The organism is Burkholderia oklahomensis C6786 (assembly GCF_000959365.1).
GTDB classification, from domain to species: Bacteria; Pseudomonadota; Gammaproteobacteria; order Burkholderiales; family Burkholderiaceae; genus Burkholderia; species Burkholderia oklahomensis.
In genome coordinates this window covers 2,784,939-2,842,609 of sequence record NZ_CP009555.1, presented here as the reverse complement: position 1 = coordinate 2,842,609, position 57,671 = coordinate 2,784,939, and the positions used below count along the sequence as shown (strand labels likewise).

Annotated in this window: 47 protein-coding genes, 1 tRNA gene, 1 other RNA gene, 1 pseudogene and 1 riboswitch (2 of these 51 cut by a window edge); of the genes and pseudogenes, 24 read left to right on the top strand and 26 right to left on the bottom strand. The window is 67.9% G+C overall.

What is annotated here, in order from left to right; all coding sequences use genetic code 11:
* Positions 1–492, top strand: partial view of a lytic murein transglycosylase B gene (gene mltB / locus BG90_RS12815; protein ID WP_025989940.1) — the end only. Its footprint begins 735 nt before the window's first position; only the last 492 of its 1,227 coding nucleotides appear in the window; its start codon lies beyond the left edge, outside the window; the stop codon is at positions 490–492.
* Between the two features lie 81 nt (positions 493–573).
* Here mltB and cysM read toward each other — a convergent pair whose 3' ends face one another.
* From cysM to gyrA, 16 genes and pseudogenes are all read right to left on the bottom strand, one after another.
* Entirely contained in the window at positions 574–1,476 is a 903-nt protein-coding gene (gene cysM / locus BG90_RS12810) for a cysteine synthase CysM (RefSeq protein WP_025989941.1), read from the bottom strand.
* 243 nt (positions 1,477–1,719) lie between these two features.
* Positions 1,720–2,037, bottom strand: a complete 318-nt coding sequence (locus BG90_RS12805; RefSeq protein ID WP_010116460.1) for a ComEA family DNA-binding protein — start codon at positions 2,035–2,037, stop codon at positions 1,720–1,722.
* 71 nt (positions 2,038–2,108) lie between these two features.
* Entirely contained in the window at positions 2,109–3,101 is a 993-nt protein-coding gene (rfaD, locus tag BG90_RS12800) for an ADP-glyceromanno-heptose 6-epimerase (RefSeq protein WP_010116461.1), read from the bottom strand.
* Between the two features lie 57 nt (positions 3,102–3,158).
* Complete coding sequence (gene rfaE1, locus BG90_RS12795) at positions 3,159–4,145, bottom strand: D-glycero-beta-D-manno-heptose-7-phosphate kinase (RefSeq protein WP_059447006.1); 987 nt, start codon at positions 4,143–4,145, stop codon at positions 3,159–3,161.
* On the bottom strand, positions 4,114–5,514 hold the full coding sequence (locus BG90_RS12790) for a UDP-glucose dehydrogenase family protein (protein WP_010116463.1): 1,401 nt from the start codon (positions 5,512–5,514) through the stop codon (positions 4,114–4,116). The genes rfaE1 and BG90_RS12790 overlap by 32 nt, the downstream gene beginning before the upstream one ends.
* A gap of 91 nt (positions 5,515–5,605) precedes the next feature.
* Entirely contained in the window at positions 5,606–6,775 is a 1,170-nt protein-coding gene (gene lapB, locus BG90_RS12785; protein WP_010105520.1) for a lipopolysaccharide assembly protein LapB, read from the bottom strand.
* A 52-nt stretch (positions 6,776–6,827) separates the two neighbouring features.
* Positions 6,828–7,121 (bottom strand): LapA family protein, encoded by a 294-nt coding sequence (locus BG90_RS12780; RefSeq protein WP_010105521.1) that lies wholly within the window; start codon positions 7,119–7,121, stop codon positions 6,828–6,830.
* Positions 7,122–7,345: 224 nt separating this feature from the next.
* Positions 7,346–7,669: an integration host factor subunit beta gene (locus tag BG90_RS12775; protein ID WP_010105523.1), complete on the bottom strand. Its 324-nt coding sequence runs from the start codon at positions 7,667–7,669 to the stop codon at positions 7,346–7,348.
* A gap of 22 nt (positions 7,670–7,691) precedes the next feature.
* The gene (rpsA, locus tag BG90_RS12770; RefSeq protein ID WP_309545063.1) at positions 7,692–9,422 is read right to left on the bottom strand and encodes a 30S ribosomal protein S1; all 1,731 of its coding nucleotides are present in this window, start codon (positions 9,420–9,422) and stop codon (positions 7,692–7,694) included.
* 124 nt (positions 9,423–9,546) lie between these two features.
* Positions 9,547–10,233, bottom strand: coding sequence for a cytidylate kinase CmK (gene cmK, locus BG90_RS12765; protein WP_010105528.1), 687 nt, complete (start codon positions 10,231–10,233; stop codon positions 9,547–9,549).
* A 16-nt stretch (positions 10,234–10,249) separates the two neighbouring features.
* Positions 10,250–11,554, bottom strand: coding sequence for a 3-phosphoshikimate 1-carboxyvinyltransferase (gene aroA, locus BG90_RS37840; protein WP_010116466.1), 1,305 nt, complete (start codon positions 11,552–11,554; stop codon positions 10,250–10,252).
* Between the two features lie 153 nt (positions 11,555–11,707).
* Positions 11,708–12,586 (bottom strand): annotated as a pseudogene (locus BG90_RS37835) (prephenate dehydrogenase/arogenate dehydrogenase family protein); the annotation flags it as partial.
* A gap of 84 nt (positions 12,587–12,670) precedes the next feature.
* Positions 12,671–13,753, bottom strand: coding sequence for a prephenate dehydratase (gene pheA, locus BG90_RS12755; protein WP_010105531.1), 1,083 nt, complete (start codon positions 13,751–13,753; stop codon positions 12,671–12,673).
* Positions 13,754–13,785: 32 nt separating this feature from the next.
* Positions 13,786–14,868, bottom strand: a complete 1,083-nt coding sequence (gene serC / locus BG90_RS12750) for a 3-phosphoserine/phosphohydroxythreonine transaminase (protein ID WP_010105532.1) — start codon at positions 14,866–14,868, stop codon at positions 13,786–13,788.
* Positions 14,869–15,037: 169 nt separating this feature from the next.
* A complete protein-coding gene (locus BG90_RS12745) occupies positions 15,038–15,634 on the bottom strand; it encodes a DUF2059 domain-containing protein (protein WP_010105533.1) in 597 nt (198 codons plus the stop codon).
* Positions 15,635–15,734: 100 nt separating this feature from the next.
* Entirely contained in the window at positions 15,735–18,335 is a 2,601-nt protein-coding gene (gene gyrA, locus BG90_RS12740; RefSeq protein ID WP_025989942.1) for a DNA gyrase subunit A, read from the bottom strand.
* A gap of 521 nt (positions 18,336–18,856) precedes the next feature.
* On the opposite strand from gyrA, the gene ompA reads away from it, so the two are divergent.
* From ompA to BG90_RS12720, 5 genes are all read left to right on the top strand, one after another.
* Positions 18,857–19,531, top strand: a complete 675-nt coding sequence (ompA, locus tag BG90_RS12735) for an outer membrane protein OmpA (protein ID WP_010116472.1) — start codon at positions 18,857–18,859, stop codon at positions 19,529–19,531.
* 166 nt (positions 19,532–19,697) lie between these two features.
* Complete coding sequence (ubiG, locus tag BG90_RS12730) at positions 19,698–20,396, top strand: bifunctional 2-polyprenyl-6-hydroxyphenol methylase/3-demethylubiquinol 3-O-methyltransferase UbiG (RefSeq protein ID WP_010116474.1); 699 nt, start codon at positions 19,698–19,700, stop codon at positions 20,394–20,396.
* 25 nt (positions 20,397–20,421) lie between these two features.
* A complete protein-coding gene (gene gph / locus BG90_RS12725) occupies positions 20,422–21,147 on the top strand; it encodes a phosphoglycolate phosphatase (protein ID WP_010116476.1) in 726 nt (241 codons plus the stop codon).
* A 6-nt stretch (positions 21,148–21,153) separates the two neighbouring features.
* Positions 21,154–21,523: a transfer-messenger RNA gene (gene ssrA, locus BG90_RS32665) on the top strand.
* A 330-nt stretch (positions 21,524–21,853) separates the two neighbouring features.
* Positions 21,854–22,498, top strand: a complete 645-nt coding sequence (locus BG90_RS12720; RefSeq protein WP_010116479.1) for a class I SAM-dependent methyltransferase — start codon at positions 21,854–21,856, stop codon at positions 22,496–22,498.
* A 190-nt stretch (positions 22,499–22,688) separates the two neighbouring features.
* Here the strand turns inward: BG90_RS12720 and BG90_RS12715 are convergent, their stop codons facing one another.
* Positions 22,689–22,952, bottom strand: a complete 264-nt coding sequence (locus BG90_RS12715; RefSeq protein ID WP_010116481.1) for a hypothetical protein — start codon at positions 22,950–22,952, stop codon at positions 22,689–22,691.
* A gap of 101 nt (positions 22,953–23,053) precedes the next feature.
* Positions 23,054–24,160, bottom strand: a complete 1,107-nt coding sequence (locus BG90_RS12710) for a substrate-binding domain-containing protein (protein WP_010116483.1) — start codon at positions 24,158–24,160, stop codon at positions 23,054–23,056.
* Between the two features lie 130 nt (positions 24,161–24,290).
* Here BG90_RS12710 and BG90_RS12705 point away from each other — a divergent pair, with 130 nt between their 5' ends.
* The 4 genes from BG90_RS12705 to BG90_RS12690 are packed head-to-tail and all read left to right on the top strand — an operon-like array spanning position 24,291 to position 29,551.
* Entirely contained in the window at positions 24,291–24,755 is a 465-nt protein-coding gene (locus BG90_RS12705; protein ID WP_010116488.1) for an NAD(P)H-dependent oxidoreductase subunit E, read from the top strand.
* The gene (locus tag BG90_RS12700; protein ID WP_010116490.1) at positions 24,752–26,320 is read left to right on the top strand and encodes a formate dehydrogenase beta subunit; all 1,569 of its coding nucleotides are present in this window, start codon (positions 24,752–24,754) and stop codon (positions 26,318–26,320) included. The genes BG90_RS12705 and BG90_RS12700 overlap by 4 nt, the downstream gene beginning before the upstream one ends.
* Before the next feature lie 14 nt (positions 26,321–26,334).
* Positions 26,335–29,283: a formate dehydrogenase subunit alpha gene (gene fdhF / locus BG90_RS12695; protein ID WP_010116491.1), complete on the top strand. Its 2,949-nt coding sequence runs from the start codon at positions 26,335–26,337 to the stop codon at positions 29,281–29,283.
* A 7-nt stretch (positions 29,284–29,290) separates the two neighbouring features.
* Entirely contained in the window at positions 29,291–29,551 is a 261-nt protein-coding gene (locus BG90_RS12690) for a formate dehydrogenase subunit delta (protein WP_010116492.1), read from the top strand.
* 174 nt (positions 29,552–29,725) lie between these two features.
* Here BG90_RS12690 and BG90_RS12685 read toward each other — a convergent pair whose 3' ends face one another.
* Positions 29,726–31,372: an FAD-dependent monooxygenase gene (locus BG90_RS12685; RefSeq protein ID WP_010116493.1), complete on the bottom strand. Its 1,647-nt coding sequence runs from the start codon at positions 31,370–31,372 to the stop codon at positions 29,726–29,728.
* A gap of 127 nt (positions 31,373–31,499) precedes the next feature.
* Here BG90_RS12685 and BG90_RS12680 point away from each other — a divergent pair, with 127 nt between their 5' ends.
* Entirely contained in the window at positions 31,500–33,344 is a 1,845-nt protein-coding gene (locus tag BG90_RS12680) for a tetratricopeptide repeat protein (RefSeq protein ID WP_010116494.1), read from the top strand.
* 310 nt (positions 33,345–33,654) lie between these two features.
* Here the strand turns inward: BG90_RS12680 and tcuC are convergent, their stop codons facing one another.
* Positions 33,655–34,950: an MFS transporter gene (gene tcuC, locus BG90_RS12675; protein WP_010116495.1), complete on the bottom strand. Its 1,296-nt coding sequence runs from the start codon at positions 34,948–34,950 to the stop codon at positions 33,655–33,657.
* 365 nt (positions 34,951–35,315) lie between these two features.
* On the bottom strand, positions 35,316–36,665 hold the full coding sequence (locus BG90_RS12670) for a gamma-glutamyl-gamma-aminobutyrate hydrolase family protein (protein ID WP_045568156.1): 1,350 nt from the start codon (positions 36,663–36,665) through the stop codon (positions 35,316–35,318).
* A 571-nt stretch (positions 36,666–37,236) separates the two neighbouring features.
* Between BG90_RS12670 and BG90_RS12665 the strand changes: the two genes are divergently transcribed.
* The 8 genes from BG90_RS12665 to BG90_RS12630 all read left to right on the top strand — a co-directional run bounded on the left by BG90_RS12665 (position 37,237) and on the right by BG90_RS12630 (position 46,182).
* On the top strand, positions 37,237–38,613 hold the full coding sequence (locus BG90_RS12665) for an amidase (RefSeq protein ID WP_010116508.1): 1,377 nt from the start codon (positions 37,237–37,239) through the stop codon (positions 38,611–38,613).
* Positions 38,614–38,715: 102 nt separating this feature from the next.
* Entirely contained in the window at positions 38,716–39,225 is a 510-nt protein-coding gene (locus BG90_RS12660) for a disulfide bond formation protein B (RefSeq protein ID WP_010116510.1), read from the top strand.
* Between the two features lie 373 nt (positions 39,226–39,598).
* Positions 39,599–40,024, top strand: coding sequence for a hypothetical protein (locus BG90_RS36980; protein WP_010116512.1), 426 nt, complete (start codon positions 39,599–39,601; stop codon positions 40,022–40,024).
* A gap of 17 nt (positions 40,025–40,041) precedes the next feature.
* On the top strand, positions 40,042–41,073 hold the full coding sequence (gene xdhC, locus BG90_RS12650; RefSeq protein ID WP_010116514.1) for a xanthine dehydrogenase accessory protein XdhC: 1,032 nt from the start codon (positions 40,042–40,044) through the stop codon (positions 41,071–41,073).
* Between the two features lie 41 nt (positions 41,074–41,114).
* Complete coding sequence (locus BG90_RS12645) at positions 41,115–42,140, top strand: adenosine deaminase (RefSeq protein ID WP_010116516.1); 1,026 nt, start codon at positions 41,115–41,117, stop codon at positions 42,138–42,140.
* Between the two features lie 96 nt (positions 42,141–42,236).
* Complete coding sequence (locus BG90_RS12640) at positions 42,237–43,613, top strand: NCS2 family permease (RefSeq protein ID WP_010116519.1); 1,377 nt, start codon at positions 42,237–42,239, stop codon at positions 43,611–43,613.
* Between the two features lie 25 nt (positions 43,614–43,638).
* Complete coding sequence (guaD, locus tag BG90_RS12635) at positions 43,639–44,949, top strand: guanine deaminase (protein ID WP_010116520.1); 1,311 nt, start codon at positions 43,639–43,641, stop codon at positions 44,947–44,949.
* Between the two features lie 447 nt (positions 44,950–45,396).
* A riboswitch (yybP-ykoY riboswitch) is annotated at positions 45,397–45,533 on the top strand.
* 76 nt (positions 45,534–45,609) lie between these two features.
* On the top strand, positions 45,610–46,182 hold the full coding sequence (locus BG90_RS12630) for a TMEM165/GDT1 family protein (RefSeq protein WP_010105572.1): 573 nt from the start codon (positions 45,610–45,612) through the stop codon (positions 46,180–46,182).
* Positions 46,183–46,310: 128 nt separating this feature from the next.
* On the opposite strand, the gene BG90_RS12625 is transcribed toward BG90_RS12630, so the two are convergent.
* Entirely contained in the window at positions 46,311–47,015 is a 705-nt protein-coding gene (locus BG90_RS12625) for a DUF4136 domain-containing protein (protein ID WP_045568155.1), read from the bottom strand.
* 218 nt (positions 47,016–47,233) lie between these two features.
* On the opposite strand from BG90_RS12625, the gene pepN reads away from it, so the two are divergent.
* On the top strand, positions 47,234–49,936 hold the full coding sequence (gene pepN / locus BG90_RS12620) for an aminopeptidase N (protein ID WP_045568154.1): 2,703 nt from the start codon (positions 47,234–47,236) through the stop codon (positions 49,934–49,936).
* A 198-nt stretch (positions 49,937–50,134) separates the two neighbouring features.
* Here pepN and metE read toward each other — a convergent pair whose 3' ends face one another.
* On the bottom strand, positions 50,135–52,429 hold the full coding sequence (gene metE / locus BG90_RS12615; protein ID WP_010116528.1) for a 5-methyltetrahydropteroyltriglutamate--homocysteine S-methyltransferase: 2,295 nt from the start codon (positions 52,427–52,429) through the stop codon (positions 50,135–50,137).
* A gap of 116 nt (positions 52,430–52,545) precedes the next feature.
* On the opposite strand from metE, the gene BG90_RS12610 reads away from it, so the two are divergent.
* The 4 genes from BG90_RS12610 to BG90_RS32640 all read left to right on the top strand — a co-directional run bounded on the left by BG90_RS12610 (position 52,546) and on the right by BG90_RS32640 (position 56,217).
* On the top strand, positions 52,546–53,478 hold the full coding sequence (locus BG90_RS12610; RefSeq protein WP_010116530.1) for a LysR family transcriptional regulator: 933 nt from the start codon (positions 52,546–52,548) through the stop codon (positions 53,476–53,478).
* Positions 53,479–53,605: 127 nt separating this feature from the next.
* Positions 53,606–54,622, top strand: coding sequence for a class 1 fructose-bisphosphatase (locus BG90_RS12605; protein ID WP_010105587.1), 1,017 nt, complete (start codon positions 53,606–53,608; stop codon positions 54,620–54,622).
* Positions 54,623–54,910: 288 nt separating this feature from the next.
* Positions 54,911–54,986, top strand: a tRNA-Thr gene (locus BG90_RS12600).
* A 283-nt stretch (positions 54,987–55,269) separates the two neighbouring features.
* Complete coding sequence (locus tag BG90_RS32640) at positions 55,270–56,217, top strand: LysR substrate-binding domain-containing protein (protein WP_010116532.1); 948 nt, start codon at positions 55,270–55,272, stop codon at positions 56,215–56,217.
* A gap of 54 nt (positions 56,218–56,271) precedes the next feature.
* On the opposite strand, the gene BG90_RS12590 is transcribed toward BG90_RS32640, so the two are convergent.
* The 3 genes in view from BG90_RS12590 to BG90_RS12580 are tightly spaced (at most 25 nt apart) and all read right to left on the bottom strand, a layout consistent with a single transcriptional unit that may run on beyond the window.
* The gene (locus BG90_RS12590) at positions 56,272–56,655 is read right to left on the bottom strand and encodes a RidA family protein (RefSeq protein ID WP_010105589.1); all 384 of its coding nucleotides are present in this window, start codon (positions 56,653–56,655) and stop codon (positions 56,272–56,274) included.
* Between the two features lie 19 nt (positions 56,656–56,674).
* Positions 56,675–57,358: a class I SAM-dependent DNA methyltransferase gene (locus tag BG90_RS32635; RefSeq protein ID WP_010116535.1), complete on the bottom strand. Its 684-nt coding sequence runs from the start codon at positions 57,356–57,358 to the stop codon at positions 56,675–56,677.
* 25 nt (positions 57,359–57,383) lie between these two features.
* On the bottom strand, positions 57,384–57,671 hold the final stretch of the coding sequence (locus BG90_RS12580; RefSeq protein WP_010116537.1) for a pyrroline-5-carboxylate reductase family protein. It continues 534 nt past the right edge of the window; 288 of the gene's 822 nt are visible here — the last part of the coding sequence; its start codon lies off the right edge, out of view; the stop codon is at positions 57,384–57,386.

The following is a 57,671-nucleotide window of genomic DNA, read 5'->3' as shown; positions in this document are numbered from 1 at the left end:
GAATACGCGGTCGATTACGACGGCAACGGCCACATCGACCTGCGCGCGAGCCAGGCCGACGCGATCGGCAGCGTCGCGAACTATCTGAAGCAGCACGGCTGGGAAACCGGCCGGCCGGTGGTGTGGAACATCGCGCCCGACACGGGCAGCCAGGGCGTCGCGCAAGCGGCGGCCGACGGCCGGCCCGAGCCGCATTGGGTGTTGTCGCAATTGCTGCGCGCGGGCCTCGTGCTCGACGAGCCGTCCGTCAACATCGCGTCGGAGGCGAGCACGCCCGTCACTGTGATCGACCTGCCGACGCCCGGCCGCGCGACCGAGTACAAGCTCGGACTGCAGAACTTCTACGTGCTGACCCGCTACAACCGCAGCTTCTTCTATGCGCTCGCCGTGTATCAGCTGGGCGAGCGCGTGAAGGAGCAAATGGAAGCGAGCGGTGCGCTGACGTCGCCGCCGGACAATACCGCGCCCGCCGCACAGCCTTCGTCGGAATGAAACGGCGCGCGGCCGCCCGAATGAAAAAAGCGCCGACAGCGGCGCTTTTTCTTTGGCAATCCTGCCCGACGACGCCGCGCGTTACGCAGGGAATACGCCCGTCGACAGATAACGGTCGCCGCGGTCGCAGACGATGAACACGATCGTCGCGTTCTCGACCTGCCGCGCGATGCGCAGCGCGACTTCGCACGCGCCGCCCGACGAGATTCCGCAGAAGATGCCCTCGACGGCCGCGAGCTTGCGCGCCATCGCCTCGGATGCGGCCTGGCTCACGTTCTCGACGCGGTCGACACGGCTGCGATCGAAAATCTTCGGCAGATACGCTTCCGGCCACTTGCGGATGCCCGGGATGCGCGAGCCGTCTTCCGGCTGCGCACCGACGATCTCGATGTTCGGATTCCTTTCCTTCAGATACCGCGACGTGCCCATGATCGTGCCCGTCGTGCCCATCGCGGACACGAAGTGCGTGATGCGGCCGTCGGTCTCGCGCCAGATTTCCGGGCCGGTGCCTTCGTAATGCGCGAGCGGATTATCGGCATTCGCGAACTGGTCGAGGATCACGCCCTTGCCTTCGCGCTGCATCTGCTCAGCAAGATCGCGCGCGAACTCCATCCCGCCCTTCACCGGCGTCAGCACGATTTCGGCGCCGTACGCGGCCATGCTCTGGCGGCGCTCGACGGACAGATCCTCCGGCATGATCAACACCATCTTGTAGCCGCGGATCGCCGCCGCCATCGCGAGCGCGATCCCCGTATTGCCGCTCGTCGCCTCGATCAGCGTGTCGCCCGGCTTGATCGTGCCGCGCTCCTCCGCCTTGCGGATCATCGACAGCGCGGGACGGTCCTTCACCGAACCCGCCGGATTGTTGCCTTCCAGCTTCGCGAGAATCACGTTGTTGCGGGCGCGAATCTCGTCGTCCGCCAAGCGGACGAGTTGCACGAGCGGAGTATTGCCGATCGTGTCTTCGATAGTTTTGTAAGCCATGAACGTCACGTTTATCCGATGCCGATGAATTGATCGATTGTAAACCAGCGGAGAAACGGACGCGCACGATGGCCGTCAAGCCGGCCGCGCGCGTGGACATGCGGCCTTCGCCCGGGTATTCGGGCAACGCAAAAAGCCCGCGGCGTGCGCCGCGGGAATTCGCCGCCGAAGCGGCGCCTGAAGGAGGCATCACCCAACCGCCGGCCGCCGGATCGCCGGCGCCGGAATCGTCAGCAGACCGGATTATTTCTTGCCGGCAGCGGCCGCTTTCTGCGGCGCTGCGGGGGCGGCAGGCGCACGCGCCGTGCCGATCGCGAGGCCCTCGGCCTGCAAGCGCTCGACCGTCTTGCCGCCCATGCCCTTCACGCGCCGCGCGAGATCGGCCGCATCCTTGTACGGGCCGTGCGCGGTCCGCTCGTCGACGATCGCCCGGGCCTTCGCCGGGCCGATACCCTTGATGCCGCGCAGCGCATCGTCGTTCGCGACGTTGACGTCGACGGCAGCCCATCCGTGTGCGGCCGCGGCGCACAGCGCGACCGTCGCGAGAAGTTTCTTCAGCATCTGGATCTCCGTAAAGAAACGGCCGGCGGCTGCCGACCGTGAGATCCAGTCTAAGGACGCGAGCGCGCCGCTTACAGCTGGCCGAACAGCCAACGCACGTAGCGATCGACACCCTCTTGCACCGTCAGGAACGGCGCATCGTAGCCGGCCGCGCGCAGCTTCGTCTGGTCGGCCTGCGTGAAGCACTGGTACTTGCCGCGCAGCGCGTCCGGGAACGGCACGTATTCGACGAGGCCCTGCTCGACCTGCTCGGCGAGCGTGAGCGAAGGCTTGCCTTCGAGCGCGCGCAGCGTGTTGACGACCGTCGTCGCGATGTCGTTGAACGGCTGCGCGCGGCCGGTGCCGAGATTGAAGATGCCCGACTTCTCCGGATGATCGAAGAAATACAGGTTCACCTTCGCGACGTCCTCGACCGACACGAAATCGCGCGTCTGCTCGCCCGGACCGTAGCCGTTGTATTCGCCGAACAGCTTGACCTTGCCTTCGGCGCGGAACTGGTTGAAGTTGTGGAACGCGACCGACGCCATCCGGCCCTTGTGAGACTCGCGCGGGCCGTACACGTTGAAGTAGCGAAAGCCCGCGATCTGGCTCTTCGCGCTCGGCATCACGCGTCGGATCACCTGGTCGAACAGGAACTTCGAATAGCCGTAGACATTGAGCGGGGCCTCCACTTCGCGCGCCTCGACGAAGCGGCTCGACCCGCCGTAGATCGCGGCCGACGACGCATACAGGAACTGCACGCGCTGCGCGAGACATGCGTCGAGCACCGCGCGGCTGTAACGGAAATTGTTGTCCATCATGTAGCGGCCGTCGGTTTCCATCGTGTCCGAACAGGCGCCTTCGTGGAATACCGCGCGCACTTTGCCGAAATCGCCGCGCGCGAAGCGCTCGACGAACTCGGTCTTGTCGAGGTAGTCGTCGATCTCGCAATCGACGAGGTTCTTGAATTTGTCCGCGCGCGTCAGGTTGTCGACCGCGATGATGCGCGTCTCGCCGCGCTCGTTCAGCGCCTTGACGAGGTTCGCGCCGATGAAGCCGGCCGCGCCGGTAACGATGAGGGTCATGATCGTCCTACCGTAAGAGTGTGCGTACGGCGCACGGCAGCGCGCGCCGTACGCCGTTCAATGAAACAGTTCGTCGTACTCGACAGTTGCGGTGCCGAGCTTGCCGACCACGATGCCCGCCGCGCGATTCGCGAGCACGACCGCTTCGACGAGCGGCAGCCCCGCGCCGAGCATCGTCGCGACGGTTGCGATCACCGTGTCGCCCGCGCCCGACACGTCGTACACTTCGCGCGCGAGCGCGCTTACGTGCAGTTCGCCGTCGTTCGAAAAGAGCGTCATCCCCTCTTCCGAGCGTGTGAGCAGGAGCGCGTCGAGCGCGAGTTCGCCGCGCAGCTTCGAAACGCGCGCGCGCAGGTCGTCCTCGGACGTCCACTGCCCGACGACCTCGCGCAGCTCCGCGCGGTTCGGCGTGATCAGCGACGCGCCGCGATAGCGCGCCCAGTCGGCGCCCTTCGGATCGACGAGCACGGGCTTGCCCGCCGCGCGCGCCTTCGCGATCATCGTCGTCACGTGCGTGAGCCCGCCCTTCGCGTAGTCCGACATCAGCACGACGTCGTACGACGGCAAGAGCGCGTCGAAGCGCGCGAGCCCCGCGAGCAGCACTTCGTGCGTCGGCGCGGCCTCGAAATCGACGCGCAGCAATTGCTGCTGCTGCGCGAGCACGCGCAGCTTGATCGTCGTCGGCAGCGACGGATCGCGCTCGAGATATGGCGTCACCCCGCTCGCGCCGAGCAGCTCGACGATCCGCTCGCCCGGCTCGTCGCCACCGACGACGCACAGAAGGCCCGCCTGGCCGCCGAGCGTCACCGCGTTGCGCGCGACGTTCGCCGCGCCGCCCAGCCGCTCCTCCTGCCGCTGCACGTGCACGACGGGCACGGGCGCTTCGGGCGAGATCCGGTTGACGTTGCCGAACCAGTAGCGATCGAGCATCACGTCGCCGACGACGAGCACGCGCGATTTCGCGATCTGCTCGCGCGGCACGACACGCGCCGTGGCGGGCAACGCCGCGCGCTTATCCGCGCTCGGAAGAGATGGGCTCGACATAGGGGCGTCCAATTGCGTGGTAATCGATGCCGAACTCGGCCATCGCATCGGGTTCGTACAGGTTGCGGCCGTCGAAGATCACGGGTGCCTTCAGCACCGACTTCAGATGCGCGAAATCCGGACTCTTGAATTCCTTCCATTCGGTGACGATCACGAGCGCGTCCGCGCCAGTGAGCGCATCGTCGGCCGAATCGACGAACGCGAGCTGCGCGAGCGCGTCGGGCACATCGCGCAGATCGAGCGCGAACACGCGCCGCGCTTCGTCGACAGCGACGGGATCGTATGCGCGCACCGCCGCGCCGCGCGCGAGCAGCGACGCGATCAGACGCCGGCTCGGCGCTTCGCGCATGTCGTCGGTGTTCGGCTTGAACGCAAGCCCCCAGACGGCGAACGTGCGGCCCGTCAGGTCGGCGCCGTAGCGCTTCTCGATCTTGTCGAGCAGCACGTTCTTCTGCGCGTGATTCACATCCTCGACCGCCTCGAGAATCTTGAGCGGCTGGCCGTTCTCGCCTGCGGTGCGGATGAGCGCCTGCACGTCCTTCGGGAAGCACGAGCCGCCGTAGCCGACGCCCGCATACAGGAAGTGATAGCCGATTCGCGGATCGGAGCCGATCCCGCGCCGCACCGCTTCGATGTCGGCGCCGACGCGATCCGCGAGATTCGACATCTCGTTCATGAACGAGATGCGCGTCGCGAGCATCGCGTTCGCCGCGTACTTCGAGAATTCGGCCGAGCGCACGTCCATGTAGATCGTTCGCTCGTGGTTGCGGTTGAACGGCGCGTAGAGCTTCTTCATCTTCTCGCGGGCGATCGCGCCCGCCCCGTCGTCGTCGACGCCGATGATGATCCGGTCGGGACGCATGAAATCGTCGACGGCCGCGCCTTCCTTCAGGAATTCGGGATTCGACACGACCGAAAAGCGATGCTCGGCGCTGCCGGCGAGCCCGCGCGCGGCGAGCGCCTCTTCGACCACGCCGCGCACGCGCTGCGCGGTGCCGACGGGCACCGTCGACTTGTCGACGATCACTTTGTAGCCCGTCATGTAGCGGCCGATGTTGCGCGCGGCCTCGAGCACGTACTGCAGATCGGCGGAACCGTCCTCGTCGGGCGGCGTGCCGACCGCGATGAACTGGATCTCGCCGTGAGCGACGCTCGCCTCGACATCGGTCGAGAACGTGATGCGCCCCGCCGCGCGGGTGCGCGCGATGATTTCCTGCAGCCCGGGCTCGTGAATCGGCATGCCGCCGCCGTTCAGGATATCGATCTTGCGAGGATCGACGTCGAGGCAGAACACGTCGTGGCCGATCTCGGCGAGACACGCGCCGGTGACGAGGCCCACATAGCCCGTGCCGATGATGGTGATCTTCATAAGTATTCCGATGATTCGCTCGAGCGGACGACGTCCGCCCGGTTCAGGCTCGCGGCGGCGATTTCACGCCTTCCCGCGCGGCCTGCCCCCATTACGCAACGGCGGGTTCGACGCGCCGCGGCGCGTAGGTTTCCCATCCGCTGCATCCAGGGCACTGCCAGTAGAAAAGGCGCGCCCGGAAACCGCAATTCTGGCATGTATATCGTGGCAGATTCTTGGTGCGCTGCTTGACGAGCACGCGCATCATCTCGAGCTCCGCGCGGCGCGGCTCGTCGGCCGTCGCGATCTGCGCGTCGAGCAGGTGCAGCATGCCGGACAGGTTCGGCGCCTTCTCCATCTGCGTGCGCGCGAGCGCATGCGCGACGTCGTTGCCGCGCATCTGCGCGACGTACTGATAGACGACGTCGAGCAAATCGTTCGACGGATAGCGTTCCGCATAGCCCGTCAGCAGCTCGGCGCCGTCGGCCGCCTGATCGAGCGCGGCGTAGGACTTCATCAGCTTGTCGGCGACGAGCGGCAGATACGCGGGATTCTGCGTCTCGATGCGGCGCCAGTGGTCGATCGCCGCGCGATGATCGCCCGCCGCGGCGGCCGCGTCGCCCGACAGGATCGTCGCGCGCGCGTTCTGCGGATTCACGGTGAGCGCCTCGCGCAGATGCTCGGCCGCGAGCGCGGCGTTCTTGCGCTGCAGCGCGTCCTGCGCGAGCTCGCAATGGAACTGCGAGATCTCGGTCGCGAGACGCGGCGCGCCCATCGACTCGATCCGCGTCGCGGTGTCGATCGACTTGTGCCAGTCCTTCTCGATCTCGTAGATCGTCAGGAGCGCGCGCTGCGCGTCGAGCGCGTAGTCGCCTTCGGCGAGCATGTGGAACGTCTCTTCCGCGCGGTCGAGCAGGCCCGCCTTCAGGAAGTCCTGCCCGAGCTCGAAGAGCGCGTGATCGCGCTCGGTCACGGGCAGGTCGTTGCGGCTGAGCAGGTTCTGATGGACGCGGATCGCGCGGTCCGTCTCGCCGCGCCGGCGAAACAGGTTGCCGAGCGCGAAGTGCAGCTCGACCGTTTCGGGATCGAGCTTCGCAACTTCGATGAACGCGTCGATGGCTTTGTCCGGCTGCTCATTCAGCAGGAAGTTCAAGCCGCGGAAATAGGAGCGCGGCAGATTCGCGCTCTCGGACAGCAGCTTGTTGAGGTCGTAGCGCGACGCCATCCAGCCGAGCGCGAACGCGACGGGAATGGCGAGCAGCCACCAGAAATCGAGATCCATGCGACGTGTCGAAAAAAACCTTGGCCGCGCATCGTGCGCGGCGTCGGCATCGTTAAATGACGGGCGGCATCGGCGGCTGGTCGATGACGGCCGGGTTCTCGCGCGCCGCGCGCAAGTCGCGCTTCAGGCGGCCGTTCTCCATCCGCATCCGGAAGATCGCGGGCAGCGCCGACAACAGACCGGCGATCAGGCCGACGCCGAAGAACGCGAGACCGATCAGGATCAGCGGAGCCTGCCAGCTGTAGCCGGCAAGGAAATTCAGCGTGGCGCTTTGCGTATTGGCCAACGCAAGCACGAGCAGCAGCACGAACACCAGCACACGGATCAACCAGACGATGAACTTCATGACTCCCTCTCTTTGACTGAGATTGTTCGGCAGCGCGCGCGACTCCCCTTCGCAGCGCGTCAGGCGCCCCGTATTGTAAAGGATGCCTTTAGCGCTTCGCGAATCGGTTCTGCCGGTGCTTGACGCGCTTCGCGAAACCCGCGCGGCGCGCACCAAAGAAAAAGCGCCCGCGAGGGGCGCTTTCTTTCAGCCAAACTGGCTCGGCATCGGCTGCGGCTGCACCGTCACTGGCCATCTTCCGGTTCGTCGTTCTTCAACGGCTCGCCGGCGCGGCCGTCGACGCGCTCGCGCAATTCCTTGCCGGGCTTGAAGTGCGGTACGTATTTCTCGGGCACCTGCACTTTCTCCCCCGACTTCGGATTGCGCCCGACGCGCGCCGGGCGGCGGTTCAGGCCGAAGCTGCCGAAGCCGCGAATTTCGATGCGATGCCCTTTCGACAGCGCGTCGGACATCGCATCGAGCATCGTTTTCACCGCGAAATCCGCATCCTTCAACACGAGCTGCGGAAATCGCGATGCCAGCTGGGCGACCAACTCGGATTTGGTCATACTTCAGCAGACCTCGCGAGGCTTACTGGTTCTGGCCGTCGAGCTTCGCCTTCAGCAGCGCGCCGAGGTTGGTCGTGCCGGTCGCAGCGGAGCTCGAATCGGCTTGCAGGCCGCGCATCGCTTCCTGCTGCTCGGCCGAATCCTTCGCCTTGATCGACAGGTTGATGCCGCGCGACTTGCGATCGATGTTGATCACCATCGCGTTGACCTTGTCGCCTTCCTTCAGCACGTTGCGGGCGTCTTCGACGCGATCCTGCGAGATTTCCGACGCACGCAGGTAGCCTTCGACGTCCGGCGTCAGCGTGATGACCGCGCCCTTCGCATCGACCGACTTCACGACGCCGTCGACGATCGAGCCCTTGTCGTTCATCGCGACATAGTTGCTGAACGGATCGCCTTCGAGCTGCTTGATGCCGAGCGAGATGCGTTCCTTCTCGACGTCGATGCCGAGCACGATTGCCTCGACTTCGTCGCCCTTCTTGTACTTGCGAACCGCTTCTTCGCCCGCTTCGCTCCACGACAGGTCCGACAGGTGGACGAGGCCGTCGATGCCGCCCGGCAGACCGATGAACACGCCGAAGTCGGTGATCGACTTGATTGCGCCCGTGATCTTGTCGCCCTTCTTGAAGTTGCGGCTGAAGTCGTCCCACGGATTCGGCTTGCACTGCTTCATGCCGAGGCTGATACGACGACGGTCTTCGTCGATCTCGAGAACCATGACCTCGACTTCGTCGCCGAGCTGAACGACCTTCGACGGAGCGACGTTCTTGTTCGTCCAGTCCATTTCCGACACGTGCACCAGGCCTTCGATGCCCGATTCGACTTCGACGAACGCGCCGTAGTCGGTGATGTTCGTGACCTTGCCGAACAGGCGCGTGCCCGACGGGTAGCGGCGCGAGATGCCTTCCCACGGATCGTCGCCCAGTTGCTTGATGCCGAGCGACACGCGGTTCTTCTCTTGGTCGAACTTGAGGATCTTCGCGGTGACTTCCTGGCCGACCGACAGGACTTCGCTCGGGTGACGCACGCGGCGCCATGCGATGTCGGTGATGTGCAGCAGGCCGTCGATGCCGCCCAGATCCACGAACGCGCCGTAATCGGTGATGTTCTTGACCACGCCGTTGACGATCGCGCCTTCCTTCAGCGTCTCGAGCAGCTTCGCGCGCTCTTCGCCCTGAGTGGCTTCGATCACTGCGCGGCGCGACAGCACGACGTTGTTGCGCTTGCGGTCGAGCTTGATGACGCGGAATTCGAGCGTCTTGCCTTCGTACGGCGTCGTGTCCTTGACGGGACGCGTGTCGACGAGCGAACCCGGCAGGAACGCGCGGATGCCGTTGACCATCACGGTCATGCCGCCCTTCACCTTGCCGGTGATCGTGCCCGTGACGAGCTCATTGTTGTCGAGCGCCTTTTCCAGCGACAGCCACGAAGCGAGACGCTTCGCCTTGTCGCGCGACAGGATCGTGTCGCCATAGCCGTTTTCCAGCGCGTCGATCGCGACGGAAACGAAATCGCCCGCCTGAACCTCAACCTCGCCCTGATCGTTCAGGAATTCCTCGATCGGAATGTAGGCCTCGGACTTGAGGCCGGCATTGACGACCACGAAGTTGTGGTCGACACGCACGACTTCGGCGGAGATCACTTCGCCGGCGCGCATGTCTTGGCGGGTCAGCGACTCTTCGAACAGAGCCGCGAAGGATTCGGTATTCGGGTTGGAGGTTTGCAGGTCGGACATAAAAATCGGATTGTGCATGGTTTCGCTCTACCGCACGCGCCGGCCGTCACGGCTGGCGACGCGCCCGCGAATCCACACGGGGTTAGGGTTTAACACACGCTTCGCGCGACGCGCGAAGCACCTACTACGCGTTTGCCCCTGTTCAAGCGGGCTGGCCGAGTTCCCGGTACCACGCGAGGACCTGTTCGACCGATTGCTCGATCGTGAGGGCCGACGTGTCGAGGGGCTTGGCATCTGCTGCGGGCCTGAGCGGCGCGGCTGCACGATTGCTGTCGCGCGCGTCGCGTTCACGCAAATCCCGGAGCAAGTTATCAATGTTAGCAGAAAAACCTTTTTGCATCAATTGCTTATGCCGGCGCGCGGCGCGCGCCTCGACGCTCGCCGTCAGGAACACCTTCAGCACCGCATCCGGGAAGATCACGGTCCCCATGTCGCGGCCGTCCGCGACGAGCCCCGGCGTCTTGCGGAACGCGCGCTGCCGCGCGACGAGCGCCGCGCGCACGCTCGCATGGACGGCGATCGCCGACGCCCGGTTGCCGACCGCTTCCGCGCGGATCTCGTCGGACACGTCGACGCCGTCGAGCTGCGCGCAGCCCTCGCGGAACGTGATGTGGAGGCCGTCGACGAGCTTGGCGAGCGCGTCGGCGTCGTCGGCCTCGACCTGGTAGCGGATGCTCGCGAGCGCTGCGAGCCGGTACAGCGCGCCGCTGTCGAGCAGGTGAAAGCCGAGGTGCGCGGCGACGAGCGCCGCGACCGTGCCCTTGCCGGACGCGGTCGGGCCGTCGATCGTGATAACTGGGGTCGGGTGAAAAGGTCGAGTCGATTTCATCGGGTCAATACGGGCGTCAAGCCTTGGCGAGCGCCAGGAAACGGTCGAAATAGTCGGGGAACGTCTTGCCGACGCACTTCGGATCGTTGATGCGCACGGGCACGCCGCCCAGGCTCACGAGCGAGAAGCACATCGCCATCCGGTGGTCGTCGTAGGTGTCGATCGACGCGTTCGGCACGAGTTGCGCGGGCGGCGTCACGACGAGATAGTCGGCGCCCTCCTCGACTGTCGCGCCGACCTTGCGCAGCTCGGCCGCCATCGCGGCGATCCGGTCGGTCTCCTTCACGCGCCAGCTGCCGATGTTGCGCAGCGTGCTCGAGCCGTCGGCGAACAGCGCGGCGACCGCGATCGTCATCGCGGCGTCCGGAATCAGGTTGAAGTCCATGTCGATCGGCGCGAGCTTGCCGTGGTCGTGGCCGATGCCGCGCACCTCGATCCAGTCGTCGCCCATCGTCACGTTCGCGCCCATCTGCATCAGCGCGTTCGCGAAGCCCACGTCGCCCTGGATGCTCGCGCGGCCGACGCCCTCGACGCGCAGCGGCCCGCCGCCCAACGCGCCCGCCGCGAGGAAGTACGACGCCGAAGAAGCATCGCCCTCGACCATGATCGTGCCGGGCGACCGGTACCGCACGCCCGCCGGCACCGTGAAGCGCTGCCAGCCGTCGCGCTCGACCGTCACGCCGAAGCGCGCCATCAGCTTGATCGTGATCTCGATGTAAGGCTTCGAGATCAGTTCGCCGTCGACCTCGACGACGCTCGCGCCATCCTTCGCCTTCACGAGCGGCAGCGTCATCAGGAGCGCCGTCAGGAACTGGCTCGACACGTCGCCGCGCACGCGGATCGGCGCGTCGACCGAAATCGCCGCAGGCCGGATCCGAAGCGGCGGGAAGCCCTCGTTCCCTTCGTAGTCGATCTGCGCGCCGATCTGGCGCAGCCCGTCGACGAGATCGCCGATCGGACGCTCGTGCATCCGCGGCACGCCGTGGATCCGGTAGTCGCCGCCGTTGACCGCGAGCGCCGCCGTCAGCGGCCGCACCGCGGTGCCCGCGTTGCCGAGGAAGAGATCCGCCGATTTCGCGGTGAACGCGCCGCGCGTGCCGCCGACGACGCAGGCATCGCCGTCGCGCGACAGCTTCACGCCGAGCTTGGCCAACGCGTCGAGCATCACGCGCGTGTCGTCGGAATCGAGCAGGTTCGTGACGGTCGTCTCGCCTTCCGCGAGCGCCGCAAGCAGCAGCACGCGGTTCGAGATGCTCTTCGAGCCGGGCAGACGCACCGCGCCTTGCGCATGGGAGAACGGGCCGAGATCGAGATGTTCCATGTGAGATCCTGTTCCAGGGGTGTCTGAATGGACGGCGGGCGCGGCCTTCGCGCCGCGCTCGCGCCACGCCGAGCGCGCGGCGCGCGAGCGCGTGAACACGGCTTCGAGCGCGGCGCCGTCGCCCGCGTCGACCGCCGCGCGCAGCCGCGCGAGCACGCGGGTGTACGCGTCGAGCTCATCAAGAAGCGCCGCGCGGTTCGCGAGGCAGACGTCGCGCCACATTTCCGGGCTCGACGCGGCGATGCGCGTGAAGTCGCGGAACCCGCCCGCCGCATACGAGAATTTCAGCTCGGCATCGGATTCGCCGAGAATCTGCTCGACGAGCGCGAACGACAGCACGTGCGGCAGATGGCTCACCGCCGCGAACACGCGATCGTGCTGCTCGGCGCTCATCGCGCGCACGTCGGCGCGCGCCGCGCGCCACATCGATTCGATGCGGGCGACCGCATCGGGTGCGTTCTCCGGCAATGCGCACAGCACGACGTTGCGGCCGACGTACAGATCGGCCAGCGCCGCGTCGACGCCGCTCGATTCGCGTCCGGCGATCGGGTGGCCCGGCACGAACTGGCCGATCCGAGCGCCGAGCGCCGCGCGCGCGGCCGCGACGACGTCCGACTTCGTGCTGCCCGCGTCGGTGACGATCGTCGATGCGTCGAGAAACGGCGCGATCCGAGCAAGAAGCGGTCCCGTCTGCGCGACGGGCGCGGCGAGCAGCACGATGTCGGCGCCCGCGAGCGCGTCGCGCAACTGCGCGTCGTCGTCGAGCGCCGCCGCGCGATCGATCACGCGCAGCGCGAGCGCACGCTCGATCGACGCGCTCGAACGGCCGACGCCGACCACCTCTCGCGCGCCGCCTGCCGCGCTTTCGCGCAACGCGAGCGCGAGCGAGCCGCCGATCAGCCCGACGCCGAAAATCACCAGTTTGTTGAAAGAAAAGCCTGACACGACGAGAGCCAAGTAACGCGCGCCCGAGCCCGGGCCGGGCGCGCGAGGGTCAATATCGAACGGCCGCCTGCCCGAGGCGCCGCGCATCCGTTTGCGCGACGGGCCGTGCGTCGTCTACCTGCGGCAAGCCGCTCCAGCCGCGCCGGCATGCGCGGCGCAACGCGACACGCGTCACCGCGCGCGCGGATACGAACCGAGAATCTTCAGGAATGCCGCCTTCTTGCCGAGCTCCGCGAGCGCGGCCTTGACTGCGTCGTCGTCGCGATGCCCTTCGACGTCGATGTAGAAGTAGTACTCCCACGTGCCGACCCGGGCGGGACGCGACTCGAGGCGCGTCATCGATACGCCGTGCCGCGCGAGCGGCTCGAGCAGCTTGAACACCGCGCCCGGCTCGTTCTTCACCGACACGATGAGCGACGTCTGGTCATGCCCGCTCGGCCCCGCCGGCTCCTTGCCGATCACGGCGAAGCGCGTGCGGTTGTGCGGATCGTCCTGAATCAGCGCATATGCGATCTGCAGCCCGTAGTGCGTCGCCGCACGGTCGCCCGCGATCGCGGCGACCGTTGCGTCGTCGGCCGCGAGCCGCGCGGCCTCCGCGTTGCTCGCGACCGCCTGCCGCTCGAGATGCGGCGCGTTCGACGCGAGCCACTGCTGGCACTGCGCGAGCGCCTGCGCATGCGCGCATACGCGCTTCACGCCGTCGAGCTTGCCCGTCTGCGTGAGCAGGTTGTGATGGATCGGCAGCGACAGCTCGCCGCCGATCAGAAGCTGCGTATGCAGCAGCAGATCGAGCGTGCGCGACACCGCGCCTTCCGACGAGTTCTCGACCGGCACGACCCCGAACGCCGAGGCCCCCGCCTCGACCGAGCGGAACACCTCGTCGATCGACGGGCACGGCAGCCCTTCGATCGACTGGCCGAAGTAGTCGAACATCGCCTGTTCGCTGTAGGTGCCGACGGGCCCGAGGAACGCGACGTGAATCGTCTGCTCGAGCGAGCGGCTCGCCGCCATGATCTCGCGCCAGATCGCGCTGATATGCTCGCTCGCGAGCGGCCCGGCGCTCATGTCCTGCAGGCGCGCGATCACCTGCTGCTCGCGTTCCGGCCGGAACACGGGCGCATTGAAGTGCTTCTTGACCTCGCCGACCTCGAGCGCGACCGCCGCACGCTGGTTCAGAAGCGAGATCAGTTGCGCGTCGATCGCGTCGATGCGTTCGCGCAGAGGCTTCAGGCGGGTATTGAGTTCGTCGTCCATGAATTAACAAGCGTGCTGAAGAGCGGCGCGCATCACGCGCATTGCCGCTCGAAATCTCTCATGTACTCGACGAGCGCCTGCACGCCCGCGAGCGGCACCGCGTTATAGATCGACGCCCGCATGCCGCCGACGGACTTGTGGCCCTTGAGCTGCAGCAGCCCGCGCTCTTTTGCGCCGGCAAGGAAGTCTTCGTTGCGCGATTCGTCGGCGAGGAAGAACGGCACGTTCATCCGCGAACGCGCCGACTTCTCGACCTTGTTCAAATAGAAGCTGCTCGCGTCGATCGCGTCGTACAGCAGCTTCGATTTTTCGATGTTGCGCTGCTCGATCGCGGCCAGGCCGCCTTGCGCCTTCAGCCACTTGAACACGAGCCCGGCGACGTAGATCGCGTAGGTGGGCGGCGTGTTGTAGAGCGAGTTGTTGAGCGCGACCGTCTTCCATTCGAACGCCGACGGGCAGATCGACAGCGCGCGGTCGAGCAAGTCCTCGCGGACGATCACGAGCGTCACGCCCGCCATCCCGATGTTCTTTTGCGCGCCGCCGAAGATCGCGCCGTACTTCGCGATCTCGAGCGGACGCGACAGGATGTGCGACGACACGTCGGCGACGAGCGGCACGTTGCCGAGATCGGGGATGTCGAACGTCTCGACGCCGTCGATCGTCTCGTTCGTGCAGAGGTGCACGTACGCCGGATCGCCGGACATCTGCCATTCGGAGAACGCCGGCACGCGCGTGTAGCCCTGCTCGGTCTTGCCCGTCGCGGCGAGATGCGGCGTGCAGTATTTCTTCGCCTCGTTGAACGACTTCTGCGACCAGGAGCCCGTGACGACGAAATCGGCCGTCGTGCGCGAGCCGAGCAGGTTCATCGGCACGATCGCGTTCTCGGCGATCCCCCCGCCCTGCAGAAACAGGATCCGGTAGTTCGCGGGCACGTCGAGCAGCTCGCGCAGGTCGGCGAGCGCGGCCTCGTGGATCGACATGAATTCCTTGCCGCGATGGCTCATTTCCATCACGCTCATGCCGCTGCCGTTCCAGTCGAGCATTTCGGCGGCCGCCTGGCGCAGCACTTCCTCGGGCATCGCCGCGGGACCGGCGGAGAAATTAAAGACGCGCATCGTGAAAACCTCGGAAGGGACGCGGCCGCTTCGAACCGGCCCAAAGCCGTGCGGGAAAAGGAAATGGCCGCTTGCGCTCTCGCGCAAACGGCCATTATCGCACCGTCCCGACGAACCCGCCAAACCCGGGCGGCGAACGCCCCGGCCGACGGGCCCCGACGGGCGCGGCTTACTTGCCCGGCTTGACGCCCGCGACTTCCTTGTCGGCCTGGTCGCGCGTCGCCTTGATCGCCTGCGGCATGTACTTCTGCATCAGGCCGTTCACGACGTCGCGGCCGACCTGATCTTGCACCTGGATGAACTTGCGGCCCGTCGGGCTCTTGTAGAACGTCGTCAGATCCTTGATCTCCGACGTGCTGTAGTACTTCGCGTATGCGTCGTACTGAGCCTGCATCGCGTCGCTCGAGAACTGTTGCGTGCCGAACACCTTGCCCGCGTTGTCGACGAGCTTCGGCACCGCGTTCTTCTGCAGCGTCGGCACGGCGGCTTGCTTTTGCTTGTCGTTCAGCGTCTTGTTCTCCGACAGCGCGTCCGACAGGATCGCCGGCACGAGCTGCTTCGATTGCATTTCGGCGCTGTTCGCAATTGCCGACACGAGCTTCGGCGCGTCGATCGCGTCGAGCAGATCCTTGATGGCTGCCTTCTTGTCGGCGTCGATCGGAGCAGCGGCCGCCGGAGCCGAAGTCTGGTTCGACAGCGACTGAGCCATCGCGAACGCCGGAACCATCGCTGCCAGCAGGACCAGTTGCTTGAATCGTTTTTGCATCATCACTCCCTCATGGAAATATGCACAGTTTATACGCCGCACCCGTCATGCCGCATTTTTGCGTGCGCGCCGGGCGGCGGCTCGACGGTCACAACCTGGCTCAGGCGTCGCCGCCCTCCGACGCGTCGTCGTCGGGATCAGCGTCCGCCTCGGCGATCTGCTGCAGACCCGAAAGCTTGGTGCCTTCATCGAGACTGATGAGTGTAACACCTTGCGTCGCCCGTCCCATCTCGCGGATCTCCGACACGCGCGTGCGGATCAGCACGCCCGCCGTCGTGATCAGCATGATCTGATCCTCGGGGTCGACGAGCGTCGCGGCGACCACGCGGCCGTTGCGCTCGGACGTCTGGATCGCGATCATCCCCTTCGTGCCGCGGCCGTGGCGCGTGTACTCGGTGATCGGCGTGCGCTTGCCGAAACCGTTCTCGGTCGCGGTCAGCACCGACTGCTCCTCGCTGCCCGCGACGAGCATCGCGATCACCTGCTGCCCTTCGTCGAGCTGCATCCCGCGCACGCCGCGCGCCTCGCGGCCCATCGGACGCACGTCGTTCTCGTCGAAGCGGACCGCCTTGCCCGCGTCGGAGAACAGCATCACGTCATGTGCGCCGTCGGTGATCGCCGCGCCGATCAGGTAGTCGCCCTCGTCGAGGCCGACCGCAATGATGCCCTTCTTCATCGGCCGGCTGAACGCTTCGAGCGGCGTCTTCTTGACGGTGCCCAAGGCCGTCGTCATGAACACGTACTTGTCGGCCGAGAATTCCCGGACGGGCAGCACGACGTTGATCTTCTCGCCTTCCTGCAGCGGGAACATGTTGACGATCGGACGGCCGCGCGAGTTGCGCGAGCCCTGCGGCACCTCGTAGACCTTGACCCAGTACACGCGGCCGCGGTTCGAGAAGCACAGGATGTAGTCGTGCGTGTTCGCGATGAAGAGCGTCTCGATCCAGTCGTCTTCCTTCATCTGCGTCGCCTGCTTGCCGCGGCCGCCGCGCTTCTGCGCGCGGTACTCGGACAGCGGCTGCGATTTCACGTAGCCCGCGTGCGACATCGTGACCACCATGTCCTGCGGCGTGATCAGGTCTTCCGTGTTCAGTTCGGTCGCGTTCAGCTCGATCTTCGAGCGGCGCGCGTCGCCGAACTCGACCTTCACGGCGTTCAGCTCCTCGCCGATCATCACGGTGATCCGCTCGGGCCGCGCGAGGATGTCGAGCAGATCGGCGATCTGCGCCATCACGTCGCGATATTCGCCGATGATCTTGTCCTGCTCGAGGCCCGTCAGGCGCTGCAGACGCATCTGGAGGATTTCCTGCGCCTGCGTGTCGGACAGCCTGTAGAAGCCGTCGCCCTGCATGCCGAACGCCGGGCTCAGTCCTTCCGGGCGGTATGCTTCGCGCCCGCCCGCCGCCGCGTTCTCGGTCTCGGCGCGCGTCAGCATCTCGCGCACGAGCGACGAATCCCACGACTTCGCCATCAGCTCCTGCTTCGCGATCGGCGGCGTCGGCGCGGCCTTGATGATCGCGATGAAGTCGTCGATGTTCGCGAGCGCGACGGCCAGGCCTTCGAGCACGTGGCCGCGTTCGCGCGCCTTGCGCAGTTCGTAGACCGTGCGCCGCGTCAGCACTTCACGCCGATGCGACAGGAAGCACTGCAGGATCTCCTTCAGATTGAGGAGCTTCGGCTGGTTGTCGACGAGCGCGACCATGTTCATGCCGAACGTGTCCTGCAGCTGGGTCGCCTTGTACAGGTTGTTCAGCACGACCTCGGGCACCTCGCCGCGCTTGAGCTCGATCACGACGCGCATGCCGCTCTTGTCGGACTCGTCGCGGATGTCCGAGATGCCTTCGAGCTTCTTCTCGTTGACGAGCTCCGCGATCCGCTCGAGCAGCGAGCGCTTGTTGACCTGGTACGGCAGCTCGTCGACGATGATCGCCATCCGCTGACCGCGGTCGATCTCTTCGAAGTGCGTCGTCGCGCGCATCACGACACGGCCGCGGCCGGTGCGATAGCCGTCGCGCACGCCCGCGACGCCATAGATGATGCCGGCCGTCGGGAAATCGGGCGCGGGAATGATCTCGATCAGCTCGTCGACGCTCGCCTGCGGATTGTTCAGCAGATACAGGCACGCGTCGACGACCTCGTTCAGGTTGTGCGGCGGAATGTTGGTCGCCATGCCGACCGCGATCCCCGACGAACCATTGATGAGGAGGTTCGGAATCCGCGACGGCAGGATGAGCGGCTGCATTTCGCTGCCGTCGTAGTTCGGGCCGAAGTCGACGGTTTCCTTGTCGATGTCCGCGAGCAGCTCGTGGCCGATCTTGGCCATCCGGATTTCGGTGTAGCGCATCGCGGCGGCGTTGTCGCCGTCGACGGAGCCGAAGTTGCCCTGACCGTCGACGAGCATGTAGCGCAGCGAGAAGTCCTGGGCCATCCGGACGATCGTGTCGTAGACCGCCGTGTCGCCGTGCGGGTGATACTTACCGATCACGTCGCCGACGATACGCGCGGACTTCTTGTACGGCCGGTTCCAGTCGTTGTTCAGTTCGTGCATCGCGAACAGCACGCGCCGATGCACGGGCTTCAAGCCATCGCGGACATCCGGAAGGGCACGTCCGACGATCACGCTCATGGCGTAATCGAGATACGACTTGCGCATTTCCTCCTCGAGGGAGGTGGGCAGGGTCTCTTTGGCGAATTGATCCATGTATCCGTATCTTTTCGGAGCGAAGACGGGGCCGCCTTTCGCGTGGGCGCCGCTCGCGCGACGCAACGTGCGATTCTAACATGCGCCCCAACCCGCCCCAACGCGCCCCCCCTCTATATAAGAATGGCAAAACCCGCGCGACCGCCTCGCCGCCCGCCTCGTGTCACTCGAACAGTGCGTGCACAAAAAAACACAAAACAGTTAATGAAAGGTTCGCAGCCCGAAAAATCTGCGATTTCCCGCCAACGGACTTGACAATTTCCAAAACATGCGGCAAGCGGTGTTGCACTCGCGCCACAATCGATAGACCGATCTTAGGGTGGGGAGGATTTTTTTTCGTGGCAAGGGAACGATATGGCAAAATGCCAACGCACTGAAAGTTAGACGCTGCTCGAAGTCTACACAGAGCGGTGCCGCGTTTTTTGTGCCGCACCAATGTTATACTTCGAGCAATGTATGACTTGTCATCGTCAACAGGCTCGCAGTAAACCTGCGGTAATCTCAATTTCGAGAGGAGAAATATGAATAAACTTTCAAAGCTCGCGTTCATTGCAGCTACCGCAGTTATGGCTGCATCCGCTTCGGCACAGTCGGTGCCGGCGTCGCGACAAGCCGTGAATGACAACTGGGTGAATGGCACGGGCGAATGGGTGTGGATGAACGGCACGAACGAGCTCTGCTGGCGCGATGCGTTCTGGACGCCGGCCACCGCCAACGCGAAGTGCGACGGCGCACTGGTCGCCCAGGCACCGGCACCGGCCCCGGTCGCACCGGCTGCTCCGGTCATCACGAGCCAGAAGATTACGTACCAAGCCGATACGCTGTTCGACTTCGACAAGGCCATCCTGAAGCCGGCCGGCAAGCAGAAGCTTGACGAACTGGCTGCGAAGATCCAGGGCATGAACGTCGAAGTGGTCGTGGCCACGGGCTACACCGACCGCATCGGTTCGGACAAGTACAACGACCGTCTGTCGCTGCGCCGTGCGCAAGCCGTCAAGTCGTACCTGGTCAGCAAGGGCGTCCCGGCGAACAAGGTCTACACGGAAGGCAAGGGCAAGCGCAATCCGGTCACGGGCAACACCTGCAAGCAGAAGAACCGCAAGCAACTCATCGCCTGCCTCGCACCGGACCGCCGCGTGGAAGTCGAAGTGGTCGGTACGCAGGAAGTGCAGAAGACGACCGTTCCGGCGCAGTAAGCCGCGAATCGATCTCATCTGCTTCCAAAGCCCCGCCTCGGCGGGGCTTTTTCATTGACGCGCCCCGCCGCGCGCGAGCGCGTTCCTGGCGACCTCGCCCGCCCGCTTATATACTCGTGGCTTGACGGGCGCGCCGCCGCCCTCTTTCCCGCATCCGCTTGCCGACATGACGAACGCCGATCCGCACGAACTTCAGAAATTCAGCGACCTCGCTCACAAATGGTGGGATCCGAACGCCGAATTCAAGCCTTTGCACGACCTCAATCCGGTGCGCCTGAACTGGATCGACGCGCACGCGCATCTGCCCGGCAAGCGCGTCGTCGACATCGGCTGCGGCGGCGGCATCCTATCGGAATCGATGGCGTCGCTCGGCGCGCAGGTCAAGGGCATCGACCTCGCGACGGAAGCGCTCGGCGTCGCCGATCTGCACAGCCTCGAGAGCGGCGTCACCGTCGACTACGAGGCGATCGCGGCCGAAGCGCTCGCCGCGCGCGAGCCGGGCGCATACGACGTCGTAACGTGCATGGAGATGCTCGAGCACGTGCCGTCGCCCGCGAATGTCGTCGCCGCGTGCTCGACGCTCGTGAAGCCGGGCGGCTGGGTGTTCTTCTCGACGCTGAACCGCAACCTGAAGTCGTACCTGCTCGCCGTGATCGGCGCCGAGTACGTCGCGCAGATGCTGCCGAAGGGCACGCACGACTACGCGCGCTTCATCCGTCCGTCCGAGCTCGCCCGCTTCGTGCGCGCGACCGACCTGCAGATCGCCGAGATCAAGGGCATCACCTATCATCCGCTCGCGAAGCGCTTCGCGCTGTCGAACGACACCGACGTCAACTACCTCGTCGCGTGCCGCCGCAGCGCATGACCCGCCATCCGTTCCGATCGCGCCCATGAGCTTTTCCTCGCCCTCCTTCGCCGCCCCGCCGTCCGACGAGCTGCATCTCGACGCGTGCGACGCCGTGCTGTTCGATCTCGACGGCACGCTCGCCGACACCGCCCCCGACCTCGCGGCCGCGGTCAACAAGATGCAGCGCACGCGCGGCATCGCCGAAACGCCGCTCGACACGCTGCGCCCGCTCGCGTCGGCGGGCGCCCGCGGCCTGATCGGCGGCGCCTTCGGCATCGCGCCGGCGGACGCGGAATACGATGCGCTGCGTGACGAATTCCTCGCGAACTACGCGGCCGACCTGTGCGTGCACACGACGCTCTTTCCGGGCATCGGCGCGCTTCTCGACGAGCTCGACGCGCGCGGCGTGCGCTGGGGCATCGTGACCAACAAGGCCGCGCGGTTCACCGATCCGCTCGTCGCGCTGCTCGGCCTTGCCGGACGCGCCGCATGCGTCGTCAGCGGCGACACGGCGTCGCATCCGAAGCCCCATCCGGCGCCGCTCCTGTATGCGGCAGAGCGGCTGTCGCTCAAGCCCGCGCGGATCGCCTACGTCGGCGACGACCTGCGCGACATCCAGGCGGGCAGCGCAGCCGGCATGCCGACGGTGGCGGCCGCGTACGGCTATTGCGGCGACGGCGCCGCGCCCGTCGACTGGCGCGCGCATCATCTCGTCGAGACGACGGGCGAGCTGCTGCGACTGTTGCGCGTGTTGCGCTATAATGTCTGATCCGCTGGGGGCGACCTGGTTTCGACAGGGGTTGTGAAGCGGCTAGGGCATGTCGAGGACCCGTCACCTCGTTAATCAATGGGAAAAACGTAACTGCAAACGACGATACGTTCGCACTGGCAGCCTAAGGGCCGCCGTCCTCTGCCTAGTTCACTGACGGGCTAGTGTCGCAAGACCGGTAGCAATACCGACAGAGGTCATATACGTCAGTTAAGCCTTGCCGGCGTCACGACGGCCGGGTCGAAAACCTAGTGAATCGCCGTAACGGAGCGTGTTCGTCCGCGACGCTACGGTTAAATCAAATGACAGAACTAAACATGTAGAACTGGTCGTGGACCGCTTCTGGACGCGGGTTCGATTCCCGCCGCCTCCACCACGAATACCCCAAAGCCCTTGTTATTCAAGGGCTTTTCTTTTTCTCATGGCAATTTCGCGCCGTGCCGCCGGGCAATAAAAGCACGGCGCAAGCGGCGCATCACGCGCGCGCTTCCGCCGGCAGCGCCGGCTCCCGCCGTCACCCGATCGGCCGCGCCGCCCCTGCTTCATCCCGGCATCGCCACATGCGCGAGCGCAACACAGCGGGTAATACATGATGGCCTTCGTTTTTTATCGTGGCAGGCTAGCTTGCCGGTCGCGGAGCCGGATCTGATTTCGTCGGACCGTCGCCGCTTCCCGCTTGCCGCTTACTTATTGCCAGGAACGGACCATGCGAATCCCCGAGCTCACGCTCTTCCTGCGAGCTTGGCTGCGCAATCCCCGCCAGGTCGGCGCACTTGCGCCGTCCGGCCCCGCGCTCGCCACGCTGATGACCGCCCAGATTCCAAGCGAAAGCGCGCTCGTGATCGAGCTCGGCGCAGGCACGGGCGTCTTTACGCGCGAGCTGCTGTCGCGCGGCGTCGCCTCGGATCGGCTCGTGCTCGTCGAAGCCGATCCGGCGTTCGCCGCGACGCTGCGTCGCCGTTTTCCCGATCTGCGGGTGATGAACATGGATGCGGCCGAGCTCGGCATCACGCGCGGCCTGTTCGGCGATGCGCGCGCAAGCGCCATCGTCAGCGGACTGCCGCTCGTCGCGATGCCCGTCGAGCAGGCGGTGGCGATCGTGCATGGCGCGTTCGCGATGCATCTCGGCCCGGGCGGCGCGTTCTATCAGTTCACCTATCTGCCCCGCTGCCCGATTCCCGCCAGCCGGCTCGCGGCGATCGGCATTCGCGCGGAGCGCATCGGCATCGCGTGGGCGAACGTGCCGCCCGCGGCCGTCTATCGGCTGCAGCGCTGCGCGGACTTCTCGGGTTCCCCGTCGTCGATCGGCCATGCATGGCCGGGCGCGCAGCCGCCTTCGACGGCCGCGTGACGTCATGCCGGCGACACGCCGGCAACATGTGTCAGCCGCAGCCGCCTGCAGCGTTCGTGTTCGCTCGTGTTGTTCGACCGGCAGCTTCATGCGCCGCATCGTGCGCGAACCTGCCGGACGCATGCGCGGCCGGCCGCCTCTCGACCGCCTCTCGCGCGACCGCTTCATGCGGCGCTACGCCAGAACGCCGTCAGTCCATCGGGCACTTCAGGTTGCAGCCGCTCGGATCGCCCAGGTCGCCCTTCCGGCGCAGATCCGACTTCTTGCCGGTCTGATATTTCTTCGACGGCGCCGACGCGGCGAACGGCATCTGCGGATGCTCGTTCAGCCGGAACTGCTCGTTCAGGATGCCGCCCGGCACGCCGGGCGAGTTCTGCGCGAACGCGACCGTCGCGGCCGCGGTGAGCGCGCCCGCGACCGCGGACGCGACGGCGAGATGGGTCAGGAGCTTCATCGATGTCGAACGCCGGTGCGGCGCTTTGGCTCATACGAAAGGAAGCGGCTAGCGTAACGCAATTGCGCACGCCTTGCAGCACCGCCCGCATGCCCGCTTCGTTACCGTTGATGACCGTCCGCGCGCGCGTCACCCGCCGTGCCAGCGAGGCCCGCCGGCACGTCGACGAGCGTGCCGCACGCGCACGGATCGTAGCCGTCGAGCCGTGCGACGGCGGCGCGATAGCCGTCGTCGCGCAGCAGCGCGAGCGCGCCCGCGAGCGGTGCGTCGCCGAGCCGCGAACGCTCGCATGCGAAGTAATAGTCCTCGTCGACAACCGGAATGAAGTCGAGCCCGAAGTGGCGCGCGGCAGGCTCGACGCCGAAGCCGAGATCGGCCATCCCGCTCGCGACGAACGCGGCGATCGCCGAATGCGTCAGTTCCGTCGACGCGTAGCCGTCGATCCGCTCCGGATCGACGCCGATCTCGCGCAGCGCGAGATCGAGCAGCATCCGCGTGCCGGAGCCCGGCTGCCGGTTGACGAAGCGGATGTCGCCGCGCGCCAGGTCGGCGAGCCCCGCGACCCCCTTCGGGTTGCCGCGCGGCACGAAGAGGCCCTGCTTGCGGCGCGTCAGGTGGATCAGCACGTGATCGGCGTCGTCGAGCCATGGCCGGTAGATCTGCGCACAGTGTGCGCGAAACGCGCCGCGCGGCAGATGAAAGCCCGCCAGATCGCATTCGCCGCCCGCGAGCGAGCGCATCGCCTCGACGCTTTCGCGGTACTTGATGTCGACGGGCGAGCCGGCGTCGACGAGCGCGGACACGAGCGCCGCGACCGCATAGCCGTGCGACGCGTGGATCCGCAGCGCGCCCGCATGCCGCGCGAGCCGCCGGTTGAGGCCGCTCGCGACCTCCGCCGCGAGCGCGCGCAGGTTGCCGTCGAGGCGCTCGCCCGCCAGCCGCTGCGCGTCGACGACCGCCTGTCCGAGCTCGGACAGCGACGAGCCCTTGCCGCGCACGGTCTCGATCAGCGCGCCGCCGACGCACGCCTCCAACGCGCGCAGCAGCCCCCACGCGTGCCGGTACGACAGCCCTTTCGCCTCGGCCGCCTGCGCGATGCTGCCCGTCGCCGCGACGAGCTCGAGGAGCGGGGCGACGTCGGTCAGGCTCGCCGTGCGGCCGTCGTTGTCGCGCACGATCAAATGCGCGTCGCATTCGACTCGAATCATTTATGCAATCCCATTTCCTATTGCGACCATCATTCTATCGATTTATCGTTGACCCACATCAATATGCTAGAGTCGATTTGCGCTCCATATGAACAAAAAGCGCATATATGACTTCGGAGGAGGCAACCGGATGTCCCCCAATACCGACACGCTCGTGCGCGCGCACGCGCTGCCCGGCAGATCGCTCGTCGCGATCCTGCACGCGATTCAGGACGAAGCGGGCTACGTGCCGTCCGCATGCGTCGAGCCGCTCGCGAAGGCGCTCAATCTGTCGCGGGCCGAAGTCCACGGCGTGCTGACCTACTACCACCACTTCCGCACCGCACCGCCCGCACGCGTGACGATCCGGCTCTGCCGCGCGGAAGCGTGCCGCAGCATGGGCGGCGAGGCGCTCGTCGCGCACGCGCAGGCGCGCGCCGGCTGCCGGATCGACGGCGAGCACGGCGGCGAAGTCGCGCTCGAATCGGTCTATTGCCTGGGCCTCTGCGCGCAGTCGCCGTCGCTCACGATCAACGACGAACTGCACGCGAAGATGACCGCCGAGCGCTTCGACGCGCTCCTCGACGCGGCCGTGCACGCAAAGGAGTCCGCATGAGCACGCGCATCCATGTGCCGCGCGATTCCGCGGCGCTCGCGGTCGGTGCCGACGCGCTCGCGCGCGCGATCGAGGCCGAGGCGGCCCGGCGCGGCGTCGCGATCGAGCTCGTGCGCAACGGCTCGCGCGGGCTGCTGTGGCTCGAACCGCTCGTCGAGGTCGGCACCGCGGCGGGCCGCGTCGGCTACGCGAACCTGTCGGCGGCCGATGTCCCCGCGCTCTTCGACGCCGGCTGGCTCGACGGCGGCGAACACCCGGCGTGCGTCGGAATCGTCGACGAGATCCCTTATCTGAAGCGCCAGCAGCGGCTCACGTTCGCGCGGATCGGCATCACCGATCCGATGTCGATCGACGACTACGTCGCGCACGGCGGCCTCGAAGGTCTGAAGAACGCGCTCGCGCTCGACGGCGCGGCCGCATGCGAGACGCTCGTCGAATCGGGCCTGCGCGGACGCGGCGGCGCAGCATTTCCGGCGGGCATCAAGTGGCGGACCGTGCGCGAGGCCGCGGCCGCGCAGAAGTACGTCGTCTGCAATGCGGACGAAGGCGATTCCGGCACGTTCTCCGATCGCCTCATCATGGAGAGCGATCCGTACTGCCTGATCGAAGGGATGATCATCGCGGGCGTCGCGACGGGCGCGACGATCGGCTACGTCTACGTGCGCAGCGAATATCCGCACGCGATCGCGACGCTCGACGACGCGATCGCGCGCGCGCGCGACGCCGGCTGGCTCGGCGCGAGCGTGCTCGGCACGGCGCACGCGTTCGAGCTGCACGTCGCGAAAGGCGCGGGCGCCTACGTCTGCGGCGAAGAAACGGCGCTCCTCGAATCGCTCGAAGGCAAGCGCGGCGTCGTGCGCGCGAAGCCGCCGCTGCCCGCGCTCGCGGGACTCTTCGGACAACCGACCGTCATCAACAACGTGATCACGCTCGCGACCGCGCCGATCATCTTCGCGCGCGGCGCGGCGTTCTACCGCGACTACGGGATGGGCCGCTCGCGCGGCACCCTGCCGTTCCAGCTCGCGGGCAACGTGAAGCGCGGCGGGCTCGTCGAGCTCGCGTTCGGCGTCACGCTGCGCGAGCTGCTGTTCGACTTCGGCGGCGGCACCGCGAGCGGCCGCCCCGCGCGCGCCGCGCAAGTCGGCGGCCCGCTCGGCACGTACCTGCCCGACAGCCAGTGGGACATCCCGCTCGATTACGAAGCGTATGCGGCGGTGGGCGCCGTCGTCGGGCACGGCGGCATCGTGCTGCACGACGACACGTCGAACCTCGCCGAGCTCGCCGAGTACGCGATGCATTTCTGCGCGCTCGAATCGTGCGGCAAGTGCACGCCGTGCCGGATCGGCTCGACGCGCGGCGTCGAGACGATCGCGAAGATCCGCGCGGGCGACACGTCGGAAAAGCAGGTGCGTCTGCTGCGCGATCTGTGCGACACGATGACAGCGGGCTCGCTCTGCGCAATGGGCGGCATGACGCCGTACCCGGTGCTGTCCGCACTCGATCACTTCCCCGAAGATTTCGGCCTCGCCGCGCACGCGCAAAGCGCCGCGCCGGCCGCGGCCTGACAGAAGGAATCCCGATGACCTCCTCCGCATTCGATTCGTCCCGGCAAGGCTGCGGCTCGGGCCAGTGCGCGTGCAAGAGCGCAGCGCCCGCGCGTCGCGCCGATCCGTTCGACGACACCGACTACGGCACGCCGAAGCGCCACGCCGACACCGACGTCACGCTCGACATCGACGGCCGCACGGTCACGGTGCCGGCCGGCACGTCGGTGATGCGCGCGGCGATCGAGGCCGGCGTCAACGTGCCGAAGCTGTGCGCGACCGATTCGCTCGAGCCGTTCGGCTCGTGCCGCCTGTGCCTCGTCGAGATCGAAGGCCGGCGCGGCTATCCGGCGTCGTGCACGACGCCCGTCGAAGCCGGCATGAAGGTGCGCACGCAAAGCGACCGGCTGCAGGACCTGCGCCGCAACGTGATGGAGCTCTACATCTCCGATCACCCGCTCGACTGCCTCACGTGCGCGGCGAACGGCGATTGCGAGCTGCAGGACATGGCGGGCGTCGTCGGGCTGCGCGAGGTGCGCTACGGCTTCGACGGCAAGAACCATCTGAGCGATGCGAAGGACGAGTCGAATCCGTACTTCAGCTACGACCCGTCGAAGTGCATCGTCTGCAACCGCTGCGTGCGCGCGTGCGAGAAGACGCAGGGCACGTTCGCGCTGACGATCGCCGCGCGCGGCTTCGAATCGCGCGTCGCGGCGAGCGCGGGCGATGCGTTCATGGATTCGGAGTGCGTATCGTGCGGCGCCTGCGTCGCCGCGTGCCCGACCGCGACGCTCGTCGAGAAGAGCGTCACGCGGCTCGGCCAGCCCGAGCACGCGGTCGTCACGACCTGTGCGTACTGCGGCGTCGGCTGTTCGCTGAAGGCGGAGATGAAAGGCGGCCAGGTCGTGCGGATGACGCCGCACAAGAACGGCCTCGCGAACGAAGGCCACGCGTGCGTGAAAGGCCGCTTCGCGTGGGGCTACGCGACGCACAAGGACCGCATCACGAAGCCGATGATCCGCGAGAAGATCACCGATCCGTGGCGCGAAACGAGCTGGGACGAAGCGATCGGCTACGCGGCCGCGCAGTTCCGCCGCATCCAGGACGAGCACGGCCGCGATTCGATCGGCGGCATCACGTCGTCGCGCTGCACGAACGAAGAAACCTATCTCGTACAGAAGCTCGTGCGCGCGGCGTTCGGCAACAACAACGTCGACACCTGCGCGCGCGTCTGCCATTCGCCGACGGGCTACGGACTCAAGGTCACGCTCGGCGAATCGGCGGGCACGCAGACGTTCGCATCGGTCGGCTCGGCCGACGTGATCGTCGTGATCGGCGCGAATCCGACCGACGGCCATCCGGTGTTCGGTTCGCGCCTGAAGCGCCGCGTGCGCGAAGGCGCGAAGCTGATCGTCGTCGATCCGCGCAAGATCGATCTCGTCGACGGCCCGCACGTGAAGGCCGTCCATCACCTGCAGCTGCGGCCCGGCACGAACGTCGCGCTCGTCAACGCGCTCGCGCACGTGATCGTCACCGAGGGGCTCGTCGACGATGCGTTCGTCGCCGAGCGCTGCGAGCCGCACGCATTCGAAGTGTGGCGCGCGTTCGCCGCGCGGCCCGAGAATTCGCCCGAGGCGACGGCGGACATCACGGGCGTCGCCGCCGAAGCCGTGCGCGCCGCCGCGCGCCTCTATGCGACGGGCGGACGCGCCGCGATCTTCTACGGGCTCGGCGTGACCGAGCATGCGCAAGGCTCGACGATGGTGATGGGAATCGCGAACCTCGCGATGGCGACGGGCAACCTCGGCATCGAAGGCGCGGGCGTGAACCCGCTGCGCGGACAGAACAACGTGCAGGGCTCGTGCGACATGGGCTCGTTCCCGCACGAGCTGCCCGGCTACCGGCACATCGGCGACGCCGCGGTGCGCGCGCGCTTCGACGAAGCCTGGTCGACGACGCTGCAACCGGAGCCCGGCCTGCGCATCCCGAACATGTTCGACGCGGCGCTCGACGGCAGCTTCAAGGGCCTCTACTGCCAGGGCGAGGACATCGTCCAGTCCGATCCGAACACGCAGCACGTCGCGGCCGCGCTGTCGTCGCTCGAATGCCTCGTCGTGCAGGACATCTTCCTCAACGAGACCGCGAAGTACGCGCACGTGTTCCTGCCGGGCGCGACCTTCCTCGAGAAGGACGGCACGTTCACGAACGCCGAGCGCCGGATCTCGCGCGTGCGCCGCGCGATGAAGCCGCTGTCCGGCTTTGCGGACTGGGAAGTGACGCTGATGCTGTCCCGCGCGCTCGGCTACGAGATGCGCTACGCGCATCCGTCCGAGATCATGGACGAGATCGCGCGCCTCACGCCGACGTTCGCGGGCGTGTCGTACGCGCTGCTCGACGAGCTCGGCAGCGTCCAGTGGCCGTGCAACGACGCCACGCCGGAAGGCACGCCGACGATGCACGTCGGCCAGTTCGTGCGCGGCAAGGGCAAGTTCATGATCACGCAATACATCGCGTCGCCGGAGAAAGTCACGCCGCGCTATCCGCTCATCCTGACGACGGGCCGGATCCTGTCGCAGTACAACGTCGGCGCGCAGACGCGCCGCACCGACAACGTCCGCTGGCACGACGAGGACCGGCTCGAGATCCATCCGCACGACGCGAACGATCGCGGCATCAGGACGGGCGATTGGGTCGGCGTCGAATCGCGCGCGGGGCAGACGGTGCTGCGCGCGCTCGTCACCGAGCGGATGCAGCCGGGCGTCGTCTACACGACGTTCCACTTTCCCGAATCCGGCGCGAACGTGATCACGACCGACAGCTCGGACTGGGCGACCAACTGCCCCGAGTACAAGGTGACGGCCGTGCAGGTCGCGCCCGTCGCGCAACCGTCCGAATGGCAGCGCGCATACACGCGCTTCAGCGCGGAGCAGCTCGCGCTGCTCGAGCGGCGCACTGCGGCGCCCGCGCCGGTAACGGGCAAGTGAGGTCGAGATGGAAAGCCGACACTTGATCGACATGGCAAACCAGATCGGCGCGTTCTTCGCATCGATGCCCGATCACGACGAGGCGGTCGCGGGCGTCGCCGATCACATCCGGCGCTTCTGGGAGCCGCGGATGCGGCGCGCGCTCCTCGCGGCGCTCGACGATCCGCACGACGAAGCCGCGCGTAGCGTCGCGCCGATCGTTCGCGAGGCGATCGACAAGCACCGCGCATCGCTCGAGCCTGCCCCCGCGCCGCCGCGCGCGGCGTAGGGCGAGGCGGCGCGGGCGCGGGCGCGCGCGTATGCGTATGCGTATGCGCAAGCGCAAGCGACGCGGCGACGGCGCAACGTTCGCTCGCATCAGGAATAGACGGCGCGGCGGCGCCGATCGTCGCGCGACCCGATGTCCGTGTCTGCGCCGCGCGCATCGCGCGCGCCCTCCTCGTCAAGTCTCGAGCCGCATCCCCGAGAACCACGTCTCGCAATGGCGCAGCACCGCGTCCGTGTCGGCCGCCGGGCGGCCGCGCGCGGCGACGTAGCCGTCCGGCCGCAGCAGATAGAACACCGGCCGCGTGCGCCCGTACACGTCGCTCATGAGCGGTGCGCCTTCGCCTTCCGCATCCGTCACGCGCCAGCAGCGCACCGCGCCCGGCATGATCCGCTCGAGCGCGTCGGCGAGCGCGCGGCCGTCTTCTCCCGGATCCGACGGCAATGTGTCGTCGACGGCCGCGCGCGGCTCGAGCACGAGCAGCGTGAAATGCGCGGGATCGTGCAGATCGAAGAGGCGCGCGACGCCGGGTGCCTTGCCGAGCGGCCCGTCGAGCACGTGCACGAGCGCGTCCGGCGCGCGCTCGCCCGCGCGCGGCCCGCCGTCGAACGCGCGCTCGAGCGTGAGCGGACTCTTCCGATACTGGATCGCGAGCTCGCTGACCGTGCGGCGCGCCGCGTCCCGCAGCGGCCCGAACGACGCGAGGATCGGCACGATGTGCTCGCGCAGCAGCTTGAGCGGCCCGCGGTCCGCCTCGACGACCTGCGTCGCGAAGCTCGTCTGCCGCAGCACGTCGCGCTCGATCGGATGGCGCTCGGCATGGTAGGTGTCGAGCAGACGCTCGGGCGCATTACCGGCAAGCACCCGCGCGAGCTTCCAGCCGAGATTGAACGCCTCCTGAATGCCCGTGTTCATCCCCTGCGCGCCCGCCGGGCTGTGCACGTGCGCGGCGTCGCCCGCGAAGAACACGCGCCCGACGCGCAGCTTCGCGACCATCCGGCTGTGCAGATGAAAGTATGACGACCACGCGAGATCGCCGATCTTCAGCTCGGGCGTCACGCGCGCGCGCACGACGTCGCGACACAGCTCGAGCGACGGCCCGTGCTCGTCGTCGAGCGCGCCGTTGCGCGGCGGGCGATCCGCGACGAGCCGGTAGCGGCCGTTACCCATCGGAAACAATCCGGCGAGGCCGTCGCCCGTCGTGAACAAATGAATCTCGTCGTCCGGCCAGTCGGCGCCGACGTCGAGATCGGCGAGCATGAACGTCTGCTCGAGCGCATGTCCGACGAAATCGACGTCGAGCAGATGCCGGACGGTGCTGTGCGCGCCGTCCGCCGCGACGACGTACGACGGCTGCATGCTCTCCTCCCAGCCTTCGTCGTGGCGCAGCCGGACTTCGAGCGCGCCTTCCGGATCGGTGCAGCGCGTGAGCGTCACGCCGCGCTCGACATCGACGCCGAACGTCGCGAGATGCTCGGTCAACAGCCGCTCGGTGACGGTCTGATCGAGAAACAGCAGATACGGATAACGCGTTTGCAACGGATCGAAGTCGAGCTCGACGATGCGCTGCCCGCCCGAATACAGGATCGCGACGCGCGCGCGATGCCCGAGCTCGACGAACCGCTCGACGACGCGCTGCTGCTCGAAGAGCTCGAGCGTTCTGGCCTGGATGCCGATCGCGCGCGAATAGCGCGCGGGCTGCGCCGCCTTGTCGACGATCCGCACCGGCACGCGGGCGCGCGCGAGGCAGAGCGCGGCGGCGAGCCCGGTCGGACCGGCGCCGACGATCAGGACGGGAGGAGTGGCGAGCGGAACGACTGCCATAAAGACCTCGTCGATACGCAACATCCGCAGTCTACGCCCGCCGCCTCGCCGCATCCATAGCGCGGCCGAAACGGCCGGCGCCATCCGAGGTATGGGAAAATGCGAAGTTTCTCGCTTGTCTCGCGTCATGGAATCCGCTTTCGACCGCGCATTTGCCGCACACCGCGCAGGCCGGCTCGACGATGCCGAACACGGTTATCGGGCGGCGCTCGCGGCCAACCCCGCCGACGCCGATGCGCTGCACCTGTTCGGCGTGCTGCGCCATCAGCAGGGCCGGCACGAAGAAGCGGCCGATCTCGTCGGCCGCGCGGTCGAGCTGCGCCCGAACGACGCCGCGCTGCAGTTGAATCTCGGCAATGCGCTCAAGGCGCTCGGCCGGCTCGACGACGCGATCGAGCGCTTTCGCAACGCGCTCACGCTCGCGCCGGCGTTCCCGCTCGCGCACTACAACCTCGGCAACGCGTATGCGGCGCAGGAGCGCCACGACGACGCCGTCGACGCGTTCGAGCGCGCGCTCGCGCTCACGCCCGGCGACGCGTCGATCCACAACAATCTCGGCAACGCGCTCAACGCGCTCGGCCGGCACGACGGCGCGCTTGCGGCGTTTCGCCGCGCGCTCGAGTTGCGTCCCGGCCACGCGGGCGCGCACAACAACCTCGGCATGGCGCTCGCCGCGCTCGGAAGGACAGACGAAGCGGTCGCGCATTTTCGTGCGGCGCTCGCCGCCGAGCCGCGCTTCGTCGCCGCGCATTTCAATCTCGGCAACGCGCTCGACGCGGTCGGCCGGCACGCGGAGGCGCTGCCCGCGTTCGAATCCGCGCTCGCGCTGCAGCCGCGCTTCCCGCTCGCGCTGTTCGGTCTCGCGAACGCGCTCGCGGCGCTTGGCCGTCATCGCGACGCGCTGCCGCATTACGAGCGAGCGGTCGGGCTCGATCCGTCGTTCGTGCTCGCGTGGCTCAACCTGGGCACCGCGCACCATGCGCTCGGCGCGCACGAGATGGCGCTGCGCGCATTCGATCAGGCGCTGCGGCTCGATCCCGCGCACTCGCTCGCGCAAATGCATCGCGCGGTCACGCTGCTCACGCTGCGCGACTTCGCGCGCGGCCTGCCCGCGTACGAAGCGCGGCATGCGCTGCCGGGCGCCGCGCCGCTCGGGCCGCTGCCGCGCTGGCAGGGCGAGCCGATCGAAGGCCGCACGCTGCTCGTGCGCGCCGAACAGGGCTTCGGCGATACGCTGCAGTTCGTGCGGCTCGTTCCGCTGGCGCGCGAGCGCTGCGCACGCGTAATCCTGCAGGTCCAGCCGGCGCTGCTGCCGCTCATCGAGCCGATGGCCGCGCGCTGGCGCGTGAATGTCGTATCCGCCGATGCGGCGAGAACGCCCGCCGCCGACCTCGTCTGCCCGCTCCTCAGCCTGCCGTTCGCGCTCGGCCTCGAATACGACGCGATCCCGTCGCACACGCCGTATCTCGACGTGCCCGACGCGGCGCGGCGCCGCTTTCGCGGTTCGCTCGGCGGACAGGCGAAGCGCAAGTTCGGGATCGCGTGGTCCGGCAGCGCGCAAGTGCAGGAAAACCGGGCGCTGCCGCTCGACGCGCTCGCGCCGCTCTTCGCGCTCGCCGACGTCGACTGGATCACGCTGCAGCCGGCGCTGTCGGACACCGAGCGGGCGGCGCTCGACGCGCATCCGCATGCGGCGCGCATCCATCGGTTCGACGGTCTGACCGATTTCGCGGCAACGGCCGCGCTCGTCGATCGGCTCGACGGCGTCGTGTCGATCGACACGGCGGTCGCGCACCTCGCGGGCGCGCTCGACAAGCCGCTGTGGCTGATGCTGCCCGTCGCCGCCGACTGGCGCTGGAGCACGGGCGGCGACAGCCCGTGGTATCCGCACGCGCGGCTCGTCAGGCAGTCGGAGCCGGGGCGTTGGGAGGACGTGGTCGCGGCGGTCGCGGGCGAGATCGCCGGCGGGTGACGGTGGACGGTGGGCGGTCGCGCGTGCACGGTTCGTCCTGGCTTCGTGCCGGCGAATCGTCGCGCGGCCTCGATGCGGTGCTGTCGAACGCGCTCGACTTCTCGCCGTCGAGCCGCCACCGAGCCATCAGAACGTCGAGCCCTCGAGCCGCCCCTTCACGCCGCCGCGCCCTGCCGCCACATGCTGCGGCGTCGCCGCACCACCCCGTCACCACGGCAAACCGCCTCGCCCCCCAAAAAACGGAGCGCCGAGCGCCCCGTTTTTTTCGTTGCGACCGCTCCGGCCCGCTTGCGCGGAGCCGCTCGTCCGCTCAAGTCGTCTTGTACTGCTTGCGCGCTTCCGGCGACCGGTACAGCACGAGCGTCGCGATCAGCCCGCAGACCGCCGCGAGCCCCAGCCAGAGGCCCGGCGCCGCCTTGTTGCCGGTCTCGTGGATCAACAGCGTCGAGATCGCCGGCGTGAAGCCGCCGATCGTCGTCGCGAGACTGTACGCGAGCGAGAAGCCCGCCGTGCGCACGTCGACCGGCATCACTTCGGTCAGCGCGACAACCATCGCACCGTTGTACGAGCCGTACAGGAACGACAGCCACAGCTCGACCGACAGCAGCCGCAGGAACGACGGCGACGCGACGAGCCATTGCATCGCCGGATACGCGGTCAGGATCGTGAGCGCCGTGAACGCGATCAGCACCGGACGGCGGCCGATCCGGTCGGACAGCGCGCCCGACAGCGGCAGCCAGACCAGGTTCGACAGCCCGACGCAGACGGTCACGACGAGCGCGTCGATCGCCGACAGATGCAGCACTTCCTTGCCGAACGTCGGCGTGTACGCGGTGATCATGTAGAACGACACCGTCGTCATGATGACCATCCCCATGCCCGCCAGCACGACGCCCCAGTTTTCGAGCATCGACTTCATGATCTCGCCCATGCTCGGACGGTGGCGCTTCGCGAGGAACTCGTCGGTTTCCTTCAGCGAGCGGCGGATCAGGAACAGGAACGGCACGATCAGGCAGCCGATCAGGAACGGAATGCGCCAGCCCCACGAAGTCATCTGCTCGACGGGCAGCGCGCGGTTCAGCAGCACGCCGACGAACGCGGCGAACACGACGGCCACCTGCTGGCTGCCGGACTGCCACGACGTATAAAAGCCCTTGTTGCCCTTCGTCGCGATCTCGGACAGGTACACCGACACGCCGCCCAGCTCGACGCCCGCCGAGAAGCCCTGCAGCAGCCGTCCGAGCAGCACGAGGATCGGAGCGAGGACGCCGATCGTCGCGTAGCCCGGAATCGTCGCGACGGTCAGCGTGCCGAGCGCCATCAGCGCGAGCGTCAGGATGAGGCCCTTGCGGCGGCCGTGATGGTCGATGTACGCGCCGAGCACGACCGCGCCGACGGGACGCATCAGGAAGCCCGCGCCGAACACCGACAGCGACAGCATCAGCGACGCGAACGCGTTGCCGTTCGGAAAGTAGGTCTTGGCGATCGCGGACGCGTAATAGCCGTAGACCATGAAGTCGTACATCTCCAGGAAGTTGCCGCTGACGACGCGGAACACGGTCCTGGCCTTGGATTCCTGCTGAATTGCGGGGAACGCTGTAGCCATGTCTCTCTCGATAAGGCTGCGCCGCGGTCGCCCGGGCGGCCGCGGCGCGTATCACATCGTGTTTCTTGCCCCGGCGCGCCGGGGGCGGTGCAGATCGATGATGCGCTGCACGGCGCTCGCCATCTTACTGCGAACGACGGCGAGATGCGTCAAAGCGTCGCTTGCGACGTCATCCGAAAGGCATTTGAAAACAAGCGGATATCCCGGGGCTTTTGCGCATTTTTTGTGCGGACGATGCGATGTCGCGCGGCGCCATTGGGAGATCGCGCGATGGCATGCCGATGCTCCGGACGCCGAACGCACGACGGGCCGCACCGAGGTGCGGCCCGTCGATTTTCCTGCGTCGATTTCGTGTCGCGCGCCGGTTATAGCCGCGTCTCGCGCGCCGCTCTCAGGAACGTGTCGAGAAGCGGCGTGCAGTCGAGCAGCTCGGGGCCGCCCGCACGATGGAACTCCGGGTGCCATTGGACGCCGACGACGAACGGCGCGCGGCGATAGCGGATCCCTTCGATGATCCCGTCTTCCGCCGATACGGCCTCGATGTTCAGATCGCGGCCGATATCGCGGATCGCCTGATGGTGGATCGAGTTGACGATCGCCTCGCGGCGGCCGGGGAACATGTTCGCGAGCGTCGAGCCGTCCGGAAAGCGGATCGCGTGACGATGCTGGTCGTAATGCTCGCTCACGTGCACGCCCGCCGTCGGCACGTCGCTCGCGATGTCCTGATAGAGCGAGCCGCCGAACGCGACGTTGATCAGCTGGCAGCCGCGGCACACGCCGAGCACCGGCTTGCCCGACTCGATGAACTCGTGCAGCAGTTCGAGCTCGTACATGTCGCGCACGCGGTCGCCGGGCCACTCGGGGCGCGCGTCGGCGGCCGCGTAGGTCTGCGGCGACACGTCGGCGCCGCCTTGCAGCAAGAGGCCGTCGAGATGCTTCGCGTAGTCGCGCAGCCGGATGTTGCTCGGATGCAGCATCCCCTGATGGCCGACGGTCGGAATCATGAACACGAGCACGTTGCGCGACATCACCCAATGCGCGATCGATTCCTCCAGATACTGCAGCGTCTTGCCGCGCAGCCCGGGCGCGCCCGGCTCCGGATGGAAGATGCGCGCCGACACGCCGATGCGCAGCGTGCGCTGCGTGATCCGCTGGCCGGCGCGGTCGAACAGCCGGCGCGCACGCGCGGCAACGATCCGGCCGAACACCGACCACGGCGTGTCGCTCTGTTTCAGGTAGGCGGGCGGCGCGGGCGAAGCAGCGCTCGCGGGCGGCGGACGCGGCGTCTCGAAATCGGGTTGCGCGCCGAAGCCTGGCGGAGGCGAGCCGTTCTTGGCCGTGGACGCCGTGGCGCCGGCCGCCGTGGTGCCGGACGTCGATGCGCCGGCGCCAGTCGCGCCGGACGAGGCGGCGCCGGCTGCGGCCGAACCGGGCGCCGTCGCGGCTGCGCCCGGCTGCGCGGCCCCACTGCCCGCGACGACGCCGGGCGCGCCCGGCTCGGCGATCGTGTCGGTCGGCGCGGAGCCGGGATCGCCGACGTCCTGCGCAGCCGCGATCTGCGCGGCGAACGCGCTGACATGAACGGTCGCGCCCGCTGGCGGCTTGTCGGAAACGGTAGACGGCGAAGAGTCCGGGCCGGCGTGGCCGGAAGGCGCCGCAACGGAAGAGGAAGCAGAGCCGGACTGATCGGCTCTTGCGGACGTGTTTTCGCTCATGACGGAGGTCTGGCGCGTCGGTCACGCGGAGAATCAACGAGAATTCATTATCCTTCAGTACACGATCGGCGGCAAACCGACAGAATTTCGTCGATATTGTTGCAACACTGTGTCGAATGCGCTTCGACGTGCGTTGCCAGCGCGCGACATCGCGCATTTTTCGGCGTACGAAGCGGCGCGCGGCGGCATTGCAGCCGCGTCGGCGCGGCGGGACAAGGCGCGGTTCAGACGCGCCGGCCCTATGCCCGGCACAGGCGCGATATCGACCGGCAGGCGACAAGCGCGAGCAAACGTGCACGAACGCCGTTGGCATATCGCAACGGTTCCGCTCGCGAATCGGCGTCCGACGCCGTTTCCGGCCGCGCTCGATCCGGCATCCTGCCGCTTCGGCGCGCGGCAATCCGCGCATTCCACGCAACGCGCCGACGCGCGCCGCCCCCCGCCCTCGCGCCGCAACGCTGTTCTACAATGCCCGAACCCAGCCGCCGCGCTCCGACGTTCGCGGCGCGCGACGCATCGTGCCGAGCCCTGCGCGCGGCACTTCGCCAACCCAATCGAGCCCGATACCGCCATGACCACGTTCGCCCCCTTCCCGCCGCTCGCCCGACTCGCCGCCGATCTCGCCGCCGGTGCGACGACGAGCCGCGCGCTCGTCGAAGCCGCGCTGGAACGGATCGCCGATCCGGCGGGCCAGGGCGCGATCGCGTTCACCGAAGTCGATGCGCAAGGCGCGCGCGCGACCGCCGACGCGCACGACCGGCTGCGCGCCGCGGGCACCGTGTTGTCGCCGCTCGCCGGCATTCCGGTGTCGGTGAAGGACCTGTTCGACGTCGAGGGCCAGGTGACGCGCGCCGGCTCGCGCGTGCTCGACGACGCGCCGCCCGCCACCGTCGACGCGATCGCCGTCGCCCGCCTGAAACGCGCGGGCGCCGTGCTCGTCGGCCGCACGAACATGAGCGAGTTCGCGTTCTCGGGCCTCGGCCTGAATCCGCACTTCGGCACCCCGCGCTCGCCGTACCGGCGCGGCGTGCCGGGCGACGAGCGGATCGCGGGCGGCTCGTCGTCGGGCGCGGCCGCATCCGTCGCGGACGGGATGGCGGCCGTCGCGCTCGCGACCGACACGGGCGGCTCGATCCGGATCCCCGCCGCGCTCTGCGGACTGACGGGCTTCAAGCCGACCGCGAGCCGGATTCCGAAGCAAGGCGGCGTGCCGCTGTCGACGACGCTCGATTCCTTCGGTCCGATCGGCGTGTCGGTCGCGTGCTGCGCGCTCGTCGACCGGATTCTCGCCGGCCTCGAGCCGCACGTGCCCGCCGCGCGCCCGCTCGAAGGCGTGCGGCTCGGCGTGCTGACGAACTATGTGACGGACGGCGTCGACGCGCACGTCGCGGCATCGCTCGACGCAGCGCTCAAGCACCTGGAGGCAGCAGGCGCGATCGTGTCGGAAGCGCGCTTCGCGCCGCTCGACCGGCTGCCCGACATCAACCGCTTCGGCTTTTCGTCGATCGAGGCGTACGCGTGGCATCGCACGCTCATTGCGCGCCATCGCGACGCATACGATCCGCGCGTGCTTGCGCGAATCCTGAAGGGCGAGCCGGCGAGCGCCGCCGATTATCTCGATCTCGTCGCCGCGCGCGCCGCGCTCGTCGACGAAGCGGCGCGCACCGTATGGCAGCGCTTCGACGCGCTCGTCGCGCCGACGGTGCCCGTCGCCCCGCCGCGCATCGACGAACTCGAGCGCGACGACGACGCGTTCACGCGCACGAACGCACTCGTGCTGCGCAACCCGAGCGCATTCAACTTCCTCGATGCGTGCGCGCTGTCGCTGCCGTGCCATCCGCGCGACACGGCGCCCGTCGGCCTGATGCTCGCCGCCGCACCGCACCACGACGACGCGCTGCTCGCGATCGGCCAGGCGGTCGAGGCCGTGCTCGCGACGATCCGCTGACCCCGCCCGAGCGCTCGACGCCGCGCCGTCGGAATACGACGCGGCGTTCGCGTTAAAATCCGACGATTCATTTTCCTGACCGCTCGAAGGAATCCCGTTTCGATGAACAATCTGACGCTCTCGCTGCGCCGCGAACGACGGCTGCTCGTGCTGCTCGGCCTCGTATGCCTCGCGCTCCTGGCCGGCGCGCTCTATCTGCAGTATGTGAAGAACGAGGATCCGTGCCCGCTTTGCATCATCCAGCGCTATTTCTTCCTGCTGATCGCGATATTCGCGTTTCTCGGCGCGGGAATGACGAGCGGCGCCGGCGTCGCGATGTTCGAAGCGCTCATCGTGCTGTCGGCCGCCGCGGGCGTCGGCACCGCCGCGCGCCACCTGTACGTGCAGATGAACCCGGGCTTCAGCTGCGGCTTCGATGCGCTGCAGCCGATCGTCGACAGTCTGCCGCCCGCGCACTGGCTGCCGGGCGTCTTCAAGGTCGCCGGACTGTGCGAGACCGTCTATCCGCCGATCTTCGGCATTCTGCTGCCCGGCTGGGCGCTGATCGCGTTCGTGCTGATCGTCGTGCCCGTCGCGGTCAGCCTGCTGCGCCACCGCGGCCGGCTGCGCTGACGTCCGCCGCGCGGCGGCGAAGCGGCGGGCGATCCCGCCTCGCCGTCGCTGTCGCTCTCCCCGTCGCGCACGTTTCGGGCCCTTTCGCCCGCTTCGCCGACGCAGCCCGCCCGCACGGACGCCGCGCCGGCCTGCCCAATCGGCCCCAAACCGCGCCAGCGCGCCGGTTTCCCGCCGCCCGGCAACTTCGGCCCGGCGCGCGAATCCTACGTGCATCATGATCGCCGCCGAATAGCCCGCATCATCGCCAGGCCATGCCGCCGCTTTTTTGCGGTGCTATCTTCGTTTCCGGATGGCGATCTACGTGCGCGAGGGGGGAACCTCTCAACCCAGCGTAACGCGCGCCTGATCCGCAATGTCCCGTGGATTCGCCATGACAACGCAAACCATCCGCATTTCCCGTCGCGGCCTCGTCCGCGCCGCCCCGCGCGACGACGCGCGAGGCGCCCAGCCTGCCGACGACGCGCGCCTCACCGGTTCGTCGCGAGTCCGAACGTTCGACGTCAGCCGATGCGTCGCGCATGCGACGCGCGACGCCGCCCGCCCTTGCCGGGTTTGCGGCGCGTGCCGCATCGACTTTGGCGACCGGGCCAGCGGCGTCGGCTTCGCACTCCGCGCGCCACGGCCTGATGTTGCAATCGCGCGATCGCAGCGCCGCGACACGAAGCGCCACTGCGTTGTCGCCGCGACCGCCCCTCGACAGACGCCGCACGCGACGAATCTCGAGGCCGCCCGCGCCGCGCGAGCGCGACACGTCATCCACGCGGCAACCGCCGCCCGCCCGGCCGTCACGGTCTGATTCTGGAGAAGCGCCGGATGGAAACCTGGCTCACCGACCTGCAGCATCTGCTCGCCCGCGGCGACGCGGCCGTCCTCGTGACGGTTGCGCGCGTCGACGGCTCCGCGCCGCGCGACGCGGGCACGAAGATGCTCGTCACGCGCGACGCCGCGCGCCATACGATCGGCGGCGGCCATCTCGAATGGAAGGCGATCGAGATCGCACGACAACTGCTCAAGGAAGGCGCGCACACGCCGCACGCGCGCCGGCTCGAACGACTCGCGCTCGGCCCGAGCCTCGGCCAATGCTGCGGCGGCGCGGTCGTGCTCGCATTCGAGCGGCTCGACATCGCCGACCTCGGCTGGGTCACGTCGCTCGCGAAGCGTACGGCGGCGGGCGCGCCGACCGTGCGCAGCGTGTCGCTCGGCCCCGACCCCGGCGCGGTGATGCTGAGCGAGCCCGAGCCGGGCGCCGCGCGCCCCGACTGCCTGCTGTGGGACACGGGCGACGCGCCGCTGTTGACCGAGACGATCGCGCCGCGCGCATTCTCGGTCGTGCTGTTCGGCGCCGGACATGTCGGCGCGGCGCTCGTGCGCGTGCTCGCGGCGCTGCCGTGCCACGTGCGCTGGGTCGACGAGCGCGACGCGCAGTTCCCGCCGCCCGACTCGCTCGCGGGCATCCGCAACCTCGCGCTCGACGCGAACGATGCCCCCGACGAAGCGGTCGACGAAGCGCAGCCCGGTGCGTACTTCGTCGTGATGACGCACAATCACGCCCGCGATCTCGAGCTCGCGCACCGGATCCTCGTACGCGGCGACTACGCGTACTTCGGGATGATCGGCTCGCGCACGAAGCGGATGCAGTTCGAGCACCGGCTCGCCGCGCGCGGGATCGATCCGCTGCAGATCGCGCGAATGCAGTGCCCGATCGGCGTGCCCGGCATCGTCGACAAGGCGCCCGAGGCCATCGCGATCGCGGTCGCCGCACAGATCCTGCAGACCGTCGATGCACGGCGCGCGCACGAGCGTCCGGCCGCGCCGCCTTCGCCGTCCGGCGCCGGCGCGTACTGAATCGCCGTCATTCAAACCAAGATGCGACAACCGATACCACAATGACCCCGACACTCAAAGACAAGATCGCCCGCGCGCCGAAAGCAGAGCTGCACATCCACATCGAAGGCTCGCTCGAGCCCGAGCTGATCTTCGAGCTCGCGCAGCGCAACGGCGTGAAGCTCGCATACGACTCGATCGACGCGCTGCGCGCCGCGTACGCGTTCACGGATCTGCAGTCGTTCCTCGACATCTACTACGCGGGCGCGAGCGTGCTCCTCACCGAGCAGGACTTCTACGACATGACGGCCGCATACGTCGAGCGCGCGCTCGCCGATCACGTCGCGCACGCGGAGATCTTCTTCGACCCGCAGACGCACACCGAGCGCGGCGTGCCGATCGAGACCGTCGTCGCGGGCATCGATCGCGCGCTCGCCGACGCCGAGCCGCGCGGCTTCTCGAGCAAGCTGATCCTGTGCTTCCTGCGCCACCTGTCGGAGGAAGACGCGCTCGCGACGTTCGAAGCGGCGCTGCCCCTCTTCGACCGCTATGCGCATCGCCTGATCGGCGTCGGCCTCGACTCGTCCGAGCGCGACAATCCGCCGTCGAAGTTCGCGCGCGTGTTCGAAAAGGCGCGCGAGCGGGGCCTCAGGCTCGTCGCGCACGCGGGCGAGGAAGGCCCGCCCGAATACGTGACGGAAGCGCTCGACGTGCTGAAAGTGGATCGCGTCGATCACGGCGTGCGCAGCTCGGAAAACGCGGCGCTCGTCGCGCGCCTCGCGAACGCGAAGATCGCGCTCACCGTCTGCCCGCTGTCGAACCTGAAGCTCTGCGTGTTCGACGACCTGACGAAGCACACGCTGAAGGACCTGCTCGATCGCGGCGTCGCGGTGACGATCAACTCCGACGATCCCGCGTATTTCGGCGGCTACGTCAACGAAAACTATTTCGCGACCGTCGACGCGCTGAAGCTTGGCGACGAAGACGTCTACACGGTGATCAGGAACGGCTTCGCAGCGTCGTTCGTGAGCGCCGACGAACGCGCGGCGCTGATCGCGAAGCTCGACGCGCACTGGCACGCGGCCTGACGGCCGCACAACGCGCGCGCGCCGCATGCGGGGCGCGCGGAGCGCGCGCGTTGCGACGCGGCGCGCTCGACACGAGACACTGAGGAGAGCTTAACGATGGACCTCTATCAAGGCACGGCCGCGCCCGCGAAGCGCTCGGCGCTCGAGCGCCACTTCGGCATCCGCGAGTCCGGCTCGCGGCTGCGCACCGAGATCGTCGCCGGCGTGACGACGTTCCTGACCGCGATGTACATCATCGTCGTCAATCCCGGCATCCTGTCGCAGGCGGGCGTGCCGTTCCCGGCCGCGCTGACGGCGACCGTGATCGTCAGCTTCCTCGGCAGCTGCGCGATGGGCCTCTACGCACGCAACCCGGTGCTCGTCGCGCCGGGCATGGGCATGAACGCGCTCTTCACGTTCGTGATGGTCCACGGCGGCAAGATGCCGTGGCAGACCGCGCTCGGCTGTGTATTCTGGGCAGGCGTGCTGTTCGCGACGCTCGCCGCGTTCAACGCGCGCAAGCTCGTCGTCGACGCGATTCCGGCCAACCTGCGGCACGCGGTATCGTGCGGGATCGGCCTCTTCATCAGCCTGATCGGGCTCGTGAACGCGAAGTTCATCGTCGGCGATCCGGTGACGATCGTCCATGCGACATCGCTCAATCCGGTGATCGTCACGTTCCTCGTCGGCCTCGCGATCACGACCGTGCTCGTCGTGCGCCGCGTGACGGGCGCGCTCATGCTCGGCATCGTCGCAACGACGCTGCTCGCGATTCCGATCGGCCGCCTGTGGGGCGACGGCAGCGCCTACTGGCCCGCCGCGATCGCGACGAAGACTCTCGTCAACTGGAACGGCTTCGTCTCCGCGCCGGATTTCTCGGCAATCGGCCAGCTCGATCTGCTCGGCTCGCTGAAGTTCGCGTACTGGCCGTTCATCTTCGTGATGCTGTTCACCGCGTTCTTCGACGCGCTGTCGACGTTCATGGCGATCTCGGAAGCCGGCAACCTGCGCGACCGCGACGGCAATCCGCGCAACATCCGCCAGTCGATGATCGTCGACGCGTTCTCGGCCGTCGTGTCGGCGCCGCTCGGCACGAGCCCCGCGAACGCGTACATCGAATCGGCAGCGGGCATCTCGGCGGGCGGCCGCACGGGCCTCGTCGCGGTGGTCGCGGGCTTATGCTTCGTGCCGTTCCTGTTCCTGTCGCCGCTGCTGTCGCTCGTGCCCGCGATCGCGACGGCGCCCGCGCTCGTGCTCGTCGGCGTGTTCATGATGGAATCGATCACGAAGATCGAATGGCATCGCTTCGACGAGGCGATTCCCGCATTCCTCGCGATGATCCTGATTCCGCTCACGTACTCGATCACCGAAGGCATCGCCTACGGCTTCCTCGCGTTCGTCGTGCTGAAGCTCTTCACGGGCCGCCGCCGCGAAGTGAAGCCGGCGATGTGGGTCGTCGCCGCACTGTCGGTGCTCCTTGTCGCGCAGCTCTGATTTCAATCGATACGGATTCCCTACGATGACTCAAACCGCTTTCCGCGCGCGCCTGCTGACGTTCAACGGCGATCCCGCTCAGTCGGCCGACGCGGCCGCATACGACGAAGACGGCCTCCTGATCGTCGACGCCGGACGCGTCGTCGCGGCCGGCGCGCACGCGGCGCTCGCGCCGCGTCTCGCGCCCGGCGCGACGCTCGTCGACATGCGCGACAAGCTGATCGTCCCCGGCTTCATCGACACGCACGTCCATTATCCGCAGACCGAAATGATCGCGTCGCCCGCGCCTGGCCTCCTGCCGTGGCTCGACCGCTACACGTTCCCGACCGAGCGGCGCTTCGCCGATCCCGCGCATGCGCGCGACGTCTCCGAGTTCTTCCTCGATACGCTGCTTGCGTGCGGCACGACGACGGCGCTCGTCTACTGCACGGTGCACAAGCAGTCGGCCGACGCGTTCTTCGAGGCGAGCGACGCGCGCGGCCTGCGGATGGTGGCGGGCAAGGTGCTGATGGACCGCAACTGCCCCGAATTCCTGCGCGATTCCGCGCAGTCGGGCTACGACGACAGCGCCGAGCTGATCGGCCGCTGGCACGGCCGCGGCCGGCAGCTGTATGCGCTGACGCCGCGCTTCGCGCCGACGTCGACGCACGAGCAGCTCGAAGCTTGCGGCGCGCTCTCGAAGCGCCATCCGGACGTTTTCATCCAGAGCCACGTCGCGGAAAATCTCGACGAGATCCGCTGGGCGGCCGAGCTGTTCCCCGAGCGCCGCAGCTATCTCGACGTCTACGATCACTACGGCCTGCTGCGCCGCCGCGCGGTGTACGGCCACTGCATCCATCTCGACGACGCCGATCGCCGGCGCTTCGCGGAAACGGGCGCGATCGCCGCGCACTGCCCGACGTCGAACCTGTTTCTCGGCAGCGGCCTGTTCGATTTCGACCGCGCGAACGCGCAGCGCATGGCCGTCACGCTCGCGACCGACGTCGGCGGCGGCACGTCGTTCTCGATGCTGCAAACGATGAACGAGGCACACAAGATCGCGCGAATGACGGGCCATCATCTGAGCGCGACGCGGATGTTCTGGCTCGCGACGGCGGGCGCCGCGCACGCACTCGATCTCGCGGACACGATCGGCACGCTCGCGCCGCGCACGGAAGCCGACTTCGTCGTGCTCGATCCGGCCGCGACGCCGCTTCTCGCGCGCCGCACGGCGCGCGCGGAATCGCTCGAAGAACTGCTGTTCGCGCTCGCATTGCTCGGCGACGACCGCGCCGTCTATCGCACGTACGCGGCGGGCCGCTGCGCGCATCGGCGCGACCGCGCGGACGCGAGCTGAATGCGCGGGTAGACGACGGGCCGTTCGGCGAGAACACGCGCCGGCGGTCCGGCTGCGTCGGCGCGCATCGATCGACGGTCGAATGACGATCCCGCGCGACGCTGCAGTGCAGCAGCCGCGACTGCGCAGAGACCGACGCGCGCCGACACACGTCGGCAAGCATCGAAACGCCGACGAACGCGGCTCCAGCTCGCGGCCTCGCCGGACCGCCTGCCGTCCGCACCCATCCATGCCCTCGAATTCGAACCGGACGCGACCGGCGCTTCCCTGCTTGTCTTCCCCCGACGCGTCGCCCGCGCTTGCCCCGCTTTCGCCCATGCCGCCCGCGTCCGTCGACCCACGCGAGCGCCTGCGACATCCCCCGCCGCATCGAATGCACGCGTTGCCCCGCCCGAGCCGACGAACCGCAACAATCCTTCCCTTCATGCAAAAAAGGCGTGCTAGAATCCGCTCCTCATTGGGGAGTAGCCGCTCCGCTCGAGCCGACGCCGCCCGGCGCGCTCGCGACGGAGGCGTCCGTCAACAGACTTGGCCGTCGCGGCCATGGCGGACGCAGCCCGCAAGGCCTGGCGAGACCGATGGTTCACCGCACGCCGCAGATGGGCCCGGCGCGCGGCGAATCGTCGCTCGCGTTCAACCAGGCCCAGGGATATTCGTTCCGTGACTCAAGCCTTCCTGATCTCGACAGGCGCTGTCGCCCTCGCCGAAATCGGCGACAAGACCCAGCTGCTCTCTCTCGTCCTCGCCGCACGCTATCGCAAGCCGTTGCCGATCATCGTCGGCGTCTTCGCCGCGACCCTGATCAACCACGGCTTCGCCGGCGCGCTCGGCGAATGGCTCGGCGTGTATCTGACGCCGTCGGTGATGCGCTGGGCGCTCGCGATCTCGTTCATCGGGATGGGCTTGTGGATTCTCGTGCCGGACAAGCTCGACGCCGACGAGGCGAATGCGAACCGCTCGCGGCTCGGCGTGTTCGGCGCGACGTTCGTCGCATTCTTCCTCGCGGAAATGGGCGACAAGACGCAGATCGCGACCGTCGCGCTCGCCGCGCGCTTCCACGATTACATCGGCGTCGTCGCCGGCACGACGTTCGGGATGATGCTCGCGAACGTGCCGGCGATCCTGCTCGGCGACCGTTTCGCGCACCGGCTGCCGACGAAGCTCGTCCACGCCATCGCGGCCGTGCTGTTCATCGTGCTCGGCGCGCTCGCGTTCGTCCACGGCGGCGCGTGACGACAAGAAGGCGGCCGGCCGCTACACGCGGCGTTCGCTCGCGCCGCGCGCCCGGCGCCGCCGATCGCAGCGGACGAGCCGGCAACCGGCAAGCGGCCGTCGGCCCCGCCCGATTGCGTTTCGCCAGTTCAATGCGCCGGCGCGACGGCAGTGCCGGATGCGGGCGCGGCCGGCACCGCGCGCTCGTTCGAAGGCATCGGCGCGGGCGCGCCGTTCTTGTCGACGGGCAGCCTCACCGTGCGCACGGTGCCGTTGCCGAGCGGGAAGTCGGCGAGCGCCGCGCGGGCGAGATACGGCATCGCCTGCAGCAGCGACGAGCCCTCGCCCGCGTTGCGCGCCGCGACGTTATAGACCTCCTTGCCCGTCGCACGCTCGGTGATCCGGATCTCGAGCGAGCGCTGGAAGATCTGGTAGCTCTGGTTCACGTAGCCCGCCGGAAACGGTCCCCACGGACCGAACGGCCCCCAGGGGCCGCCGCGCCAGTACGGGCCGGGGCCGAACCACGGGTCGTAGTAGACGGGCTGCGGCACCGACACCCAGTCGCTCTTGATGCCGTACGCGAGGCCGACGAGGTAGCGCGCGTCCTTCGTCGGCACGCGGGTGAACGCGTAGGTCGACAACTCGTTGCCGACGATCTGCTCGTAGGTCGACTGCTCGAGGCTGTTCTGCTGCTCGGCGGTCCGGACGAAGGCGTAGCTGCGCGTCGCGTCGCTGCCGCTCCAGTTCGAGAACGCCGTGACCTGCGTCGCGACGTAGGACGTGCAGCCGGACAACAGCACGATCAGGGCACCCGCGACGAGCGCCGCGCCGCGGATGATGGGATTGCGTTTCATGTTCGTCCTCTTGGTCGATGGCACCGCGCGGGCTGGCCGGACGCCGCGATGACCGGATCATACGCCGTCGCGCGAGCGCCGCGCCGATAATACAAAGACCGTTCGCGCCGCCGAAAAGTTCGTCCCGCGCGCCGCGCGCAAAGGCTTTGTACAATGGGCTCTTGCCGCCGTGCCGCCTGGTCGGCGCGACCTCACTCTTTCTTACGCCCACGATCGACATGCCCGATACCGCCGCCCCTTCCGCCGTCATCCGCCGCAGCGACTACACGCCGCCTGCGTTCCTGATCGACGCCGTCGCGCTCGAATTCGATCTCGAGCCCGCGCGCACGATCGTCAAGAACACGATGCGCGTGCGCCGCAACCCGGACGCCGCGCCCGCGCCGCACTTCGAGCTGATGGGCGAAGCGCTCGAGTTCGTCGGCGCGCGCGTCGACGGCAAGCCGTACGACGCCGTGCGCGCGCACGAGCACGGCCTGACCGTCGAGAACGTGCCCGACGCGTTCGAGCTGACGATCGAGAACGCGTGCGCGCCCGAATCGAACACGACGCTGTCCGGCCTCTACGTGTCGAGCGGCAACTTCTTCACGCAGTGCGAGGCGGAAGGCTTCCGGCGCATCACCTACTTCGTCGACCGCCCCGACGTGATGGCGTCGTACACGGTCACGCTGCGCGCGGACAGGGCCGCGTACCCGGTGCTGCTGTCGAACGGCAACCTCGTCGATGCCGGCGAGCTGCCGGGCGGCCGCCACTTCGCGAAGTGGGAAGACCCGTTCAAGAAGCCGAGCTACCTGTTCGCGCTCGTCGCGGGCAAGCTCGTCAGGCTCGAGGAAAAGATCACGTCGGGCAGCGGCAAGGAAAAGCTGCTGCAGGTATGGGTCGAGCCGCAGGATCTCGACAAGACCCGCCACGCGATGGATTCGCTGATCCACTCGATCCGCTGGGACGAGAAGCGCTTCGGCCTCGAGCTCGATCTCGACCGCTTCATGATCGTCGCCGTCGGCGACTTCAACATGGGCGCGATGGAAAACAAGGGGCTCAACATCTTCAACACGAAGTACGTGCTCGCGAATCCGGAGACGGCGACCGACGTCGACTTCGCGAACATCGAATCGGTCGTCGGCCACGAGTATTTCCACAACTGGACCGGCAACCGCGTGACCTGCCGCGACTGGTTCCAGCTGAGCCTGAAGGAAGGCCTGACCGTGTTCCGCGACCAGGAATTCTCGGCCGACATGTCGGCGGGCGACGGCGAGAACGCGGCCGCGCGCGCGGTCAAGCGGATCGAGGACGTGCGCGTGCTGCGCCAGCTCCAGTTCGCCGAGGACGCGGGCCCGATGGCGCACCCGGTGCGGCCCGAGAGCTACGTCGAGATCAACAACTTCTACACGATGACCGTCTACGAGAAGGGCGCGGAAGTCGTGCGGATGTACCAGACGCTGTTCGGCCGCGACGGCTTCCGCAAGGGGATGGATCTGTACTTCCGGCGTCACGACGGGCAGGCGGTCACGTGCGACGACTTCCGTCACGCGATGGCCGACGCGAACGGCCGCGACCTCGCGCAGTTCGAGCGCTGGTACAGCCAGGCGGGCACGCCGCGCGTGACGGTCCGGACTGCGTACGACGCCGCCGCGAAGCGCTACTCGGTGACGCTGCGGCAAAGCTACGGCGACGCCGCGCCCGCGGCGCGCGAGACGCAGGACGGGCCGCTGCTGATCCCGTTCGCGATCGGCCTGATCGGCGCCGACGGCCGCGACCTGCCGCTGCGCGTCGAAGGCGAGGCGGCCGCGTCCGGCACGACGCGCGTGCTCGAGCTGACCGACACCGAGACGACGTTCACGTTCGTCGACGTCGACGAGGCGCCGCTGCCGTCGCTGCTGCGCAACTTTTCGGCGCCCGTGATCGTCGAGTACGACTACCGCGACGAAGAACTGGCGTTCCTGCTCGCGCACGACAGCGATCCGTTCAACCGCTGGGAAGCCGGCCAGCGCCTCGCGACGCGCGCGCTGCTGACGCTCGCCGCGCGCGCGGCCGCGCAACAGCCGCTTGCGCTCGACGATGCGTTCGTCGCCGCGTTCAGGCGCGTGCTGACCGACGACACGCTGTCGCCCGCGTTCCGCGAGCTCGCGCTCACGCTGCCGTCGGAGGCCTACCTCGCCGATCAGATGACCGAAGCCGATCCGGCCGCCGTCCACCGCGCGCGCCAGTTCGTGCGCCGCCGGCTCGCCACGGCGCTGCGCGGCGACTGGCTCGCGGTCCACGAGCGCCACCAGACGCCGGGCACGTATGCGCCGACGCCCGACGACGCGGGCCACCGCGCGCTGAAGAACCTCGCGCTCGCGTACCTCGCCGAACTCGACGAGCCGGCCGATGCGATCCGTCTCGCGAACGCGCAATACGATGCCGCGAACAACATGACCGACCGCGCGTCCGCGCTCGTCGCGCTGCTGTCGTCGGCCGCGGGCTCGGCCGCCGCCGCGCAGTCGGCAGATCGCGCGCTCGACGACTTCTATCGCCGCTTCGAGAAGGAAGCGCTCGTGATCGACAAGTGGTTCTCGATGCAGGCGACGCGGCGCGGGACGCCCGAGCATCCGACGCTCGACGTCGTGCGCAAGCTCCTCGCGCATCCGGCGTTCAATCTGAAGAATCCGAACCGCGCGCGCTCGCTGATCTTCGGCTTCTGCTCGGCGAACCCCGCGCAGTTCCATGCGGCCGACGGCTCGGGCTACGCGTTCTGGGCCGACCAGGTGCTCGCGCTCGACGCGCTCAACCCGCAGGTCGCCGCGCGGCTCGCGCGCGCGCTCGAGATGTGGCGGCGCTTCACGCCGGCGCTGCGCGACCAGATGCGCGGCGCGCTCGAGCGCGTCGCCGCGAACGCGCAGTCGCGCGACGTGCGGGAGATCGTCGAGAAGGCGCTCGCCTGACGGCGCTTCGCATTTTCTGCAGCGGCAGATGAAAATGAAAAGGCCGGTATCGCGTCATGCGATGCCGGCTTTTTCATCGAACCAGCGAATCGATTCGTGTCGGTACGAATCGCGTGGCATCCGCGCGGATCGAACGCTCGACGCGCGGCGCACACACGCACGCGCGGCGCGCCCGTCGCTGCGCGCTGCCGCGTCGAATCACACGAGCGCCGTTTGCGCGACCGTCTCGCGCACGCGCTTCGCCGCGTCGACCATCGCGGCGAGCGCCGCGTCGACCTGCTGCCATTCGCGCGTCTTCAATCCGCAGTCCGGATTCACCCACAAGCGCTCCGCCGGAATCCGCTCGAGCGCGAGCAGGATGAGCCGCTCGATCTCGTCCGCGCCGGGCACGCGCGGCGAATGGATGTCGTAGACGCCCGGCCCGATCTCGTTCGGATACTCGAACGTCTCGAACGCGTCGAGCAGCTCCATGTTCGAGCGAGTCGTCTCGATCGAGATCACGTCGGCGTCGAGCGCGGCGATCGACGGCAGGATGTCGCCGAACTCCGAATAGCACATGTGCGTGTGGATCTGCGTCGCGTCGGCGACGCCCGCCGATGCGACCTTGAACGCGCGCACCGCCCAGTCGAGATACGCGGCGCGCTCGCGCACCTTCAGCGGCAGTCCTTCGCGCAGCGCCGGCTCGTCGATCTGGATCATCCCGATGCCCGCCTTTTCGAGATCGAGCGTCTCCTGCCGCAGCGCGAGCGCGATCTGCAGCGCGGTCGTCGCGCGCGGCTGGTCGTCGCGCACGAACGACCATTGCAGCATCGTCACGGGCCCCGTCAGCATTCCCTTCACCGGCTTCGTCGTCAGGTTCTGCGCATAGGTCGCCCAGCCGACCGTCATCGGCTCCGGCAGATAGACGTCGCCATAGACGAGCGGCGGCTTCACGCAGCGCGAGCCGTAGCTCTGCACCCAGCCGTTGCTCGTGATCGCGAAGCCCCACAGCAGCTCGCCGAAGTATTCGACCATGTCGTTGCGCTCCGCCTCGCCGTGCACGAGCACGTCGAGTCCGTACGCGAGCTGCTTGTCGATCGCGATGCGCACCTGCTCGCGCATCGCTTCCAGATAGCCGAGATGATCGAGCACGCCCTGCTTGAACGCCGCGCGCGCACGGCGGATCTCCTGCGTCTGCGGGAACGAGCCGATCGTCGTCGTCGGCAACGGCGGCAGATCGAAACGCGCTCGCTGCGCGGCCGCGCGCGCCGGATACGCGCTCGCGCGGCGCGCGTCGGCGTCGGTCAACGCCGCGACGCGGCGCTTCACGAGCGGGTTGTGGATGCGCGCCGACGTGCGCCGCGCGGCGGCGGCCGCCGCCGCTTCGTCGAATTCCGCCGCGACCGCCGCGCGCCCCTTCACGAGCGCGTCGCGCAGCGCCGCGACCTCGCGGGTCTTCTGCACCGCGAACGCGAGCCACGTCTTCAGCTCGTCGTCGAGCTTCGGCTCGTGCGCGAGATCGACGGGCGCGTGCAGCAGCGAGCAGCTCGTCGCGACCCACAGCCGCTCGCCGAGCACGTCGCGCACCGGCGCGAGCCGCGCGAGCGAGCGATCGAGGTCGTTGCGCCACACGTTGCGGCCGTCGACGATCCCGCACGACAGCACCTTGTCGGCCGGATAGTCGGCGACGAACGCGTCGAGCTGCGCGTCGCCGCGCACGAGATCGATGTGCAGGCCCGCGACGGGCAGCGCCTTCAAGCGCGCCGCGTGCTCGCTCGCGTCGTCGAAATACGTCGCGACGAGCAGCTTCGGCGCATCCGGCGCGAGCGCTTCGTAGGTCGGCTGCGCCGCGTCTCGCCACGCGGCGGGCAGATCGAGCGCGAAGATCGGCTCGTCGATCTGCACCCAGTCGACGCCCTCTTCCTTCAGCCGCGCGAGCAGCGCGCGGTACGCGGGCAGCAGGCGCGGCAGCAGATCGAGGCGATCGGCGAGCCCGTCGCGCGCCTTGCCGAGCCACAGCAGCGTGAGCGGGCCGACGAGCGCGGCCTTCGCCGAGTGGCCGAGCGCGCGCGCTTCCCGCACTTCGTCGAAGAGCCACTCGACGCCCGGCCCGAACGTCGTCGCCGGCGAATACTCGGGCACGAGGTAGTGGTAATTCGTATCGAACCACTTCGTCATTTCCATCGCCGGCTGCGCGGCGTTGCCGCGCGCGGCCGCGAAATAGTCGGCAAGCGCGAGCGCGCGCGCATCGAAGCCGAACCGCGGCGGCAGGCCGCCGACGTGCGCGAGCGTCGTCAGCACGTGGTCGTACCAGGCGAAGTCGCCGACCGTCACGCAATCGAGCCCGGCGTCGCGCTGCGCCCGCCAGTGCGCGGCGCGCAACGCGCGGCCGGTGTCGGCGAGCGCGCGTTCGGCATCGGCCGAGGCGCCGTCGCGCCAATAGCGCTCAAGGGCGAACTTCAATTCGCGTTGCGCGCCGATGCGCGGAAAACCCAGGATGTGTGCAGTGCTCATCTCGATCCTCCAGAAGTGACCGGCAGTATCGGATTTGCCCTATCATTACTCAAACGAAAGTTTTTGCCGAACAACATGAATATTTTTCAATATCACCATCGGCCGAGTTTTCCGCGATGATCCGCTCCCCGCTCGAATTCCGGCATCTGCAAACGCTCGTCGCGCTGCGCGACACCGGCAACCTGTCGCGCGCCGCGCAGTATCTGTGCTTGACGCAGTCGGCGCTGTCGCATCAGTTGAAGGCACTCGAAACGCACTTCGGACTGCCGCTCTTCGTCCGCAAGTCCGCGCCGCTCACGTTCACCGCGGCGGGCAAGCGCCTGCTCGCGCTCGCCGAGCAGGTCGTGCCCGCGATCGAGGAGGCCGAGCGCGACATCGCGCGTCTCGCGCTCGGCACGGGCGGCACGCTGCGGATCGCGGTCGAATGCCATACGTGCTTCGACTGGCTGATGCCCGCGATGGACGCGTTCCGGCAGCGCTGGCCGGAAGTCGAGCTCGACATCGTGTCGGGCTTTCACGCGGACCCGATCGGCCTGCTGCATCAGGACCGCGCGGATCTCGCGATCGTCGCCGAGGCCGACGCCGACGAGGCGGTCGACTATCACCCGCTCTTTCGCTTCCAGATCGTCGGGCTCGTCGCCAACGATCACGCGCTCGCGCAGAGGGCGTCGCTTGCCGCGGACGACTTCCGCGACGAGACGCTCATCACGTATCCGGTGCCCGACGAGATGCTCGACATCGTGAGGCAGGTGCTGAAGCCCGCCGGCATCGAGCCGAAGCGGCGCACGTCGGAGCTGACGGTCGCGATCCTGCAGCTCGTCGCGAGCCGGCGCGGCGTCGCGGCGCTGCCGCTGTGGGCGGTCGCGACCTACCTCGACAAGCGCTACGTGAGCGCGCGCCCGGTGCTGCGCGCAAACGGCTCGACGCTGTCGGGCGAGCTCTACGCGGCGACGCTGCCCGCGTTCTCGCCGCGCCCGTACGCGGCCGACTTCGTCGCGACGATGCGCGAGACGAGCGCGGCGTCGCTGCCCGAGATCGAGCTGCTGTAGGCAGCGCGCCGCGCGCCGTTCCGACCCGCTTTCGCCGAAAAACCGTCGGCCGCCGGTCGCGGCGGGTAAAATCGAGCCTATTCCTATCCCAACATCCAACGCATTCGTCAGCCTCTCGGAGTCCCCCATGTCCATTACCCGACGCACCACGCTGTCCAAGTATCTGATCGAGCAGCAGCGTGAGACCAACAACCTCCCCGCGGACCTGCGTCTGCTGATCGAAGTGGTCGCGCGCGCGTGCAAGGCGATCAGCTACAACGTGAGCAAGGGCGCGCTGGGCGACGCGCTCGGCACGGCCGGCAGCGAGAACGTCCAGGGCGAGGTGCAGAAGAAGCTCGACATCCTGTCGAACGAAATCCTGCTCGACGCGAACGAATGGGGCGGCAACCTCGCCGCGATGGCGTCGGAGGAAATGGAGACGTTCTTCCCGATCCCGTCGAACTATCCGCGCGGCGAGTACCTGCTCGTGTTCGATCCGCTCGACGGCTCGTCGAACATCGACGTGAACGTGTCGATCGGCACGATCTTCTCGGTGCTGCGCTGCCCGGACGGCCATCAGGCGACCGAGCAGTCGTTCCTGCAGCCGGGCACCGAGCAGGTCGCCGCGGGCTACGCGGTGTACGGCCCGCAGTCCGTGTTCGTGCTGACGACGGGCAACGGCGTGAACTGCTTCACGCTCGACCGCGAAGTCGGCTCGTGGGTGCTCACGCAGAGCAACCTGCGCATTCCGGAAGACACGCGCGAATACGCGATCAACGCATCGAACGCACGCCACTGGTACGACCCGGTGAAGCGCTACGTCGACGAGCTGAACGCAGGCGCCGACGGCCCGCGCGGCGAGAACTTCAACATGCGCTGGATCGCATCGATGGTCGCCGACGTGCACCGGATCCTGAACCGCGGCGGCATCTTCATGTATCCGGCCGACAAGCGCACGCCGGACCGCCCGGGCAAGCTGCGCCTGATGTACGAGGCGAACCCGATGTCGTTCATCGTCGAGCAGGCGGGCGGCGCGGCGACGACGGGCCTGCAGCGCATCCTCGACGTGCAGCCGACGGGCCTGCACCAGCGCGTGCCGGTGATCCTCGGCTCGAAGAACGAAGTCGAGCGCGTCACGCGCTATCACCAGGACGTCCAGTCGTAACGCAACGCCGCACCGGTCGGGCGCCGCCCCGCTTGTTCGCATGCGGCGCATGCGGGACCGCTCGGCCGGGCGATGCAAGAAAATGCGGCGCTCACACGACGCCCTTCGTCGTGTGAGTGCGCGTTTCGGCCGATGCGAGGCAGTCGGGCGCCGACGAACCGGCCTGAATCGATCGCGCGCATTCTCGTCGAATCAGGCAGTGATCGGCATCGACGAAAAATATCGAAAATTTTTCGCAAAACCTCTTGTCAGCCCACCGGTAGCTCCCTATAATCTCATTTCTCTGTTGCCGGTGTAGCTCAGTTGGTAGAGCAGCGCATTCGTAATGCGAAGGTCGTAGGTTCGACTCCTATCTCCGGCACCAACAGATTCAAGGCTGCGATGCGGAAGCGTCGCGGCCTTTTTCGATTTGTGCGTCCGCTTTCTCGCAGTCGCGCGCGCATCGCGTTCGCCGCAGCGACGCCATCGACAAGCCCGCAGCGCGCATCCCGCCCGACGCACGCCGCCGGCACGAGCCTCGGTCGAGCGCGCGAGCGCCTCGACCATCGCCCGCCGCCGAACCGCGCGCAAGACCGTGATAAAGTGAATTGGCACGCATTGCGGCGCGCGTCCGCCCCGTTTCCGCGTCCATCAGATTGAGCCTGCCCATGCGACCCGATCCGCCAGACACGTCGAAGCTCCCTTCCCTGTCGGCGCTGCGCACGTTCGAAGTGTCCGCGCGCGGCTACAGCCTGACCGAAGCCGCGCATCACCTGCACGTCACGGTCGGCGCGGTAAGCCGCCAGATCAAGATGCTGGAGGACGAACTCGGCGTGAAGCTGTTCGACCGCAAGGCGAACAGCCTGAGCCTGAACGAAACCGGCCGGCAGCTCGCACGCGACCTGTCGCGCGCGTTCGCGATGATCCTCGCCGCGACGAACCGCGCGCGTCATCAGTACAAGACCGAGATCCGGCTGACCTGCACGCTGTCGATCGCAAGCCACTGGCTCAACAAGCGCATCGCCAAGCTCACGGCCGACGCCGGCAACGGGATCGCGCTGTCGATCGACCCGTCGGCGGACGTCCGCGATCTCGAAGCGGGCGAAGCCGATCTCGCGATCCGCTACTGCCCGACGTCGCTGCCGCGCCTGAACGCGCGCCCGCTGCTCACCGAGCATTTCCTGCCCGTGTGCTCGCCGCAGTACCTGCGGGAGCTCGGCGTCGTCTCGACGCCCGACGACCTGCTGCGCGCGCGCCTCATCCATGCGCCGTGGTTCCTCAACAACCATCATGAGAATTCGAGCTGGGACGACTGGTTCGCGATCGCCGGCGCCGCGAGCCGCAAGGCATTGCCCGTGCTGTCGTTTACGGGCGTCGGCTACGCGGTCGACGAGATCCTCGCGAACGGCGGCGTCATCATCGGCAGCTCGGCAATCATCGCCGACGATCTCGCCGACGGCCGGCTCGTGCCCGTGTTCGACGAACGGTATCGAATCGCGTCGCCGTACGAGTACCGGCTCGTCTGGGCGCCGTCCGCGACGAACTCGCCCGAAGTCAGGCAATTGATCGACGCGATCCTCGCGCTCGCCGGCCACGCGCCCGAGTTCGAGCGCTGAGCCGCGTCGCACGCAACCTGCGTCGCACGAGGCGCACCCGCGCGTCCGCGCACGTCAGCCGTCCTTGCACGCGAGCACCTCGATCGCGACGCGCATGTCCTTCTCCGGAAACGGCAGCACGTGCAGCAAACTGAATGCGGGACGCACGTCGCGAAAGAAGCGGCCGTGCACGGCCGCCGCGCGCCGCCAGTGCGCGATGTCGGTCAAATACATCCTGCTCTGCACGACGTCGCCGACGCCGAAGTCCGCATCGGCCAGAATTCCCGCGATCTTCTTCAGCACGACGTCCGTCTGCTCGCCGACGTCGTCGGACGCGATCGTGCCGTCCGGCCCGAGCGGGCCGGTCTTCGACACGAACAACAGGTTGCCGACGCGGACCGCCCGCGAAAAGCCGAACGCATCCTCCCAGCTCGATCCCGATTCGTACCGCGTTCGCATCTGCGCCTCCGCAAAGTCGTCATGCCGCGCCGTTCGCCGCGCCCTTCCGATCGTCAGCTTTCCTGATCACGTAGTAATGCGCGCGGTTCACGTTGATGTAGCGCCCGTTCTCGACGACGAACGCGATCGACGCGACGCCGTCCCGCACGAGCCCGTCGAGATACGACGCGAACGGCTCCGACGCGAGGTAGCTCTCGCGCACGCTCGCGACGACGTGACCGCCCGGCTTCGTCGCGCGCAGCAGTTCGCGAAGCGCGTCGACCTTCACGTGCCCGTCGATGAAAACACCGCAGCAGATCGTGTAGTCGTAGCGGCCTGTCGCGATCTGCGCAGACGACCCGTTCAGGTCGACGTCGCCGACGAGCCGGCGGTACACGCCGCGCTTGCGCGCAACGTCGATCATCCCCGCCGACAGATCGACGCCGTCGATCGCCGCGTAGCCGTACTTCGCGAGCTGCCCGCCGACGAGCCCCGTTCCGCAGCCCGCGTCGAGTATCTGCACCGCGTCGCGCCGCGCGTCGCTGTACACCTGATGGACGAAATCGAGCAGCTTCGCCGCCAGCAGATAGCCGACGTATTCCTCGCCCGCCGCAGTCGCTTCGTATCCGTGCGCCCAGTCGTCGTAGAACTTCGCGAGCCGCTCGTTGTTTCCGCCGAGTTGGTGCGAATCGGTGACGATCAGATTTTCCTTCGAGTCGTGCATGTGCGTCCCTCGCTGCGCATAGTCGTCAAGAACGGGCCATCGCCGCGCCGTGGCGGATGCCGTCGCGCAGCGCGTCCGAAAGATGTCCGCGTGTCCGAAGCGAGCGGAGAATCGCCTCGGTGATCCCGCCCGGCGTCGCCGCGCGGTCCAGGTACGCCTGCGTGTCGGCCTCGCTCAAATTCCTCGGCCGCACCTGTTGCGCCCAGTCGAGCACACGGCGCCAATCGCCGAGTCCGCACGCGGCCGCGCATTCGAGCACGTCGTCGTCGCGCGGCGCGATGCCCGCGACTTCGCAGTACGTGAGCGCGATCGG

Coding starts and splice junctions, on each gene's coding strand:
- BG90_RS12715 (WP_010116481.1), bottom strand. CDS start 22,952: ATGAAGCTCCTGACCCATCTCGCCGTCGCGTCCGCGGTCGCGGGCGCG.
- metE (WP_010116528.1), bottom strand. CDS start 52,429: ATGAGCACTGCACACATCCTGGGTTTTCCGCGCATCGGCGCGCAACGC.
- BG90_RS12690 (WP_010116492.1), top strand. CDS start 29,291: ATGGAAAGCCGACACTTGATCGACATGGCAAACCAGATCGGCGCGTTC.
- BG90_RS32635 (WP_010116535.1), bottom strand. CDS start 57,358: ATGCACGACTCGAAGGAAAATCTGATCGTCACCGATTCGCACCAACTC.
- BG90_RS12645 (WP_010116516.1), top strand. CDS start 41,115: ATGACCCCGACACTCAAAGACAAGATCGCCCGCGCGCCGAAAGCAGAG.
- BG90_RS12805 (WP_010116460.1), bottom strand. CDS start 2,037: ATGCTGAAGAAACTTCTCGCGACGGTCGCGCTGTGCGCCGCGGCCGCA.
- BG90_RS12625 (WP_045568155.1), bottom strand. CDS start 47,015: ATGAAACGCAATCCCATCATCCGCGGCGCGGCGCTCGTCGCGGGTGCC.
- BG90_RS12745 (WP_010105533.1), bottom strand. CDS start 15,634: ATGCAAAAACGATTCAAGCAACTGGTCCTGCTGGCAGCGATGGTTCCG.
- BG90_RS12780 (WP_010105521.1), bottom strand. CDS start 7,121: ATGAAGTTCATCGTCTGGTTGATCCGTGTGCTGGTGTTCGTGCTGCTG.
- BG90_RS12660 (WP_010116510.1), top strand. CDS start 38,716: ATGAACAATCTGACGCTCTCGCTGCGCCGCGAACGACGGCTGCTCGTG.
- rpsA (WP_309545063.1), bottom strand. CDS start 9,422: ATGCACAATCCGATTTTTATGTCCGACCTGCAAACCTCCAACCCGAAT.
- xdhC (WP_010116514.1), top strand. CDS start 40,042: ATGGAAACCTGGCTCACCGACCTGCAGCATCTGCTCGCCCGCGGCGAC.
- ompA (WP_010116472.1), top strand. CDS start 18,857: ATGAATAAACTTTCAAAGCTCGCGTTCATTGCAGCTACCGCAGTTATG.
- serC (WP_010105532.1), bottom strand. CDS start 14,868: ATGCGCGTCTTTAATTTCTCCGCCGGTCCCGCGGCGATGCCCGAGGAA.
- BG90_RS12790 (WP_010116463.1), bottom strand. CDS start 5,514: ATGAAGATCACCATCATCGGCACGGGCTATGTGGGCCTCGTCACCGGC.
- fdhF (WP_010116491.1), top strand. CDS start 26,335: ATGACCTCCTCCGCATTCGATTCGTCCCGGCAAGGCTGCGGCTCGGGC.
- BG90_RS12680 (WP_010116494.1), top strand. CDS start 31,500: ATGGAATCCGCTTTCGACCGCGCATTTGCCGCACACCGCGCAGGCCGG.
- aroA (WP_010116466.1), bottom strand. CDS start 11,554: ATGGAACATCTCGATCTCGGCCCGTTCTCCCATGCGCAAGGCGCGGTG.
- guaD (WP_010116520.1), top strand. CDS start 43,639: ATGACTCAAACCGCTTTCCGCGCGCGCCTGCTGACGTTCAACGGCGAT.
- gyrA (WP_025989942.1), bottom strand. CDS start 18,335: ATGGATCAATTCGCCAAAGAGACCCTGCCCACCTCCCTCGAGGAGGAA.
- rfaE1 (WP_059447006.1), bottom strand. CDS start 4,145: ATGTCGAGCCCATCTCTTCCGAGCGCGGATAAGCGCGCGGCGTTGCCC.
- BG90_RS36980 (WP_010116512.1), top strand. CDS start 39,599: ATGACAACGCAAACCATCCGCATTTCCCGTCGCGGCCTCGTCCGCGCC.
- BG90_RS12710 (WP_010116483.1), bottom strand. CDS start 24,160: ATGATTCGAGTCGAATGCGACGCGCATTTGATCGTGCGCGACAACGAC.
- pepN (WP_045568154.1), top strand. CDS start 47,234: ATGCCCGATACCGCCGCCCCTTCCGCCGTCATCCGCCGCAGCGACTAC.
- BG90_RS12590 (WP_010105589.1), bottom strand. CDS start 56,655: ATGCGAACGCGGTACGAATCGGGATCGAGCTGGGAGGATGCGTTCGGC.
- BG90_RS12705 (WP_010116488.1), top strand. CDS start 24,291: ATGTCCCCCAATACCGACACGCTCGTGCGCGCGCACGCGCTGCCCGGC.
- BG90_RS12665 (WP_010116508.1), top strand. CDS start 37,237: ATGACCACGTTCGCCCCCTTCCCGCCGCTCGCCCGACTCGCCGCCGAT.
- gph (WP_010116476.1), top strand. CDS start 20,422: ATGAGCTTTTCCTCGCCCTCCTTCGCCGCCCCGCCGTCCGACGAGCTG.
- cysM (WP_025989941.1), bottom strand. CDS start 1,476: ATGGCTTACAAAACTATCGAAGACACGATCGGCAATACTCCGCTCGTG.
- ubiG (WP_010116474.1), top strand. CDS start 19,698: ATGACGAACGCCGATCCGCACGAACTTCAGAAATTCAGCGACCTCGCT.
- BG90_RS12685 (WP_010116493.1), bottom strand. CDS start 31,372: ATGGCAGTCGTTCCGCTCGCCACTCCTCCCGTCCTGATCGTCGGCGCC.
- rfaD (WP_010116461.1), bottom strand. CDS start 3,101: ATGACCCTCATCGTTACCGGCGCGGCCGGCTTCATCGGCGCGAACCTC.
- BG90_RS12670 (WP_045568156.1), bottom strand. CDS start 36,665: ATGAGCGAAAACACGTCCGCAAGAGCCGATCAGTCCGGCTCTGCTTCC.
- lapB (WP_010105520.1), bottom strand. CDS start 6,775: ATGGATCTCGATTTCTGGTGGCTGCTCGCCATTCCCGTCGCGTTCGCG.
- BG90_RS12700 (WP_010116490.1), top strand. CDS start 24,752: ATGAGCACGCGCATCCATGTGCCGCGCGATTCCGCGGCGCTCGCGGTC.
- BG90_RS12720 (WP_010116479.1), top strand. CDS start 21,854: ATGCGAATCCCCGAGCTCACGCTCTTCCTGCGAGCTTGGCTGCGCAAT.
- BG90_RS12610 (WP_010116530.1), top strand. CDS start 52,546: ATGATCCGCTCCCCGCTCGAATTCCGGCATCTGCAAACGCTCGTCGCG.
- tcuC (WP_010116495.1), bottom strand. CDS start 34,950: ATGGCTACAGCGTTCCCCGCAATTCAGCAGGAATCCAAGGCCAGGACC.
- cmK (WP_010105528.1), bottom strand. CDS start 10,233: ATGAAATCGACTCGACCTTTTCACCCGACCCCAGTTATCACGATCGAC.
- BG90_RS12640 (WP_010116519.1), top strand. CDS start 42,237: ATGGACCTCTATCAAGGCACGGCCGCGCCCGCGAAGCGCTCGGCGCTC.
- BG90_RS32640 (WP_010116532.1), top strand. CDS start 55,270: ATGCGACCCGATCCGCCAGACACGTCGAAGCTCCCTTCCCTGTCGGCG.
- BG90_RS12775 (WP_010105523.1), bottom strand. CDS start 7,669: ATGACCAAATCCGAGTTGGTCGCCCAGCTGGCATCGCGATTTCCGCAG.
- pheA (WP_010105531.1), bottom strand. CDS start 13,753: ATGGACGACGAACTCAATACCCGCCTGAAGCCTCTGCGCGAACGCATC.
- BG90_RS12605 (WP_010105587.1), top strand. CDS start 53,606: ATGTCCATTACCCGACGCACCACGCTGTCCAAGTATCTGATCGAGCAG.